Raw genomic sequence first — 56,385 nt, 5'->3', positions numbered from 1 at the left:
GCTGCTGGTCGCGCGTCATCGCCCAACCGGTCGGATTGTTCGGCGAGTTGATCATGAGAAGACGCGTCTCGGGCGTGAGCGCCGCCAGCAGCCGGTCGAGATCGAGCGTCCAGCCGCGCTCGCCGTAGTCGAGCGAGACCGTCTCGACCGTGGCGCCGAGAATCTTCGGGATTTCGACGAGGTTCGGCCACAGCGGGGTCACTGCCACCACCCGGTCGCCCGCGCCGACGACGAGCTGCGCCGCCAGCATCAACGCGTTGACGCCCGCGCTCGTGACCGCCACGTTATCCACCGACGTTGCGCCGTGCAGTTCGCTCACGTAGCGCGCGAGCGATTCGCGCAGCGGCGCGATGCCGAGGTTGTGCGTATAGAACGTGTCGCCGCGCCCCAGCGCGTCGGCCGCCGCCTCGCGGATGAACGGTGGCGTCACACGGTCGGACTCGCCGAACCAGAACGGCAGCACGTCGGGAACGCCGAACCCGGCGTTCGCCACTTCGCGGATCTGCGACGAGCGCAACGCACGCACCGCTTCACGGGGCAGGGAGACGGAGGACGACGGTTCGAAATCGCTCATCGGGGTTCCGGGTGGCACAGAATGTGGGAAAGCATGCAGTGTATCGCGCGGCCCCGCGCGACGAGCTCCGCGCCTCCAGGCATGCGCGCAGCGGTTTCAGTGCCGCGCTTCGGGCTGGCCGGCAAGTTGACGGATCAGCGACCAGACCGCCTCGGCGGCCGGCGAAAGCGAGCGGTCGCGCCGCCGCACGAGTTCGACGGTGCGCTGCGCGCGCGGCACGAGCGGCCGCGCAAGCAAGGGGGCGCCCGCCGGCACGGGCAGCGCGAGCCAGGGCAACACGCTGATGCCCACCCCCGCTTCGACGAGTCCGAAGACCGTGGCCGGATGGCCCAGCTCCTGCACCACGCGTGCACGCACGCCCTGCTCGCTCATCACGGCGTCGATGAGCGGGCGGCTGCCCGAAGCGTAATCCAGCATCACCAGACGCTCGCCGTCCAGCTCCTTCCACGCGACTTCCTGGCTCAGCGCGAGCGCGTGATCGCCGCGCACGACCACGCAGAACGAGTCCGTGGTCAGGCATTCGGTTTCGAGATCCTCAGCGGCAAAGGGCCCGATGATGACGCCGAAGTCCACCTCGCCCGAGCGGATCTTGCGCACGACGTCGCTCTGCACGTCGTCGCGCAAGCCAAGCGTGATGTAGGGAAACTGCCGCCCGCACGCGGCGACGACCTGGGGCATCAAGCGGCACGCGACCGTCGGACTGGCCGCCACGACGACGCGGCCGCGCCGCTGCTCGCCGATCTCGCGAATTTCACGCAGGGCGTCATCGAGATCGCCCAGCAGGCGCGGAATGCTCGCGATCAGGTTCGCGCCGACATCGGTGAGCTGCACCTCGCGCGTGGTCCGGTCGACGAGCTTCACGCCAATCTCGGCTTCGAGCTCGCGTACACATCGGCTCACCGCCGACTGCGTGAGCCCGATTTCGTCCCCGGCCCGGCTAAAGCTCTGCAGCCGGGCAACCTCGATGAAAACCCGCAACTGCCGCAGCGTCACATTCATCCGCTTGCCTCATGAATTGTCCGTTTTCATGCAATTTTATGCCGGACACCCCTCGTTACGTATAGAGGAACCTCGCCACCCATTATTCGCCGCAATGCAGCAATACGGCGCAAACGCACGGCGGACGGGCTTGTCTGCACAAGATTGGTGATTCTCCCGATTTTCTCGATAAGTGTTTTCGAGTCTTATACGCCCCTGGCAATCTCCCGCGCGGGCTTGGCGCCACGCGGCTTCAAGACGAGAACGTACGTGCTGGCACGGTTTTCGCATTAAGGCACGCACAGGTTCGATGGACGTACCGGAAGCATGCAGTCCGGGACGATCCAGCCGGGCCCGCCTGGTACTCCGGCATCCGGCCGGGAGTCCATGAAGAGTGCGCAGCGCGGGGCAGCGCACCGGAGATAGCTTCGCTGAGGTGAAACATGATGCTGTTCGACGATTTGAGAGACAACGAATGGGCGCTGGTCGAGGCGTTGTTCTGTGCTGAACCGGCACGGAGCGAACGGCGCGGACGGCCTCGCGTCGAAGCGCGTGCTGTGGTCAACGCGGTGCTCTGGGTGCTTTCGACGGGTGAAGGCTGGTCCAAGCTGCCGGGCCGCTACCCCTCGCCGCCGACTTGCCGCCGTCGTTTCGACGAGTGGCAGGCAGACGGCACGCTTGCGGAGATCGTCAAGCGACTGAGCACGAACGGGCGCGAAATTTCGCTGCGCGGCCGTATCGGCGCCACGGCGACCAAGCCGCCCGCACCGCCCAGCCGTGATCGCCTGCGCGGCGCGTTCTGGACCAATCCGGAATCGTGGCGCGCGCCGGTCAAGATGGCCTGAGCCACGCTTAAACTGCTTTTCCGCCGGGCGCATCGTGCGCCCGGCGTGTTTATCTCCCCATCCTTTGCGTATTTCATGGCCGCTGCAGACCGCTTTCCGGTCGTGCCAGCAGCGCCACCCCTCCCCACTGATGCGGGCCGCATCGACGTCGCTGCGTCCGCAACCAGGCGATCGGCATCGCGCGATACATCTCTTTACTAATATTTACAGCGCGCTTTCGTGCCCGACGTTAGCTTAGGAGCATGTCCACTAACGTCAAGAAACTGGATTGACGGGGAACCACCATGAAATCCATGAACCTGCACATCCGGGGCATCATGGTTTCGCTGTTCGCCCTCGCCCTTTTCGCGCCGACCGCTTCGTTCGTGTCGTTCAGCGCCGCGGCCCACCCGCCGCATGCCTCCGTACCGACATGGTCGATCGCGCGCACCGGCGCGCACGCCATGCCGCCCGTAGCGCCTGGCCCGAACGCGAGCAAACCGCCAGTGCCGCGCGGCGACTTGCGGGGCGATATTGCGGACAATGCCCGCCGCAGCGCGCCGCAGAGGCAGGAACCAGCGCAGCGCCGGTAAGCCGGCCAGCGAAACACCATCGAGAGGACGGCCGGAACCGACGAACGAGCAGCGATGACGCAGGAAGGTAAGAGCGTCGGCACGTCGCGGGCTCAGCAAATACCCTGCCCCGGGGAACCACCGCGCTTCATGTGCGGTCTATCCTTACGCCATCAAGCACAGCGTGGCAGCAGTAATTCCGGTAAGCCCGTATCTTTCGATGCGGGCTTTTTTTTGGCGGGACGAAGAGGACGGGGGTACAAACGGGGGTACTACTGGCTGGCTTCGAGGCCGGATTGGGGTACGCGCTCCGCGACATAGTCGGCCACGCGATGCGCGCTCCACTGCACCGTGCGCTCGTCGCGAGCGAGCCGGGCGAATTCGGCGCGGCCGCGATCGGTCAGCACCGCGATATCGACCGGCGCATGGAAACCCGGCGCCGGCGCAACCGTGCGCTGCCGGACGATGTCCATCATGCCGAGATCGCGCAAATACTGGAACACTTCAGGACGACGCGCCCACGGGACCTGTCGATACTGCACCCGTCTCAGCGCTTCGAGTACTGCTTCGTTGGAATACGTGGTCATCTCACTTCTTTCTTAAAATGCAGTCCTGCGATCATTGAGTCTCACGCGAGCCGGCTGCGGCGCAACGCGGACCTGAGAATGGCGCAGTCTGTGCCCTGGCGGGCCCACGCGCCCTATCCGTGCGATGAGCAGCGGCAGGGACTGCAGGTTATCCGGGCCCCCGTGAAAGCGGCTTCACCGCTTCCCGCACGGCCAACGCCGCGCCACGCTCGCGGCGCAAAGGTCGGTTGGACGCGCATTTTCCCGAAAACAATACGTTACCTCATCCAAATTGATTCTATTCGTTTTGTTTGTGCTATTTGTTGCGCTCGGCCTGCTGTGGCGCAGCGCGCGCTGGCGTGTCGCGGTCTGCGCGGCCGCGGTCTTCTGGCTGCTCGCGACCGGCTGGCTCACCGCGGTGCTGCTCGATATCGCCCAGCCGGAGTTGTATCGCACTCCCTACGATCAGGCGAAAATCGGCCCGGCGCACTTCGGTGCGCGCACCGCCATCATCATGCTGGGCGGCGGCACCGAATCGCACGGCGGCCGACTGGTCCCCGCGCGCGACGTCTACGCACGCATTGCGCTTGCCGCCGAGTTGTACGCACAGTGCGCGCGCGCGGGCGGCACGTGCCGCGTGATCGTGAGTGGCGGCAACCCGGAGCACCATGCGAGCGCCGAGGCCGACAACTACGCGCCCTACCTGCGGCGCGCCGGTGTGCCGAGCGCCGATCTCGTGCTCGAAAACCAGAGCCTCACGACGTATCAGAACGCGCGCAACGTCGCGCCCATCGTCCGCGCCGGGAATGACGAAACGCTCCTGCTCGTCACGTCCTCGTACCAGATGCGCCGTGCGATGCTCGATTTCCGTCGCTTCGACATGGACCCGCTGCCTGCGGTTTCCAGCGTGCGGCATGTCGAGCGCGGCCTGCTTCCGCGCCTCGCAAATCTCAAGTCCGCTGAAACGGCGCTCCACGAATCGATTGGGGTTGCCCAGTTCTATGTGTATCGGATGATCGGCTGGTTCTAATATGACCGTTAGGCGACGTTAGATGTAACGAGATGTAACTCCCGCACGAACGGCTTACGTGATGTCATCTGGAGCGAGTATTTGATCGTTAGAATGGGGTGTCCATCCTGCTTGGACAGGCACCGGCTGGGTCCATAAACCGCTCCTTCGGAGGTAGAGATGAAAAAAGTGTCCCTCGCAGTCCTGATTTCACTTTCCGCACTGGCGGGCGCTGCGCATGCGCAGTCGGATAACGGCATCACGATGAGCACCGACCCGGCCAAGGCCGACGACGTCCTGCAACGCGCGCAGGCGCTGCAGCAGCAACAGGAAGCCGCGCCTGCGCCGGCGCCCATGATGCATCACAAGTCGGGGCATCCGCATCACAAGAAGGCCCCTGCCCAGTAAGAACGGACGAGGCTGGCCGCGCGCAGCCCAGCGCACGCGGGCGACGCCTTCCCGGGAATGAAGCCGATGCCGGTTTAGCCGCCATCGGCTTTTTTCTTCGCCGCGCCACTTCGCTGCGTTTGTGGCCTCGCGCGCAGCGGCCCCGCGCCGACGCGCCGGCGCGGTATGCTAAAGTCGCGCACCTCGAAAACGCCGCGGTTGGCCAGTTGCGGTCGGCCAGACGCGGTCGGCTAGACGCGGTCGGCAGACCCAACCTTTTGTGCGCGCCACGCGCGGAGAAACGCAATGAGCAACATCCAGCTCGACATCGAATGGACCGAAGCGGCCTCACGCAAGATCGAAAAACTGATGCCGCGCGGCGGCAACCAGGATGCGTATCTCGCGCTGCCCCCCATCGAATGCCTGCCGATGGAAGGCGACGTGCTGTTTCTCGGCCCGGCCGGCAAGCAGCAGCCGTTCATCGTGGCGGAGCGCCAATACCACCACGAAGGCGACGCGGACTGGACCATCATCCTGATTCTCGACGTGCCCGACACGGCGCACTGAGCGCCTCGCACCGAAGGCGAGCGCCCGCTTTGGAAGGCAGTTGCGCGGCCCTGGCGGTAGAGGCGCCCACGAACCGCCCGCGCCGCCGTCCGTCCCAAGCCATGCCGAACCCGACTTCGGTGCGGGCTTCTCCAATTTCGACCGCGTCTGGCGCACATGTTGTGCGCGGACTTTCCGCCCGAGCACGGGCCGCGCGAGCGCCCGTGGCGCGAGCCGGGTCAAGCCGCCGCGTGATCCGGGTCGCTAGTCGGTGACGCGCCGACGCCCCGCCTTCAGCTCACCGGTGCGCGCCTTGCTGTCGAGCCGGCGCAACTTCGAGGCGCGCGTGGGACGCGTCGCCACGCGCGCCTTGCGCGTCACGCTCACGCTGTCGACCAGTTCCTCCAGGCGCGCAAGCGCGGCCACGCGGTTCTGTTCCTGGGTGCGGTATTCCTGCGACTTGATCACGACGACGCCCTCGCTCGTAATCCGGCGGTCGGCGAGCGCGAGCAGGCGCATCTTGAGCACCTCGGGCAACGACGAGGCGCGGATGTCGAAGCGCAGATGAATCGCGCTCGACACCTTGTTCACGTTCTGGCCGCCCGCGCCCTGCGCGCGAACGGCGACGAGTTCGATTTCCTGCAACGGGATGGGCGCGCGTGCGGTCATGGGCAACGAGAAAGAAAGCAGGCCGCATCGGGCCGGACACGCGGCAGTGTCGCACAGCGCGGCTGAATCGGCACAGGCATGACACAGGCGTGACACCTCCTCGCGCAAGGGGCAAGCCGATCCGCCGTCGGCCGCTGTGCAGCCAGTTTGCCGCCGCGCGGCGCATGAACCATACTTGCGACATTCCCTTGGGCGAACCCACAGGAGCACGCACCCCATGAAGCTGCGTCCCGCATTCGTTGCCGAACTGGCGGTCAATCTCCTGCTTCCCTGGGTCGCCTACCGTCTCGCCGAGCCGCACTGGGGCGAAGTCGGCGGCCTCATTGCCTCGGCCGCGCCGCCGCTTGCCTGGAGCATCGTCGAACTGGTGCGCTTTCGGCGGGTGGATGCGCTCTCCGCCGTCATTCTGCTCGGCATCGTGCTCTCTGTGCTCGCCGTGGCATTCGGCGGCAGCCCGCGCGTGCTGTTGATGCGCGAAAGCCTCGCCTCGGGCGCGATCGGCGCCGCGTTTCTGATCTCGCTTCTCGCCAGGCGCCCGCTCGTGTTCTATCTCACGCGAGCGACGGTCGCGCGTGAGACGCGCGAGGGCGTCGCGCGGCTCGAACAGCTCTGGAAGGAAAACACGAGCTTCGCGGCGGCCATGCGGCTGCTCACGTTCATCTGGGGCTTCGGGCTCTGTCTCGATTCCGCGCTGCGCACGTACCTGGCTGCCACGTGGCCGATCGAGCGCTTTCTCGTCGTCTCGCCGATCATCGGCTATGGCGTGTTCGGCGGCCTGATGGCCTGGACCTTCTGGTATCGCACGCGCATGCGGCGCATCAACGGCACGCACGGCCTGCTCGGCGACGCGGCCGCCGCAACGAACGCGAGCACGCTCAGCGTGGACTGAGACGCCGGCGCCAGCTTCGGCCCGGTCCGGCATGCATCGACGGTCAGATCGCGCCCGAAATACGTTAGACTCAGCGCCACAGTCCGCGGCGTACCGTCCGCTCTCGAACTCCCTCGGCAGTCGATGCGCTACTCCGTAGAAATCAGGAAATTCCTCTATAGCCAGTACTTTTACGGCGGCCTGCGCATCGCGATCGGCATCTCGCTTCCGGCCGTCCTGTGCCTGTTCGTCCTTCACAAGAGCGAGCTGGGTTTCACCATCTCGACCGGCGCGCTCGGCGCCTGCGTGGTCGACATGCCGGGGCCGCTCAAGTACAAGCGCAACGAAATGCTCGCGTGCAGCGTAATCGGGTTTCTCTCCGCTTACGCCACCGGCCTCGCCACCTTCAGCCCCATCGCGCTCTGGGCCACCGTGGTGCCGCTCACCTTCGTGCTCTCGCTGATCGTGGTCTACGGCAACCGCTGGCCGCAGATCAGCTTCGCCACCCTCTTCATGATGGTGATGACGCTCGAGGAGCATTTCACGCCGCACCTCGCGCTCGTCAATGCGCTGTGGATCCTGCTGGGCGGCCTCTGGTACACGGCGTGGTCGACCATGATCAGCCAGCTCATGCTCGATCGCATCGAGCAGCAGGCGCTCGCCGAAAGCGTGTTCGCCTGCGCCGACTACCTGCTCGCGCGCGCCCAGTTCTTCGACCTCGACAACGATCTCGACGAGTGCTATCGCAACCTCGTCGCGAAGCAGATCGCCGCCGTCGAGCGCCAGGACGCGGCACGCGACATCGTGCTGCGCAACCTGCCCAAGCTCAGGGCCGGCAAGGTCGATGCGCGGCGCGCGATGCACTTCAACCTGTTCATCAACACGGTCGATCTGCACGAGCTGTTCGTGGGCGCACACACCGACTACCCGCTCGTGCGCAACACCTTCGGCGGCTCAGACCTGCTCGTGTTCTACCGCGACCTGATCCGCAAGGCCGCCGCCGATCTCGAAGACATCGGCCTTGCAGTGCTGCAAAACGAGGCGCCGCGCGCGAGCGTGAATGTCAAAGCCGAGTTGCGCGCCATCGAATACGAACTCGAGCTGCTGAAAAAGCGCGACCTGGCCGCGACCGACCCGGAGGCCTATGCGGCGATCTCGGCGTCGTTCCGGCGTATCTGGAGCGCGACACGCCTGATCGACCGCATGCGCCGCAGCCTCGCGAGCGAAGTGCCGACGACCGAAACCGAACTGCGCATCGACGAAGCGCTCACACGTTTCGTGACGAACCGCCGCGTGTCCTGGCTGCAGATCTTCTCGAATCTCACGATGGCCTCGCCTAGCTTTCGCCACGCGCTGCGCGTGACGATCGCCGTGGCGGTCGGCTTCTGGCTCGGGCGGCTTCTGCCGCTCACCAACGCCTACTGGATCGTGATGACGAGCATCATCATCCTGAAGCCCGGCTACTCGCTCACGCGCCAGCGCAACGCGCAGCGTATCGTCGGCACGCTGATCGGCTGTATCGCGAGCATTGCGCTGATCCTGCTCGTGAAGCAGCCGCTCGTGCTGCTCGTCTCGATGTTCGCGGCGATGGTGATGAGCTACAGCCTCCTGCTCTTCAACTACACGGCGAGCGTGGTGTTCACGTCGGCCTATGTGCTCCTGATGTTCCATCTGCTCGCGCCGGGCAGCATGCGCATCATCGGCGAGCGCGCGATCGATACGGTAGTGGGCTGCATGATCGCCATCGCCGCGAGCCATCTGTTTCCGTACTGGGAATACCGCCTGATGGGCAAGCTTGTGCACGACATGATCGCCGCGACGCGCAGCTATCTCGAAGCGAGCTGGTGGTGGAGCGGGCGCACGAGCGCGCCGCAGCCGGCGTTCGCGGGGGCCGGGGTGAGCGAGGCCGGCGCGCGCGTGGCCGCCCATGCAGCGCCGGCGGCGACGCGCGCAGGCGATGCGGGCGGCGTGGCGAATCCGGTGACGAGCAGCGTGAGCGCCATGGCGAGCGCTTCGGCGAACGCGGCGAGCGTCATCGACGAACCCGCAGCCGCCGCCGCGACCCTCGACGACTCGCCCACCGCCGGCGCTCCCGGCTCGCCCGTGTCGGCCGTGGGCGCGAAAACCGCTGCACAGACCGCGCAAGCCACGGCGAGCGCAGCCGCAGCGGCACCGTCGCTCGCGCGCGACTTCCGCTACCGGCTCGCGCGCAAGAACGTGCACGTGGCATTCGCGAATCTCGGCCAGGCGTTCCAGCGCATGATGCTCGAACCGAAGGCCGCGCAGAAGTTCGTGCCCGAGCTCAACGACCTGCTCGTGCGCAGCCACGTGCTCGCCTCGCAGATCACCGCCACCGCCCCGCTCCTGCGCAGCACGGCGCGGCCCGACCAGCCGGAGGTCAAGCTCGACGCACTCGAGCGCGCGCTGTCGTGCGTGCGCGAGAACCTCGTCGCCGCCGAAGCGGGCACGCCTGCGCCCGCCGATCAGGCCGACATCACGAAGCAGATCACGCGCGAACTCGATGCGATGGTGGTGGAAGCCGAGCGCGCGCTCGGCGCCTCGGCGGAACTGCCGCAGGAACTCAAGCTGCTCGCACACCAGTGCAAGCAGATGATCACAGCGTCCTGGTTGATTCGCCGGGACGCGAGCATCATCCGGCTACCGGAGGAATAAGAAGAAAACGGCCCGGCGCGTCACTGCGTCGAGCCGCTGGCTTGCGACGCGGCCGTGCTCGCGGATGCGTGCGCCGCGCCGGCGCCCACGGTCTCGTCGTACTCGCGCTTGCTTTTCAGTGCGTTGAACAGCACGGTGCCGATCACGAACAGCACCACCACGACGATGAGCACGGCAACGCCGACAGTGGGGTTCTTCCTGCGCGGTTCGTTCATCGGTCGTGCCCAGCCTCGAGTTGGATGACAGGAACGGGCATTCTACGCCGCCATGCCTTGCAGACGGCTTGCGGCGCGAGCCGCCGGGTCCCGCCAGATGCCGCTAGGTGCCGCTGCGCACCGGCAGCGCCGTCGAATATTTGAGCTGCTCCATCGCGAAGCTCGAACTGACGTCGAACAGCGGCACGGCGCGGATGAGCTGCTTGTAGACGCGGTCGAAGTCGTCGATATCGGAGACCACGATACGCAGCAGATAGTCGGTCTCGCCGCTCATGCGATACGCCTCGACGATCTCGGGAATCTCCTGCACGGCGCGCGTGAAGGTCTGCGCCCACGCCTCGGTGTGCTGGTTCGTGCGCACGGCGACGAACACCGTCGTCCCCACGCCGAGCTTGCGCGGGTCGCACAGCGCGACCTGCGCGCGGATCACGCCCGTTTCCTTCAGGCGCTGCACGCGCTTCCAGCACGGCGTTTGCGAAAGATTGACGCGCTGCGCCAACTCCGCGACCGGCATGGTCGCGTCCTGCTGCAGCAACTCAACCAGCTTTCTGTCGATGAGATCCATTTCCGCACTCCCCGAAGCGTAGAAATTTATTCTACACGATGGGCAAACGGGAAAAGAATAGGAAAACGCTTTCCAGGCGCGAACGGCTATAAATCTTCTTGTAGAAACCGGAAGAAGAACACGCCATGAACGCCCCTGCCGAACTCGCCCTGCTGAGCGCCTTCCACACCGCGGAGCAGCACGCTGCCGCCGTCGCCCGCTTCACCGCCGCGCTCGACGCCGCTTTCGATGCCTGCGCGACGCCCGGCGACCCGTCGCGCTGCGCCCGCTTCGCGCGCGGCCTGCGCGCGGCGCTCACGCGCGCGCTCGCCGATCCGGCGCTCGTCACGCACGCGCAGCGCGAAGGCAGCGCGCAGACGTATCGGCGTCATGTCATCGCGGCCGACAGCCGCGGCCGCTACACGGTCGCGGCGCTCGTCTGGCAGCCGGGCCACGCGAGCCCGATCCATGCGCATCACACCTGGTGCGGTTACGCCGTGCTCGACGGCACGTTGACGGAAACGCTCTACGCGTGGGACGACGCACGCCAGGGCGCCGACGTGATGCGCTCGCATCCGCGCGCGAGCGGCGCGGTGTCGTTCGGCGGACGCGGGCGCACCAGCATTCACCGGCTGTCGAACGGCAGCGACGCGCAGGCCGTCTCGCTGCATGTCTACGGCGTCGCCGCCGAGCACATCTCAACGCAGGTCAACGACGTGCTGCCGCTCGTGCGCAAGACGGCGCTCGTGTCTTAACGCGACTGGCCCCTATCCATCGAAAGCGTCACAGGTGATTTGAGTTTGACCTGAGCGGCGCAGACCTTCAGCCGCGGCTGCCCGCCGTGGGAATCTGGGGCGGTGCGCCCTCGGGGCCCGCCGTCGGCGGCGGCGCGGGCCGCGGCTCGTGCGAGGCATCGCGTGCCACGCCGCCGCCCACGTGCACGCCATGCGGATGCGGATGACCATGCGGCTCCTCGACATCGCCGCCGCGCGAAGACATGTGCACCTGCATCTGCGGCACCGGCATCTCGATGCCGGCTTCGTCCATGTGGCGCTTCAGGCGCGCATTGAACGCGCGCGCCACACTCCACTGCTGCAGCGGCCGCGTCTTGATCTGCCCTTTCACGACCATCCAGTTCGGGTCGAACCGGTCGAGCCCCCACACTTCCACGGGCCCGAGTATCTCGCGGCGATAGCGGAAGTCGGCCACGAGTTCCGCGCCGGTCTCGCGAATCATGCGCGTGACCGTATCGAGATCGACCGAGAACGGCACGCGCACTTCGAACACGGCGAACGCGAAATCGCGCGAAAGGTTCTTCACGATCTTGATCTGCGAGAACGGAATCGCGTGGATCGCGCCCTGCCCGTCGCGCAGCCGCACGGTGCGGATCGACAGATGCTCGACCGTGCCCGCATGCCCGTTGTCGATGTCGATCCAGTCGCCCACCGAAATCGTCTCTTCGATGATGATGAACAGACCGGTGATGAGATCGGCCACGAGCGACTGCGCGCCAAAGCCGATGGCGAGACCGATCACGCCCGCGCCGGCGAGCAGCGGCGTGACGTTGATGCCGAGATTCGCCGCGGTGGCGATGCCGGTGATGGTGAGGATCGTCACGAGCACCGCGTTGCGCACGAGCGGCAGCATGGTGCGTGCGCGCGTGCTGGGCGCGCGGCCCTTGGTGCGCGGACCGCTCGGATTGAGCGCTTCGAGAATCGCAGTATCGACCGTGATCCACACGAGCCACGCGAGGAACACCGTCGACACGATCGCGAAAATGGCGTGCGCGATGCCGCGCGCGGCCACGCTCGCCTCGATGATCGCGGCGAGCGAAATGTCCCACAGGCGTGCGCACGATTCGAAGTACGCGAACCAGATGAACACCACGAGCAGCGTGCCGGCAAAGCGCAGCAGGCGCCGCAGATACGGCGAGCGCCGCCGCACGCGCGCGGGGTTCGGGCGCGTGATGCGCAGCACGACCGCCGAGAGGAAGAACGCGAGCACGAGCAGGAGCGCGGAGACCACGGAAATCTGCAGCACGTCGTCGCGGCTGCCGATCCCGCCGAACGTGGCGACGATCGAAGCGCCGGCGAGCAGCAGCATCGGCAGTTGCCAGAGCGAGGCGAGCACGTCGAGGACTTCGGTGAGCGCCTTGTGGCCGTGGCGCAGCGAATAGCTGCGGTTGCGGATGAGATGCGCGACCGGGCGCCGGAAACCAAAGGCGAACACCACTGTCAGCACTGCGGCCGCCATGTTCGCGGCGGTGCTCACCAGTGCCGCCGTGTTCGCGCCCAGCTGGCGCGCGACTTCGAAATTGGTCGCGGCGTCGCCGAGCGCGGCCAGCACGCCGATCGCAAAGAGCAGCCGGCGCGAGCGCGCGATCAGCAGGCGCACGGCCGCGCGCCGGTGCCCCGAACCGAACAGCGAAAACATGATCAGGCAGATGGACGAGAACACCGCGCCCGCGACGATCGCGTAGGCGATCACGAGGGCGAGCGTGCGCCCGAGCGCGTCGGGCAGCGAACGCTCGACCACGAGCGCGCCGAGGAACGCCACGATCCACGGCGCCGCGCGATGCACGACGAAAATCAGCAGATCGATGGTGCGGGGATCGGGCCGCAGGCCGGTCTCGACATCGAAACGCCTGAGCAGCCGCCGCTCGATCCAGCGCAGCACCGCGGCGCATGCGCCCCAGCCGGCCAGCATGGCGAACAGATCGAACACGATGCGGCCGAGGCTTTCGCCTTCTCCGCCCGAGGCGATGTCGTAAAGCTCGACGCCGGCTGCCCTGAAGCGCCCCGCCCAGTAGTGAAACGGACTGCGGCCGCGGCGGGCGTCCGCCTCGACCGAGGCGAGCCCGGATGCGATTGCGCCCAGCAGCCCCGCCGAGTTCGCCGCCGCGCCCGAAGCGGGCGCGGGCGCCACGTTTTGCGACGCGCTGCGCAGCTTCTTGAGCTGATTCAGGAGCGCGGTGCGCTGGCGCTCGTTGTCGAGCGTATTGATGACGCTGTCGAGCGAGCGCGTGAACTCGGCCTGGCTCGCCGGTGACGGCGCAGAGGCCGCCTCGGCCGCCGAAGCCCCCGAGGCAGCCGCCGGCGCCCCGGTGATGATGCTCTTGAGCACCGGCAGCACGGGCGCCGGCGCGGCTTGGGCGGCGGCCCGCAGCGGCGCGGCAAGGCACGCCGCGAGGCATGCGAGGAGCATGAGTGCGCGCAGGAACGGGCGTAGACCCGGGCGCGCCGACGCGGCGCGTGAAAGAAGTGCACGATCCGCCGGGTCGATGCGCACGCGCGACGGCCCGGCGCCCGCGCCATCGCGTCCGATGCTGGTATTCATGGCGGAGGGGCAAAAACAGGACGTTCCAGTTTAGCCGCACTCCACCTCGCCGCGCCGCGCGCGTGCGTAACAGTTTGTCAGCGCGCAGGACGCGCCGCGTCGCGCCTCAGTAGGCCGCCGTTGTGATCTGACGAATGAAGCGGCCCTGCTCGAGTTCGTCGACGAAGGCGATTGCGTAGTCCTCGGCAGAAATGCGGCTCTCGCCCTTCGCATCGGCGATCAGCGTATTGGCGCCCGTGCGGAATGTGCCCGTGCGCTCGCCGGGCGCGATGATCGCGGCCGGCGCGAAGAAGGTCCAGTCGATGTCGGTGACGGTACGGTAGTAGTCGAACGCCTCGCGATGGGCGAGCGCGATCGCCCTGTAGGCGTCGGGGAAGCCTTCGGTATCGACGAGCTGCTTGCCGGGCGCCACTTCCAGCGAGCCGGCGCCGCCCACCACCACGAGACGCTCGAGCCCCGCGGCGCGCACGCCTTCCACGAGCGCGCGGCTCGCGACCAGCAGGTCGCCAAGCTGATCCTTGGGCGGCGCATAGGCGCTCGCCACCACATCGTGACCGCGCACCGCGGCTGCGACGCTCGCCGCGTCGAGCAGATCGGCCTTCGCCGCGTGGACGTTCGGTGCGGCCGCCACGCGCTCGGGCTGGCGCACCAGCGCGCTCACCTGGTGGCCGCGGCGCGCCGCTTCGGCGGCGATGCGAGAACCGACCATGCCGGTTGCGCCAAAGAGGGCGATTTTCAGCGTCTTGCTCATGAACTGACTCCTGTTTTCCGTAATTATGTAACTAACGAAGTTACATTTCGGGGGTGAAAAAACGGGGCAATGCCCCGCTGATGATTCTGCTTGCGCGCAGCCCGCTCAGGCCCGCCGCGCCCGCGCGCGTTCGAGCTTGCGCTCGCTGCGCGTCATGTCGTCGACGACGTCCGCGAGCGTGCGCGTGGCGAGCGACGCCTCCATGGCGCGCTGTGCGTCGTCGATCACGCCGCGCAGCGTCTGCTGGATGTGACGCCCGACGAGGCAGGCCGGATTCGGCTCCTCGCGGTGCATGGCGAACAACTGCGCGTCGTCGACTGCATGGTAGACGTCGAGCAGCGTGATTGCCTGCGGCTCGCGTGCGAGCAGCGCGCCACCGCCCGCGCCCAGTTGCGACGACGTGAGGCCCGCGCTGGCAAGCATCGACAGGAGCCGGCGGATCAGCGCGGGATTCGTGTTCACGCTGCCCGCGATGATCTCCGACGACAGCGGCACGCCCTCCTGCTGCGCCAGCAGCGCGAGCACGTGAACGGCAAAAGCGAAACGGCTACTCGTATTCACGGCAAACCTGCCACTGCTGTGCGGCGCACGAATGGTTCGAACCACGCGCGCCAAAAAGTGTAACCATCATAATTACATTAATTCGTAGCGTCAACCCGTCAGCCGCGGCCCGCACGGCTGCGGCCTTACTTCGAAGCATCCGATGCCGGCGCCGACGCGGCCGCGTTGCTCGCCCAGCGCTGCAACGAATGCCCCGCACTCGTCAAGCCGGTCCCGGTGGCCGCGGCGGCCTGCCCGAGCAAGCCCTGCGCCGTGCTTGCCGCGCCGCGCAACTGGCCCTGCGCCGCCGAAGCCAGCTCGGCCGTGGACGCGCTCGCCTGTTGACCTTGCGAGGCCGCCGAATCGAGCTTCTGCTGCGCTGCACCGAGTTGCTGGTTCACGAAGCTCGCGGCCTTGTCGAGCGTTTGCGCAGCCTGCTGCGCGGCCTGGTTGGCGGCGTCCTGCGTGGCCTGCTTCACGGCGTCGGCGGACTGCTTGCTCAGATCGGGTGCGGAAGCATCGTGCTTGTTACAGCCGGCGAGCGCCGCACACACAAGCAGGGAGGCCAGCGTCAGCCTTTGCGTCGAAACCTTCGAATACATGGTCATCCTGAAAAATTCGCCGCATGAAGCGGCTTGCATAGATGAAAACGCGGCAATGATACGCCGTCGCGCAACACCGACTCCGACGAAATGAGCGAAAAGCCCGCGCGCTCGAAAATCGGCCGCGACACCGCGCTCGCGTCGGCACTCAATACCGTCGAGCGGGCCTCGCGCGCGAGCGCTTCGAGCCGCGCCAGCGACAGCGTCGCGAGGCCGCGGCGCGACCACACCGGCGCGACGTAAAGCATCTCGACGTGATCGAGCGGAAAGAGCTGCCCGAACGCCGCTGCCGCGCCGTCACAGTACGCCACGAGCGTGACCCCGCGAGAAAGACGCGCGTCGAAGTCCGCGAGATCGTCGGCGGCCGCAGCCCACGCGCTGCGCTGCGCCGCGTCGTAGAACGAGGCAGCGAGCGTGGTCACGGACGCGCGGAACAACGCGGCCAGCGCGCTCGCATCGCGGCCCGGCACGTAGCGCCGCCAGTCGATGGTGTGCAGTGCGGCGCCCGCGACGCCGTGCTTTGCGAAATCGTCAAACATGATGGAGTAGACTGCCCACGCGCACGATCTGTTCCACCGTCCACCTCCGGAGACAAACGATGGCCGTCAAGAAGATCCTGTTCCTCACCGGCGATTTTGCCGAAGACTATGAAACGATGGTGCCGTTCCAGGCGCTGCAGGCAATCGGCCACCGCGTCGATGCGGTATGCCCCGGCAAGAAGGCTGGCGAGCGCGTGAAGACCGCCATCCACGATTTCGAGGGCGACCAGACCTACACCGAAAAGCCGGGGCACCAGTTCGCGCTCAACGCGACTTTCGACGAAATCGACGCCGCCAGCTACGATGCGCTCGCCATCGCAGGGGGACGCGCGCCCGAATATCTGCGCCTCGACCCGAAGGTCATCGAGATGGTGCGTCACTTCGCCCAGGCGAACAAGCCCATCGCGGCGATCTGCCATGCGGCCCAGCTGCTCGCCGCGGCCGAGGTGATCCGCGGCAAGCGCATTTCGGCCTATCCGGCCTGCGCGCCCGAGGTGCGGCTCGCCGGCGGCGAATATGCCGACATCGCCATCGACAGCGCCGTGACCGACGCGCCCTTCGTCACCGCGCCCGCGTGGCCCGCCCATCCCGAATGGCTGCGCCAGTTCCTCGTGCTCCTCGGCACGCGCATCGAGCCGTGAGCGAGCGCTGATCCCACGCGCGCGTCGCCCCTGTTTCGCACGGGGCGACGCGCGCGCCAGCCGCCAATTCGGACAACTCCGATAGAGCGCGCTTGTCTGGACGTCTAAGCGCCTGCCGGTGGTCGCAACGCCGTTGCAGGTGCCGCCCGCGATTCGCTTCGCTCGCTTGCCTTCGCATTCGCGCCACCCGCGCCATCGCCCGCACCTTATTCCGCAAGGCTACTGGGCGAAGCCTCCGAGCGCTCCGCGCGTTCGAGCGCGCTGATGATCTGCTCCGCGTCGCCGGGCAACGGCGGCGCGACCGCAAGCGCATCGGGCAGCGACAGATAGAACGTCGTCCCCTCGCCTTCCGTCGACTCCACCCACACGCGCCCGCCGTGCCGCTCGACCACGCGGCGCACGAGCGCGAGCCCGATGCCCTCGCCTGGCGCCACGTTGCCGTGCATGCGCTGAAACGCCTGAAAGAGCCGCGGCAGGCCGACCTCGGGAATACCGAGCCCGTTGTCGCGCACATAGAAAATCTGCAGCGACTCCACGCCCGGCGGTGCATGAGCCGTGCCGATCTCGACGCGCCCGTCGCGCGCCGGATCGAGATAGCTGAGCGCGTTGCCGATCAGGTTTGCAAACACCTGTTCGAGCGCAGTAGGGTCGCCCCATACGTCGGGCAGCGTTTGCACGCTCACCTGCGCGCCGCGTGCGCGGATCGACGCGTGCATCGCGTCGACCACGCGCTGCACCAGTTCCTGCACACTGATACGCTGTCGCCGGTACTCCACGCGCCCCGCGCGCGCGAGCCGCAGCAGCGCGTCGATGATGTGCGATGCGCGCAGCACCGCCGTTTGCAGATAGCGCAGCGCCTCGCCGATATCCTCGTTGATGGTGCGCTCGATGCGCGCGCGCACCTGCGGCGAGAGCGAAGAATGCGCGATACGCTCGCGCAGGTCGTTGCACGCGTGATTGAGCTCGCGCGAAAAGCCCTGCAGGTTCACGAGCGGCGCGCGCAGATCGTGCGACACGCCGTGGATGAACATCTCGTTTTCCTGAGTCTGCTGGCGAAGGTTTTCGTTGATGCGTGCGAGCTGGTCTGCGCGCCGTGCAAGGTCGGCCTGAAAACCGAGCCGCAGCCGCTCGGCTTCGATCAGCCGCTGGCTGATCTGGTGCAGCGTGAGGTCGAGTTCGGCGATTTCGTCGTTGCCCGCCGTGAGCGGCGCAAGCGGTTCGTTCGCGGCCAGCCGGTTCGCGTTGTCGGAAAGCGCATCGAGCCGCCCGCGCACCCCGCGCGTAAAGACCCAGACGGCAAGCGCAACCAGCACGATCGAGCCAAGCACGGCCGTCATCACGAGCGTCTGCTGCTGGGCGCGCGCCGCTTCGGCGGCGGACACCCGTAATACGTCGAGGCGGCGCTCCTCGGTCTGGAACGAGACGATCTGCGTGCGCACGCGGTCGAGCACGTCGGCGGCCATGAGCGCGCGAAAGCGCTCGGCCAGGTCGACGCGCCGGCCAGAACGCAAGAGGTCCTGCACGCGGTCCGACCATTGGCGATAGTTCTGCACGGCGTGGCGAATCTGCACGGCGCGCTCGACCTGTGTGGGATTATCGGCCACGAGTTCGACGAGCCGGTCGATGCGGCGGTCCACGTCCATCCACATCGAGACCGGCGTGGCATAGCTCGTGTCGTTGGCCGCCACCGCACCGCGCAGCTTGACCGACTCGACCAGCACCGGTTCGAGCACGCGCGAAGCCTGCGCCAGCACCGCCTGGCTGTGCTGGCCCCAGCGCTCCGCGGCGGCGGCGTCGGTCTCGGCCTTCACGATGGCCGACAGCAAGCTCAGTTCGAACACGGCGGGAATCGCGATCAGCAGAAGCCCTTTGGTCGTGAGGCGCATTGCGTGGCGGGTACCGGGCGACCGGACGTGCGTGAAGTGGCAATCCGGCCATTATGTCGGCGTTTGCGCCCTATGTGCGCCCGAAATTTATCCTCGCGAAAACGCGAGAGGATTTCGATTCGCCGACAATCCATTGATGCGGAAAGGAAAATCGAATTAAGCGCCCTAACTTGGCGCGTGAGTTCCCCAACTTTGCGCGGGAGCCCGGAGGTTGTGCCGAAACGTGGTGCATACGCCCCGGAAATCAGCACCAGCACCGGCGATACGGCGCCTGCCATTTTTCCGCATCGGTGCACGGCCGCACCGGCTTGACGCCTGCTTTGGCTGCGAATTCACCAGTTTGGCGCTGAAGCTGGCCCATATCTTGCTCACTATGCGCCATTTTGGGCAAACTGGGTACGCCAGATGGACAATCTAAAAACCGGCACCGACACGCTATTCCTGCTGATGGGGGCCGCCATGGTGCTCGCCATGCACGCGGGGTTCGCATTTCTCGAACTCGGCACCGTGCGCAAGAAGAACCAGGTCAATGCGCTCGTGAAGATCCTCGTCGATTTTTCGATTTCGACGATCGCCTACTTCTTCATCGGCTATACGCTCGCCTACGGCGTGCAGTTCTTCTCGCACGCGGACGTGCTCGCCGAGCACAACGGCTACGCGCTCGTGCGCTTCTTCTTCCTGCTCACCTTCGCGGCGGCCATTCCGGCCATCGTGTCGGGCGGCATCGCCGAGCGCTCGAAGTTCAATCCGCAGCTGTTCGCGACCTTCGTGATCGTCGGCTTCATCTACCCGTTCTTCGAGGGGATGGTGTGGAACAACCGCCTCGGTTTCGAGGATGCGATGACGCACGTGTTCGGCGTGCCGTTCCATGACTTCGCGGGCTCGGTAGTCGTCCACGCGTTCGGCGGCTGGATCGCCCTGCCGGCCGTGCTGCTGCTCGGGCCGCGCCACGGCCGCTATACGCGCGACGGCCGCATCGCCGCGCACCCGCCTTCGAACATCCCGTTCCTCGCGCTGGGCGCATGGGTGCTCGCGGTGGGCTGGTTCGGCTTCAACGTCATGAGCGCGCAGACCATCGACAAGATCAGCGGTCTTGTTGCCGTCAACTCGCTCATGGCGATGGTGGGCGGCACGCTCGCCGCGTGGTTCGCGGGCCGCAACGATCCGGGCTTCACGTACAACGGGCCGCTCGCGGGGCTCGTGGCCGTGTGCGCGGGCTCGGACATCATGCATCCGCTCGGCGCGCTCGTGACGGGGGCGGTTGCCGGCGCGCTGTTCGTCTATATGTTCACCTGCGTGCAGAACCGCTGGCGCATCGACGACGTGCTCGGCGTGTGGCCGCTGCACGGCCTGTGCGGCGCATGGGGCGGCATCGCCGCGGGCATTTTCGGCCAGCGCTGGCTCGGCGGCCTGGGCGGCGTCTCGCTCGGCGCGCAGATCGTCGGCACGATTGCGGGCATCGCGATCGCCTTCCTTGGCGGGCTCGTGGTGTACGGCCTGCTGCGCAAATTCGTTGGGCTGCGCATCGATCGCGAACAGGAATTCAACGGCACCGACCTGTCGATCCACAAGATCACGGCCACGCCGGAACGCGAAACGGTTTCCTGACCGACGCGCAGTACGCTCACGCGGGCGGCGCCCTGCCGCCCGCATTCCGTACGCATCACTAACGGATCATCAAAGCTGGCCCATGCCGCCGGCGACGATCACTTCGGTGCCGATCATGAAGGCCGACTCGGCGGCGCTCAGATGCAGCACGGTCGAGGCGATCTCCTCCGCCGTCGCAAAGCGCTTGAGCGGCACCAGCCCACGAATCGATTCCTCGGCCGCCGCGAGCGCGGCGGCGTCCATGCCGAACTTGTTGTAGAGCGGCGTCTTCACGGGACCTGGGCTCACCACGTTCACGCGAATGCCGCGCGGCAGCAGTTCGGCCGAGAGCGTCTTCGCGAGCGAGATCAGCGCGGCCTTGCTCGCCGCATACACCGACGAAGTGGGCATGCCGATATGCGCGTTGATCGAACCGTTGAGCACGATGGCCGCACCGTCGTTCAGCACCGGCAGGAGCGACTGAATCTGGAAGTACGCGCCCTTCACGTTGGTGTCGAAGGTGACGTCCCAGAGCGCTTCGTCCACTTGCTCGAACGGCGCGAGCTTCGCCACGCCCGCGTTGATGAACACCGCGTCGAGGCGCAGGCCGGCGTCGCGCACGGCGGCGGCCAGCTCGCGCGCGCCGGTGATCGAGGCCGCGTCGTTGCGCCACGCGTGCGCGTTCGGGCCGAGCGCGCGCCGCGCGGCTTCGAGGCCGGCTTCGTCGCGGCCCGTGACGATGACGTGCGCGCCTTCGGCGGCATAGGCCTGTGCGGCAGCGAGGCCGATGCCGCTGGTTCCGCCGGTGACGAGGACAGTTTTGTTTGCAAAGCGGTTCATGACGTTCTCCTTGAAGGGGATAGTCTCGATCTGAGACTGTGATGCCATATTGCCGGGCGGCGCGCTTTCTGCCGTACGACGGTTTTGGCGCAGACGTTCGAATCTGTCGAACGTTTTGCACGGGCAGCCGGCTTCAGCCCGTGACCTCGATTCCGTCCACGAGGCGCCTGGCAAGACGCGGCTCGCGCAGCCGGTCGATCCACCATTGCAGTGCGCGTCCCACGTGTTCACCGCGCCACGCCACGTAAAGCATGTTCGGCTCGCGCGGGTTCGCCGTGACCTTCGCGACCAGTTCACCGCGCTCGATGAGCTTCGCCGCGCGCCGCCGCGGCACCCAGCCGACACCCAGGCCCTCGCGCTGCGCGAGGATCTTCGCGCGCATCGACGGCACCGCCAGCACCTCCTGCCCCCCGAGCAGCCCGTAGCCGCGGCCCGGCGTGAGCCGTGCCGAATCGCCGACCGCTACGCCGCGCTCGGCCAGCATGCGCTCGCGCGTGAGCGGCGCCTTCTCGCCCGCGAGCCGATGGCGAGGCGCCACCGCGAACACCCACTCCATCACGCCGAGTTCGAACCAGTGCAGGCCGTCGATGGCGGGCGGTTCGTTGGTCGCACCGACGATGAGATCGGCGCGGCCGTCGCGCAGCGCCTCCCAGGTGCCGGAAAGCACCTCGTGCGTGAAACGCAGCTTGACGCCCGACTGCAGCGCGTCGAAGTCGCGGATCACCGGCATGAGCAGTTCGAATTCGAGAATCTCGTCGGTGACGATCCACAAGCGGTCTTCCCAGCCGTTCGCGACCTGGCGCACGCGCTGCGTCATGCGCGCGACGTCCTGCATCAGGCGGCTCGCATCCTCGGCGAGCAGATGCCCGGCTGGAGTGAGCTGCAGCCGGTAGCGCCGGCGGTCGAAGAGCAGCGCGTCGAAGCGCGCCTCGAGTTGGCGCGCCGCATGGGAGATCGTGGAAGGCGCCTTGTTCAGCCGTGCCGCCGCGCGCGACAGGCTGCCGGTTTCGCGGATGGCGTCGAGCAACGCCAGTTCCTCTTCGGAGAGCATGTGCGACTCCATCGAACGGGTGATGAGCGATGGTATGGCAGAAAGGGAACGTAGGTCGGTTCACATGACGCCGCGTCCTTGGGGGCGAACTGTCAAAGTCGCCTTGACGGTCTGTCCAACAAAATTGTCGTTGCCTGGCGCAATGACCAGCCCGAGAATCGAACGCACGTTCACAAACTGTGAAGCGTGCCCGCGCGCCCATCAAAAGGGAGACCATTGCGCAAGAGAACTGCATCACGCCCGCGAAGACATCTTTCCAGTGAGGTATGAGGCCATGTCCGTGCAGTCCCCCGACTCCCCGTTCGTCGACTTGACCGCCATGATTCGCCAACGCACGGCGGAACACGGCGCGCGCGCGGCCATTGTCTGCGAAGACGAGACCGTCACGTTCGCCGCGCTCGATGCGCTGATCGACCGCTGTGCGGCCGCGCTGCAGCGTGACGGGCTGGCACCCGAAGACGTCGTGGCCATTTGTGCGTCGAGTTCCATCCCCTATGCCGCCGTTTTCTTCGGCGCGCTCCGGGCAGGACTCGCGGTCGCCCCGCTGTCGCCCTCCACGCATGCGGACAGCCTCGTCGCCATGCTGGAGAACTCGCGGGCGCAAATCCTCTTCGCCGATGCGGCGGTTTGCCAGTTGCTTGCGGGCGTCACGCTGCCGCCTACCCTGCGCGTCGTCGACATCGGTGCAGCCGGGCAATTCGATGCGTGGCTCGCGCCCGTGGGCGCCGCGCCCTCGCACGTGGAAATTCGGCCGGAGTGGGCGTTCAACATCATTTACTCGTCCGGCACGACGGGCGCGCCCAAAGGGATCGTCCAGTCGCACGCGATGCGTTATGCCTATACGCTGCGAAGTCTCGAGCGCGGATACGGGCCGCACGCCGTCACCTTGATTGCGACGCCCCTCTATTCGAACACCACGCTGGTGAGCTTCTTCCCGACGCTCGCGCTCGGCGGAACGGTCGTCCTCATGCCGAAGTTCGATGCGAAGCAATATCTCGAGCTTGCCGAGCGCAAGCACGTCACGCACACCATGCTGGTTCCGGTGCAATACCAACGCATCCTCGGCCATCCGGACTTCGATCGCTACGACCTGTCCAGCTTCCATTCGAAGTTCTGCACGAGCGCGCCGTTCGCGGCGGCCCTCAAGGCGGACGCCCTGCGCAGGTGGCCGGGCAAACTCACCGAGTTCTATGGCATGACCGAAGGCGGCGCGTCATGCGAGCTTTGCGCGGACGAGTTTCCCGACAAGCTGCACACCGTTGGCCGCCCGCTGAACGGCCATGAAATGCGCCTGATCGATGCCGACGGACGCGAGGTCGCCGCCGGGGAAGCCGGTGAAATCGTCGGGCGCTCGCCTGCCATGATGACCGGCTACTACCGGCAACCGGACAAGACGGCGCAAGCCGAGTGGTACGACGGCGATGGGCGGCGCTTCATTCGAACCGGGGATGTCGGCCGCTTCGACGAAGACGGCTTCCTCGTGCTGATGGACCGCAAGAAGGACATGATCATCTCGGGCGGCTTCAACATCTATCCAAGTGATCTGGAACAGGTGCTCGCCCGACACCCCGAAGTCGCCGAATCCGCGGTGGTTGGCGTTCCATCGGCGCGCTGGGGCGAAACGCCGGTGGCGTTCGTCACGCTCCGGCGCGGTTCGGCATTGACCGCCGTCACGCTCGCCGCTTGGGCCAACGGGCAATTGGGGAAGATGCAGCGGCTTGCCGACGTGGTGATCGTCGACGCCCTACCGCGCAGCCCGATCGGCAAGGTGCTCAAGCGTGAGTTGCGGGAGCGCTTCAGCGGCGAGGTCGCGTGATCGGCGGCCTGGCGCACGTTCGTGGATTTGGAGCCGGCGGAAAAAAAAGCGCCACGTTTGCACGTGGCGCCTTGAAAAGTTCTAGCCATTCCGAGGGCCGTGCTAGAACCTGAGAGCCGGTATTCGGATGCGCCGTGCCGTCGGAAAAAGATGCGCAATTATGCGAATTGCATACCGCATGGCACATTAAAACCCCGCAATTTTGCGGGGTCGAGGCGGATTGCCGAAATCGCATTCCATTTTTTACCTACATGCTGACTAAGTCAAGCAAAATCTCGCCAAAATGCGCCAATCGTCGAGCTTCTGGCATCCATTACAATCGTCTGAGAATTAGCGCCCTAATTTAGGGAGCGCCGCATTGATCGAACGCAAACGGCTGTATCGCGCGACACGCCCGCGCTGACTTTGTAACGCCTCGCGCGAAATCTCAAAACTGAAATCCTGTTTCGGAAAATTGTCCCGCCAATGACTTCCGCACCCGATTCGCGCCTTCCTGAAGACGCTCCGCGAGATAAAGACGGCGGCGCCGACGAAGTGACGGCGCTCGCGCGCGGCCTTGCCGTCCTGCGCTGCGTCGCGGCCGCCGACGCGCCGCTCAGCAACCGCGAACTGACCGAACTGACGGGCATTCCCAAGCCCACGCTTTCGCGCCTCACGGGCACGCTCGTGAGCACGGGCTTTCTCGCCCGGCTGCCCGACAGCGAACGCTTCGTGCTCACTTCGTCGGTGCTCGAGCTGTCCAACGGCTTCCTGCGCAACGCCGACATCCGCAGCCGGGCGCGGCCGTTTCTCACGCGGCTGGCCGAGCGCACCGCGCTCTCGGTGCACCTGACCGTGCGCGACCGTCTGGACATGGTCGTGATCGACGCGATCCGCCCGCGCACCGCCGTGCTCGTCACGCGCCTCGAGGTCGGCTCGCGCATCGACATGGGCCGCACCGCCGTCGGACGCGCCTACCTCGCCGCGCTCGACCCGCACGCGCGCGCGGAACTCACCGCCGCGTTGCAGACTTCGACCGGCAACGACTGGGGCGTCTTCGGCAGTCGTCTCGACGCCGCGCTCGCCGAGACCGCCGCCCACGGCTACGGGCTCGCGATCGGCGAATGGTACGAAGGGCTCAACGCCATCGCCACGGCGTTCGCGGGTCCCAACGGCGAGATCTACGCCATCAACTGCGGCGGCGCCGCGCAGCAGTGCCCGCGCGAGTGGCTCGTCAGCCACGTCGTGCCGCTGATGCGCGAATGCGTTGCGCACGTCGTCGACGAAATCGGCGGCGCCCTGCGCCTGCCCCACGCGACCTGACAACACGAGCGGCTGCGCCTTACAAAAAGCACTCGAAGGGTGTAACGCTCGTAACGTCTCGAAAGAAACGGCACTGGACTGTAACGAAGGGGGCAACGTAGCATCATGCTTTTTGGCGGCAAGGGCCAGCCGCGCCGCCGCCCTTCGCCCGTTACGCCAGCCAGCCGCCAGCGACGCCGTCCATGCCCGTGAGCGCATGGCGCGGCACCCGGGCCGCAGCGCGGCGCGTCCTGACATCTTGCTAGCGCACGGCCTGGGTGGCATCGGCGCGCGCCGCTGCGCCGGCGCCATGCGCTGCGGCGCGCTTGTGCAAGCGCTTCGCGGCCGGCCCCCTGTAGTGCGCTCCGCCAAGAGCCTTCGAGAACCCCGCTTCGAGAACCTGTTACCGACCTGACCGATGGATCAACAAGAAAAGCGCCCGGATTCCCCCCGTAAAGACACGACGCCGCAGTCCCCCGCTCCGGTCGCCGCGAGGCGCGGCAAGGGCAAGTTCATCGCACTGGGTGTGGTCATCGTGATCGCCGGCATCGTGCTCGCGCGCTGGCAGCCGTGGAACAAGGCGCTCTCGGGCGGCAACGCCGCACCGGCGGCCGGCGCGCACGCGCGGCGCGGCGGTCCGGGCGCCATGGCCAACATGCCGCAGCCCGTGAGCGTGGCGACGGCGAAGGCCGGCGACATGCCCATCGTCATCACCGCGCTCGGCACGGTCACGCCGCTTGCCGACATCACGGTGCGCACGCAACTATCCGGCACGCTTCAGGACGTGTACTTCCAGGAAGGCCAGATGGTGAAAAAGGGCGACGTGCTCGCCCAGATCGACCCGCGCCCCTACCAGATCTCGCTCGCCAACGCCGAAGGCCAGCTCGCGCGCGACCAGGCGCTGCTCGCCACGGCGCGCCTCGACCTCAAGCGCTACCAGACGCTGCTCTCGCAAGACTCGATCGCGAGCCAGCAGGTCGACACCCAGGCCTCGCTCGTCAAGCAATATGAGGGCACCGTCAAGTCCGATCAGGCCAGCGTCGATACCTACAAGCTCGACCTGACCTACGCGCGCATCACGGCGCCCGTCTCGGGCCGCGTGGGCCTGCGCCAGGTCGATCCGGGCAACTACGTGACGCCCAGCGACACCAACGGCATCGTCGTGCTCACGCAGCTCGAGCCGATCAGCGTGATCTTCACGACTTCGGAGGACAACCTGCCCCCCATCATGAAGCAGCTGCGCGCGGGCACGAAAATGTCGGTCACGGCCTACGACCGCAGCAACACGACGCTGCTCGAAGCCGGCTCGCTCCAGACCATCGACAACCAGATCGACACCACCACGGGCACCGTCAAGCTGCGCGCGAGCTTTACGAACCATGAGCAGGGGCTCTTTCCGAACCAGTTCGTGAACGCGCGCCTGCTCGTCGATACGATCCACGACGCCGTGATCGTGCCCACTTCGGCCGTGCTCAACGGCTCGCAGGGGCAGTACGTCTATGTCGCGAAACCCGATAACACGGTGACGGTGCGGCTCGTGAAGGTCGGCCCCGTCGATGCCGAACGCACCAGCATCGCCTCGGGCCTCACCGTGGGCGAGCGCGTCGTGACCGACGGCTCCGACCGTCTGCGCGAAGGCGCGAAGATCACGATTCCCGCCGAGCATCCGCAACACGCCAAGGGAGCGTCGGGAGCGTCGGGAGCCGCGGGCGCGCAAGGCGCATCAGGGGCCGGCGCGGCCTCCGGCGCGCGTCATGGCCATCGCCACGCCTCGCAGACGCAAGCCCAGTAAGCCAGCATGAATCCATCCCGCGCCTTTATCCTGCGGCCGGTCGGCACGGCGCTGCTCATGGCGGCGATCATGCTGGTCGGTCTCGTCGCGCTGCGCTTTCTGCCGCTTTCCGCGCTGCCCGAAGTCGATTACCCGACCATCCAGGTGCAGACCTTCTACCCGGGGGCGAGTCCGGACGTGATGACGTCCTCGGTCACGGCGCCGCTCGAACGTCAGTTCGGGCAGATGCCGTCGCTCAACCAGATGTCGTCGCAGAGTTCGGCGGGCTCCTCGGTCATCACGCTCCAGTTCAGCCTCGACCTGCCGCTCGACGTGGCCGAACAGGAAGTGCAGGCCGCCATCAACGCGGCCGGCAACCTGCTGCCCTCGGACCTGCCCGCGCCGCCGATCTACGCCAAGGTCAACCCCGCCGACGCGCCGATCCTCACGCTCGCGATCACCTCGAAGACGCTGCCGCTCACGCAGATCCAGGATCTCGCCGACACCCGCCTCGCGCAGAAAATCTCGCAGGTGGCGGGCGTGGGCCTCGTGAGCCTCTCGGGCGGCCAGCGCCCGGCCGTGCGCATCCAGGCGAATCCGCGCGCGCTCGCGGCCTACGGCCTGAACCTCGACGACCTGCGCACGAGCATTTCGAACCTGAACGTCAACACGCCCAAGGGCAACTTCGACGGCCCCACGCGCGCCTACACGATCAACGCGAACGACCAGCTGACCGACGCCGACGCCTACAAGGACGCGGTAATCGCCTACCGCAACGGCCGCCCCGTCATGCTCACCGATGTCGCGAACATCGTGCAGGGCGCGGAGAACACCAAGCTCGGCGCGTGGGCCGACGGCACCCCCGCGATCATCCTGAACGTGCAGCGCCAGCCGGGCGCGAACGTGATCCAGGTGGTGGACAGCATCAAGGCGCTCCTGCCGCAACTGCAGGAATCGCTGCCCTCTTCGCTCGACGTGCAGATCGTCACCGACCGCACCACCACGATCCGCGCCTCGGTGCGCGACGTGCAGTTCGAGCTGCTGATGTCGGTGGTGCTCGTGGTGCTCGTGATGTACCTGTTCCTCGCGAACATCTACGCCACGATCATTCCGAGCCTTTCGGTGCCGCTATCGCTGATCGGCACGCTCGCGGTCATGTACCTGTGCGGCTTCTCGCTCGACAACCTGTCGTTGATGGCGCTCACCATCGCGACCGGTTTCGTGGTGGACGACGCCATCGTCATGATCGAGAACATCGCGCGCTACGTGGAGGCGGGCGACACGCCGCTCGAAGCGGCGCTAAAGGGTTCGAAGCAGATCGGCTTCACCATCATCTCGCTGACGGTGTCGCTGATCGCCGTGCTGATTCCGCTGCTGTTCATGGGCGACGTGGTGGGCCGCCTGTTCCACGAATTCGCCATCACGCTCGCGGTGACGATCGTGATCTCGGCCGTGGTCTCGCTCACGCTCGTGCCGATGATGTGCGCGAAAATGCTGCGCCACACGCCGCCGCCCGAAAGCCACCGCTTCGAGGCGCGCGTGCATGCGTTCTTCGACTATGTGATCGGCCGCTACGGCGTGGCGCTCGAATGGGTGCTCGCACGCCAGCGCCTCACAATGATCGTGTTCCTCATCACACTCGTGCTCACCGGCATTCTCTACGTGATCGTGCCCAAGGGTTTCTTCCCCGTGCAGGACACGGGCGTGATCCAGGCCATCACCCAGATGCCGCAATCGGTGTCGTATGCGTCGATGGCCGAGCGCCAGCAGGCGCTCGCCGCGGAAATTCTCAAGAACGAGAACGTCGAGAGCCTCACCTCGTTCATCGGCGTGGACGGCACCAATATCACGCTCAACAGCGGCCGCATGCTCATCAACCTGAAGCCGCGCGACGACCGCAGCGAAACGGCGAGCGAGATTATCCGCGACCTGCAAACGAGCGTGGCCCACGTGCCGGGCGCGACGCTCTATATGCAGCCGGTGCAGGACCTCACGATCGACTCGACGGTGAGCCCCACGCAGTATCAGTTCATGCTCACCACGCCGAACATCCAGGACTTCACGACCTGGGTGCCGAAGCTCGTGCAGCGCCTGAAGCAACTGCCCGAACTCGCGGACGTGGCGACCGACCTGCAGGACCAGGGCAGCTCGGTGTTCATCGAGATCGACCGCGCGAGCGCCGCGCGCTACGGCATCACGCCCGCGACGGTGGACAACGCGCTCTACGACGCCTACGGCCAGCGCATCATCTCGACGATCTTCACGCAGTCGAACCAGTACCGCGTGATTCTGGAAGCCGATCCGGTTCTGCAGCACTACACCGACGCGCTGAATTCGATCTACCTGCCCTCCTCGACCTCGAGCACGGGCCAGGTGCCGCTCTCGGCCATCGCGAAGTTCCACGAGCGGCCCGCGCCGCTGCTGGTCACGCATCTCTCGCAGTTCCCGGCCACGACGATCTCGTTCAACCTGGCTCAGGGCGCCTCGCTCGGCGCGGCGGTGAAGGCGATCGAGCAGGCGGAAAAAGACATCGGCCTGCCGGGCTCGTTCCAGACCCGCTTCCAGGGCGCCGCGCTCGCGTTCCAGGCGTCGCTGTCCAACGAGCTGTTCCTGATCCTCGCGGCCATCGTCACGATGTATATCGTGCTCGGCGTGTTGTACGAGAGCTTCGTGCATCCCATCACGATTCTCTCGACGCTGCCGTCGGCCGGGATCGGCGCTTTGCTCGCGCTGATCCTGACCGGGCACGACCTCGACATCATCGGCATCATCGGCATCGTGCTCTTGATCGGCATCGTGAAGAAGAACGCCATCATGATGATCGACTTCGCGCTCGAGGCCGAGCGCCACGAAGGCAAGCCGCCGCGCGAGGCGATCTACCAGGCGTGTCTGCTGCGCTTCCGGCCGATCATGATGACGACGATGGCGGCGCTGCTCGGCGCCGTGCCGCTGATCCTCGGCTACGGCGCGGGCAGCGAGCTGCGCCGGCCGCTCGGCATCGCGATTGCGGGCGGCCTGATCGTGAGCCAGGCGCTCACGCTCTTCACGACGCCGGTGATCTACCTCGCGTTCGACCGGATCGCGCAGCGTCTGCGCCAGCGCTTTGGCGGCGGTTCGCACGGCGCGGCGTCGTCTTCGTCGGAGAGCTGACGCGATGAATCTCTCGCGCCCGTTCATCTCGCGCCCCGTCGCGACCACGCTGCTCGCCGTCGGCATCGCGCTGGCCGGCCTCTTCGCGTTCACGAAGCTGCCGGTCGCGCCCTTGCCGCAGGTGGACTTTCCGACCATCTCCGTGCAGGCCACCTTGCCGGGCGCAAGCCCCGAAACGGTGGCAACCAGCGTGGCGAGCCCGCTGGAGCGGCATCTGGGCTCGATCGCCGACGTCTCTGAGATGACCTCGCAAAGCTCGGTGGGCAGCACGCGCATCACGCTGCAATTCGGCCTGAACCGCGACATCGACGGTGCGGCGCGCGACGTGCAGGCGGCGATCAACGCCGCGCGCGCGGACCTGCCCACGAGCCTGCGGCAGAACCCGACCTACCACAAGGTCAACCCCGCCGACGCGCCGATTCTGATTCTCGCGCTCACCTCGCCCACGTTGAGCGCGGGCCAGCTCTACGACTCGGCGGCGACGGTGCTGCAGCAGTCGCTCTCGCAGGTGGACGGCGTGGGCGAAGTCGACGTGAGCGGCTCGGCCAATCCGGCCGTGCGCGTGGAGCTGGAGCCGCATGCGCTCTTTCACTACGGCATCGGCCTCGAGGACGTGCGCGCCGCGCTCGCCTCGGCCAACGCGAACAGCCCCAAGGGCGATATCGAATTCGGTCCGCAGCGCTTTCAGCTCTACACCAATGACCAGGCGAGCAAGGCGAGCCAGTACAAGGACCTCGTGATCGCCTACCGCAACGGCGCGGGCGTGAAGCTCTCCGACGTGGGCGAAGTGGTCGATTCGGTGGAAGACCTGCGCAACATCGGACTCGCCAACGGCAAGCGTTCCGTGCTCGTGATCCTCTACCGCCAGCCGGGCGCGAACATCATCGAGACCGTGGACCGCGTGGTCGCCATGCTGCCGCAGCTCAAGGCGTCGCTGCCCGCCGACGTCGAGGTGATCCCGACGTCCGACCGCTCGGTCACGATCCGCTCCTCGCTCAAGGACACCGAGCGCACGCTCATCATCGCCGTGGCGCTCGTCGTGATGGTGGTGTTCCTGTTCCTGCGCAACTGGCGCGCGACGCTCATTCCGAGCGTGGCCGTGCCCATCTCGATCATCGGCACCTTCGCGGCGATGTACCTGATGGGCTTTTCGCTCGACAACCTCTCGCTGATGGCGCTCACCATCGCGACCGGCTTCGTCGTCGACGACGCCATCGTCGTGCTCGAGAACATCTCGCGGCATATCGAAAACGGCGTGCCGCGCATGAAGGCGGCGCTGCTCGGCGCGCGCGAAGTGGGCTTCACGGTGCTCTCGATCAGCGTCTCGCTCGTCGCCGTGTTCCTGCCCATTTTGCTGATGGGCGGCATCGTCGGGCGCCTGTTCCGCGAGTTCGCGCTCACGCTCTCGCTCGCCATTGCGGTGTCGCTCGCTGTATCGCTCACGCTCACGCCGATGATGTGCTCGCGCCTGCTCGAAGAAGCGCACGAGAAGAAGGAAGAAGGCCGCTTCGCGCAGTGGCTCGAGCGCGGCTTCCAGCGCATGCAGGGCGGCTACGAGCGCACGCTCGGCTGGGCGCTGGCGCATCCGTTCGTCATCCTGCTCACGCTCGTCGCGACCATCGCGCTGAACGTCGCGCTCTACGTGATCGTGCCCAAGGGCTTCTTCCCGCAGCAGGACACGGGGCGCCTCGTCGGCGGCATCCAGGCCGACCAGGCCACCTCGTTCCAGGCGATGAAGGTGAAGTTCGCCGAGATGATGCGCGTCGTGCAGGCGAACCCGGCGGTGGAATCGGTCGCGGGATTCTCCGGCGGGCGCGCGACCAACTCGGGCTTCATGTTCGTCTCGCTCAAGCCCAAGAGCGAGCGCAAGGCTTCCGCCGACGAAGTGATCGCGCAACTGCGCGGGCCGCTCTCGAATGTGGCGGGCGCGCGCACCTTCCTGCAAGCGGTGCAGGATATTCGCGTGGGCGGCCGGCAGTCGAACGCGCAGTACCAGTTCACGCTGCTCGCGGACAACACCGCCGACCTCTACAAGTGGGGGCCGAAGCTCACCGAAGCGCTGCAGGCGCGCCCCGAACTCGCCGACGTGAATTCGGACCAGCAGCAAGGCGGCCTCGAATCGATGATCAACATCGACCGGCAGAGCGCCGCGCGGCTGAACATCACGCCCTCGCAGATCGACAACACGCTTTACGACGCGTTCGGCCAGCGCCAGGTCTCGACGATCTACAACCCGCTCAACCAGTACCACGTGGTGATGGAAGTCGCGCCGAAATACTGGCAGAGCCCGACCATGCTCAACGAGATCTGGGTGAGCACCTCGGGCGGCACGGCCAGCGGCGCGCAGAGCACCAACGCGACGGCGGGCACGGTGACGGGCCCCACCACCGCCAAGACGGGCGGCACGGCCGCCACCACGGCGACGAGCGCCGCGGCCATCGCAGCCGACTCCGCGCGCAACCTCGCGACCAACTCGCTCGCCGCGAGCGGCAAGTCGAGCGCGTCGTCGGGCGCGGCTGTGTCCACGTCGAAGGAAACGATGGTGCCGCTCTCGTCGCTCGCCTCGTTCGGCCCCGGCACGACGCCGCTTTCGGTGAATCACCAGAGCCAGTTCGTGGCCTCGACGATCTCGTTCAACCTGCCGCCCGGCAAATCGCTCTCCGACGCCACCCAGGCGATCTACGACACGATGGGCGAGATCGGCATGCCCGCGACGATCCACGGCAGCTTCCAGGGCACGGCGCAGGCGTTCCAGCAGTCGCTCGACAACCAGCCGCTGCTGATTCTCGCGGCGCTCGCGGCCGTGTATATCGTGTTGGGCATTCTGTACGAGAGCTATATCCACCCGCTCACGATTCTCTCCACCCTGCCCTCGGCGGGCGTGGGCGCGCTGCTCGCGCTGCTGCTCTTCAAGACGGAGTTCAGCATCATCGCGCTGATCGGCGTGATTCTGCTGATCGGCATCGTGAAGAAGAACGCGATCATGATGGTGGACTTCGCGATCCAGGCCTCGCGTGAGGGGCTGAGTTCGCGCGACGCGATTCACCAGGCCTGCCTGCTGCGCTTCCGGCCGATCATGATGACGACCTGCGCGGCGCTGCTCGGCGCGCTGCCGCTCGCGTTCGGGCGCGGCGAAGGTGCGGAGTTGCGCGCGCCGCTCGGTATCTCGATCGTGGGCGGGCTGATCGTGAGCCAGATGCTCACGCTCTATACGACGCCGGTGGTGTACCTGTACATGGACCGGCTGCGCGTGTGGTGGGATGCGAAGCGCGGGCGCGCGGCGCCCGCGGCGCAAGTGGAGTGAGCGAGCGCTCCCTCAGTAGAAGACGGCTGAAGCGTGGCTTCAGCCGTTTTTTTATGCGCGTGCCTGGCGAGGCTGCGGCTGGCGCAAATGCGCAGGCAGGCAACGCACGATCAGGTGCAGCACGAGCGGCACGATGATGCCGTCGTCCACGACACCGGCGACCGGCATCGCGATGTTGAACGGGTCGAGCGCATAGAGCGCGAGCAGCGCCGTGGCGGGCACGAGCCACACGGGACGCCCCGGCTGGCGCAGCGCGTGCCACAGCACGCGCGCATCGCCCTTCACCACATGCCATAGCAACGCGATACGTTTCATCTGCTTTCTCCTTGCGGCTGGCGCGATCGATGCGCTCGCCGACTCAATGCTGCTCGTGACCCGGTGCGTCCGAGCGCGAGGTCCTGATCACGAGCCCATCCGGCGCGAAATGGGCGTTGAACATGCCGTCCCCCGCCACACCGCCTTCGGCCCAGTGCCAGCTCCACACTTCCTCGTGGCTCAGCGCATATTTTGCTACCGTGGCCGGCTTGCCGAGCAGGCGCCGCACTTCGTCCTGCGTCATGCCAGGCACGACCTGAGCGATATTCTGCGCCGTGAGCGCCTGGGTCATCGCCACGAGCTTGCCGTTCGCGTCGAAGTCGAGCATCCACGTGGTGAGGCCGTTGGGCCCGCGCGGGTATTCGAGGCGCTGCGCGCCGTCGTCGTCCTCCCACACCATTTCGGGCTTGCCCGCCTGCCGGCGCACGTCCTCGACCGTCGACACGCCAATGCGCAGGCCGCCGAACGCCATCGAATCGGGCTTGATCGCGTTGACGGCGTCGGCGACCTTTTGCTGGTCGCACGCCGCGAGCAGCGTGGCGCAGACGGCGATCAAGGCCGCCGCGATCCAGGGTTTTCGTGACATATCCAGTCTGCGTTGCCGGGAAGTAGTTGGGACAGCGCTGCGCCCGGATCGTTCAGCGCCGCCGCCGCGCTCAGAGTTTTTGCGCAATCGCCAGCGTGAAAATACGCGCCCAGCGCTTCGCTTCGCGCTCGCTTGGCATCGGCAATTGCCAGAGCGGGCGCTTCGGGTCGGCCACTCGCAGCGCCACGTGCCAGCCGTTGGCATCGCGCGCCGCCTGGGCGCCTTGCAGGTCGGCGAAGATATACGCGCCATGCGCGCCGCCCTGCGTCAGCTCGCAGAAGCGCTTGCCCGCCGCGAGACGGGCCTCGCCCCAGGCGCCGGCCACGCGGTGTGTCCAGTCGCCTTCGCCGCGCACATTGGGCGCCACGTCGCGCATCCGGCGCCACACCCAGGCGATGAGCGCGACGAACAACGCTGCGGCAACCACCGCTGCGCCCACGGCAACGCCCGTGCCGAAGTGCGCCGCGATGGCGTTGAAGGACCAGTACGCGCCGTAGACGAGCGCGGCAAAGGCAAGTAGAACGACGACGATCGGCATGCGAGGGATCCGTGCGGCGGGAGAGAAAAACCAGGGGCGAAACGCGGAGGGACGACTGGGACAGATCGCGACGAGGCCCGCGCGCGTGGCGGGCCCCATGGCTTACTACGTTTGCGATAACTTGCGATCCCTACTGCTGCGGATGCTGCGCGGCCCACTCCTTCAAGGCGCGCAACGTGTTACTCACGTGCTGGTCCGGCGACAGGCTCGTGTATTCGTAGATGATCTTGCCGTCCGGCGCGATCACATACGACACGCGATTGGCCATCGACTCGTGCAGCGGCATCGACGCGTCGTACGACTTTATGATCTTCGAGTCTTCGTCGGCGGCAACCGGGAACTTGCTGCGGCACTCGCTCACCGAAAACTTCGTGAGCGTGTCGATGTTGTCGTGCGAAACGCCGATCACGGTCGCACCGTACTGCTTGTACTGATCGACCGCTTCAGCGAATTCGTGCGCCTCGATCGTGCAGCCCTTCGTGAACGCAGCCGGATAGAAGTACACCACCACTGGCCCCTTCTTGAGCTCCGAAGCGAGCGAATAGGTGTAGGTCTTGCCGCCCAGCGATGCCTGGGTCGTGAAGTCGGGGGCGGAATCGCCTGGCTTGAGCGTTGCCTGCGCAGACAGCGTAAAGAGCGCAAGCCCGGCGCAGACGAGCGCCGCGGCTCCCGCCGCAAAGAACCTCGGTTTCATGTCAAATGCCCTCGAGTTGAATCGCCACGCCGGCGCGCGTTCTGCCCGCGGGTCTTGCCCATCATGCAAATGAGACGCATGACGCCGCGACGATACCGATATTGGATCACACAATTGCGGCACTCGCAGCGCGTCCCCCGGGCGCAAACCTGACAAGCTGTATTCAACCCTCGGCATAAGCCGTGAACCACGCGCCGGCCCACAGGTTCAACTCGCCGAGCAGCGGCGGCGTGAGCGCATTGAACATGCCCCCCGCCTCGCGCGCGAGGCGCTGCGCGCCGTCGTGATCGCCGCGCTCGGCCGCGGTCGCGATGCGCAGCAGCGTACCGAGCTCGCCGCGATGACCGTCGACGGCCTCGACGATCTCGCGTGCAAGGCCGAGACGATCGAGCGTGTGCTCGGGCGTCGAGCCGACCAGCACGTGCACGAGCGAGAAGATGCCGGTCATGAAGGCGGCATCGGCAAAATCGGGGTCCTGCGGGCTCAGGCTGCGCGCGGCAAGTTCCATGAAATGCGAGCGCGTGCCCGCGAGCTGCACGAGCGGGTCCGAGCCCCACGGCAGGTCGCGTCCGCTCGCGTAGAGCAGCAGTTGCGCCCAGCGCGCGATCTGGCGCGTGCCCGCCGCGAGCACCGCTTCGCGCAGCGACGAAATCGGCCGCCCCGGCGAGTACGCGCTCGAATTGACGAGACGCAACAGTTGCACCACTACGCCGGGGTGGCTGCGCAGTTCGCGCTCGAGTTCAGCCGTGCCGACGTCGTTGGCGACCAGCGCGAGCAGGCGCACGAGCGCGAGGCGCGACGCGCGCACGCGCGGCGCGCGCAGCACCTGCGGGCGCGCGAAGAAGTAGCCCTGAAACAGCTCGAAGCCGAGCGACGAGGCCAGCTCGAAATCCTCGCCCGTCTCGACCTTCTCGGCGATCAGCGTCTTGCCGTGCGCGGCGAGGCTCGCGACGAGCCCAGGCAATGCCGCGCGCTCGGTCTGCAGCAGGTCGACCTTGATGATGTCCGCGTAGGGCAACGCGCGCAGCAGGTTCTCCGTGATCTCGCACACGTCGTCGAAGGCAATGCGGTAGCCGGCGCGGCGCAGTTGCGCGAGACGCTCCAGCACCGCGGCGTCGAAGCGCACGTGTTCGAGCACCTCCAGCACGAAGCGACCCGGCGGCAGCAGATGCACGATGTCGTCGAACAGCAACTCGCGGCTGATATTGACATAGCCGTAGTGACGGCCAAGCACCGCGGGCACGCCGAGCTGGCCGATCGTGCGGGTCATCACCTGGGCCGTGGCGAGCGCGTCGTCGTCGACGTCCGCGCGGTTCTGCGCGCCGCCGCGGAACAGCAGCTCATAGGCGTTGAGCGCGCCATTGCGATCGAGAATAGGCTGCCGCCCGAGATAGACGAACGGCTGCGGACCCGTTGATGACCCGGTAGCAAGGTCCGGTTGTGAAGCTGACGGCATAGAAGGCGCGGAACCAGGGGTGCCCCTGCCCGCATCGTCTCGCGCAGCCTCGCTTGCCGGCGCGGCAAACGCTGACGATGAATCGGACATGGCGGATGACTCGTACGGATGGAATGGCCGGTAATGGCCGCCGACGCGCCGGGCCGCCCCTGCGGCCCGCAAGACGGGCGCTTCACGCGCGCCGACCCATCGCGCATGGCGAACGGCGTCTCGACCGGCGCCACTTTAACCGAATCTGGACGCCACCGCACCGATCTCCCGTCACGTTTATGCGTTAGGTGTTTTTTCGGTCGCCGCGGCTAAAGATTTCCCGTCCCGGGTCGATAACTTGCTCTGATGGGCGGCTTCAGCCGGACGTGGAAACCGGCCGGGATGCCACAGACAAACAAAGGGTTGCCAGCGACAGACATGGAAGCGAACAGGATCTCCGCGCCCCGCGAGGGCTGGTTGCGCACGGTCGTCGACCGGTTTTACGCGCTTGCCGGCCTCAAGGGCGTTGCCGGCGACCCGCCCATGCCTGGCGACGCGAACGCGCCGCATGCCGCGCAGGCGCACAGCGCAGCAGTTGAAGCGCGGCCAGCCGACGCAGCCGACGACAAAGCCGCCGCGCCGCTCGTGCCCCCCTCGCCTCCCGCCGCCGAACCCGACTACGCCGACGCCGTTTCGCTCTCGTTCGAGAATACGGCCGCCGCGGTGGACTTCCTCGTTCACGTGGACGCGAGGCTGCACTTTCTGTACGTCTCCGACGCGAGCCTGCGCTTCGCGGGTTATCACCGCGAGTTCCTGCTCGGCGCGACGCTCGCCGACATCGTCACCCCCGAGCATCACGAGCGCCTCGAGGCGCTGATCGCGCGCGCCGCGCACAGCGGCGCCGTGGAAAAGGACACCATCGACCTCGTCAAGGCGCTCACCTACCCGCTTCCCGTGGAGCTGCGCGTGCAGCGCGCCCAGTATGGCGAGACGACCGGCTTCGCCGTGGCGGGCTTCGACGTCTCCGGCTGGCAGGGCACCGAGGCCGCGCTCACGCACGCGCTCCATCACGATCCGCTCACCGGTCTGCCCAACCAGACCGCGCTCGCGCCCGAGCTGCAGCGCGCCCAGGCCGACGCGGACCATTTCGGCGTGCCGGTGGCGCTGCTGCTGCTCGACCTCGACGACTATCAGCGTGTGAACCGCGCGCTCGGCTACGACGCCGGCGACGAGCTGCTGCGCGAGACCGCGCGGCGCCTCACCCACCTCGCGCTGCAGGGCGAGATGATCGCGCGCATCGGCAGCGACGAGTTCGCCATCCTGATCACGCCGCAACGCCACGCCGCGCCCGACGAAGTGCGCGCCGCCGCCGAAGCGCTCGGCCGCCGCCTGCTCACCTCCATCCTGCAGCCGTACTCGTTTCGCAACCAGCCCGTGCACCTTTCGGCGAGCATCGGCATTGCCTTCCATCCCGACCAGCGCCCGGACGCCTCCGGGGCGGGCGAGGGCGAGGCCGATGCCAGCGCCGACACCACGCCGCTCATCCGCCGCGCGGACCAGGCGCTCCAGCAGGCCAAGGCGATCGGCGGCAACACGCTGACGTTGCACGTGCCCGTCGACGATCCCACCGACGCCATACGCCTGAAGCTGGAGTCGGACCTCTACGACGGTGTGCGCAACGGCGAATTCTCGCTACACTTCCAGCCCATCACGAGCAGCGCGTCGCGCGGCGTGGTCGGCGTGGAGGCATTGATCCGCTGGCAACATCCATTGCACGGTCTCGTGCCGCCATCAACGTTTATTCCGCTTGCGGAATCCGTCGGCCTGATTAATTATCTCGGCAACTGGGTTTTGAAGGCTGCCTGTATGCAACTGACCCAATGGGACGAGCAAGGCATCGAGCTGCAGTACGTGGCGGTCAATGTCTCGCCCCAGCAGTTCCGCAATCCGCGGTTCAGGGAAAGTGTCGAGGAGGCGATCGAGCTCACCGGGGTCGACCCGGCCCGGCTGGTGTTCGAGATCACCGAAAGCCTGCTCATGCACGATCCGCAGCATGCGAAAACGCTGCTCGAAGAGCTCACCTCGCTTGGCATTCGCTTCGCGGTGGACGACTTCGGCACCGGGTATTCGAGTCTGGCGTATCTGCAGCGCTTCCCGCTTTCGAAGCTGAAGATCGATCGAAGCTTCGTCGAGAACCTCATCACTTCGCGCAACGATCAGGCGATCGTCAACGCGGTGGTGGGGCTCGCGCGTACGCTCGATCTCGAGCTCGTGGCAGAGGGCGTGGAGACGGAGGCGCAGCGCGAGCTGCTGACGAACATGGGTTGCGAGCATATCCAGGGATGGCTCGTCTGCAAGGCGCTGCCTTCAGAAGAATTGCAGCAGCGCTTCGTTTCGGGTGCGTTGCACGTGCACGAGGTGCAATGATGCGGGCATCGCAAACAGCAGGGCTTTCGCGAAATTGACATGGTTCAGATGGTAAAGGCCGTCCTGCTAGACCGCTTGTGGGCCCGCATGAATGAACGCGGGGACTTCCCCTTGCTGTCGCAATCGCTGCGTACCACAGTCGCGGCGATGACCAACGACGATTACGATTTCAGCGCGCTCGTGAAGGTCGTGCTCTCGGATTTCGCGCTCACGCAGAAGGTGCTGCGTCTCGCGAATTCGGCCATGTACATGGCGTTCGGCGGCAACATCACGACCGTCACGCGCGCGCTGATGGTCCTCGGCATGGACGCGGTCGGCCATCTCGTCGTCGGCCTGAAGATCGTCGATCACTTTCACCACAGCGCGCCGCGCCGCATCGACGCCAAGCTCGAACTGAACCGCACCATGCTCTCGGGCTGCGTCGCGCGCAAGCTCACCGAGCACGGCGACCTGCGCGCGGGCGAAGAGGCCGTGGTCTGCACGCTCATGCGCCAGGTGGGCAAGCTGCTCGTGGTGTTCTATCTCGAGCCCGAGTGGGACCAGATCCGCCGCGAGATCGACGAAGGCGCGAGCGACGACGAGGCCTGCCTCGAAGTGCTCGGCGTGACCTTCGAAGAGCTCGGCCTCGAAGCCGCCACGCGCTGGCGCCTGCCCGACACGATCCGTGCGGGCATGCGCCAGTACGACCCGGCCGACAAGGAACCGCGCGACGTGCAGTGGCTGCGCGCCATCACCAACTATTCGACGGAAGTCGCGCGCGTGCTGACCACGCAGGGCCTCTCCGAAGAGATGCGCGAGACGCATATCGCCGAGCTGGCGCAGCACTACGGCCGCGCGCTCTCGACCGATGCCGACGTGCTCGTGCAGATGAGCCTCGCGCTTGCGCGCGAAGAAGCCGAAGACGGCGTCATGCGCGAGATCGTCGAATTGCGCGCCAATGCCGACGCCATCGCTCGCGAAGCGCTCGATCCCGAGGCGCGCATTGCGGCCGGCGTCGAGGACCTGCGCGCATTGCCGGCGGACAGCGCGCTGAGCACCGCCCTCACGCTCGCGACCGAAACCGTGCTCGCGGGCCTGGGTTTCGCCCGCAGCGTGGTATTCGTGCGACGCGGGGCGAACATGTTCGAGGCGCAGCACGGCTTCGGCCCGCACATGGGCGACGTGCTGCCCAAGCTCGCGTTTTCCGCCGCGTTCCAGCCCGACGTGTTTCACCTCGCCATCGCGAACAAGGTCGGCATTTTCATCGAGAATGCGCGCGATGCGAAGATACTCGCGCGCCTGCCCGGGTGGTATCGCTCGAGCTTCGACGACGCGCGCGCGTTCGTCCTGCTGCCCGTGGGCGCGCCTGGCGTCGAGCCCGTGGCGCTGATGTACGGCGACTGGCTCGTGACCCAGGAGCCACGCCGCATTTCACAGAAAGAGATGAGCGCGCTGAACGATCTCGCGCAGCAGCTCGCGCGCTTCTTCACGCACGTACCGCAAACCGCCTGACTCCGACTGAGTCACGACTGCGCGCGGCGCCGCATCGCTTTGCGGCACCGCCCCGCCCGCTCAATCCTCGATCCGCTCCAGCCCCTCGTCTTCCGCGTCGCGCCCGGACGTACCCGCCCATTCCGCCGCCGTGAGCGAGATCGCCGCGACCGTCGCGGCGTCGAGCGGCTCGAGCGCCGCGCACAGCGCATCCACGCGGGCCCAGTCCGCACGCTCCAGCGCCTCGGAAAGTTCGAGCAGCCGCCCAAGCGCGCCCTCGCGCTTCACGATCGCCGTGCGGATCGGCTTGGCGAGCGTGAGCACTTCGAGCGTGCTTTCGAGGGGTCCGCCGAACACCGCCTCGACGAACGAGAACACGCCCACGAGGAACGCCGCGTCTTCCTCTTCGAGGTGCGCGTGGGCAAGCTGAGTCACCGCGATTTCCATGAAGCGCGCGCGCGTGGCCACGAGTTGCAGCAGCGGGTCGTCTTCGGCGGCGATCTTGCGGCCGTCCGCGTAGAGCAGCAACTGCGTCCAGCGCGCGATCGCGTTGGTGCCGGTCGCATTGATCGCCTCGCGCAGCGTCGTCACCTTGCGGCCGATGTTCATGCTGCCCGAGTTGGCAAGCCGCATCAGATGCATCACGAGCACGGGGTTGAGCTTCAGCTCCGCTTCGAGCTGCGCGACCGTGGGCTCGGCCGCGAGCAGATGCAGCAGGTTCAGCAACGCCTGGCGCGGCGCGCTCGAGCGGCGCGCGCCGCCGTGCGGTTTCGCGAAGAAGTAGCCCTGGAAGCGGTCGAAACCGAGCTCGTGCGCGCGCTGATAGTCGGCCTGGGTCTCGACGCCCATGGCCACGAGAAGCTTGCCCGCCGCCTTCATCACGCTCGCGAACTTCGGCAGCACCGCGGGCGCGATCTCGCGGATATCGATCTTGATGGCGTCCACATACGGCAGCAGTTTCGCGAGCGACTCGTCCGCCTTCGACACGTGGTCGAGCGCGAAGCGATAACGACGGCGGTGCAGTTCGACGAGCCGCGCGATCAGATCCGCATCCGCGCCGATGTCCACGGGCAACTCGAGCATGACGCGCTCGGGGCTCACGCGCTGCAGACTGTCGTGAAAAAGCGCGTCGCGAGTCATGTCGAGCCAGGCGGGATGGCCCGCGAGCGAGGCGCGCAAGGCGGGTGCGGCGAAGCTTTTGAGGAGCGCGGTGCTAGTGGCGGAAGGCTTGGGCGGCAGGCCCGAGGCCTGGTCTTTGGCGGCCGCTTCGGCCTCTTGTGCGATTTCGGCGCTTTCGCGCCGGTCCACGAGGCGCGGCGACGTCTCGAACGCACAGAGGAGCCCCTCCCGGTCGAGCATCGGCTGGCGCGCGAAATACACGTCGATGGGCGGGCCGGCTTGTTCCGGCGACTGCGTGCTGCCCGCGACTCCCGACATCTGCGGCCGGTCTGCGGCGTTCAAGCTCATGGGGTCCCCCGCGCGGCGCCGCGCGCATGGCGGCGCCCTGGTCTTGTTTCTTGGCATGCCGCAACCGTTTGCGCTTGGCACAGATCGCGCACCCGACGCGGCACTTTCTTGGCTCGATTTTATCCTGGCAAGTAAGGCGCGGAAATGAAGTTCTGCGCAATCCGCGGGATTTTTTTGCAGTTTTTGCAGTGCCACACGCGTCGCTTGCACCGCGTTGCCGCTCGACGCACGAACGATTTGATACGCAATCCGAAGCAAAGACGCGAAAAAAACCGACCGGCTGGATTTCGTCCAGCCAGTCGGTCTATCGGCGGTACTGGTCGATTACTTGAGCACGACCTTCACGTCGAAATACTTCGCCGCGATGCGGTCGATCGTGCCGTCCGCTTTCAGGTCCTTGAGCGCACCGTTCAGCGCTGCCTTGAGCGCTGCGTCGTTCTTGCGCACACCGTAGCCCACGCCCTCGCCGAGCAGCTTCGCATCAACGACCTGCGGGCCCGCGAACGCGAAAGCCGCGCCCTGCGGCTTGTTCAGGAAGCCCTTGGAAGCGGCTTCGGCGTCCAGAAACGAGGCGTCGAGGCGGCCCGAAACGAGATCCGCGTAGATCTGGTCCTGCGTCGGGTACGGCACGACGTCGACGCCCGCGGGCGCCCACTTCGCTTTCGCGTAGGTCTCCTGGATCGTGCCCTGGAGCACGCCCACGTGCTTGCCCTTGAGCGACTCGGGCGTGGGCTGCAGCGTGCTGCCCTTCTTCGCGATCATCTGGTTCGGGATTGCGTAGATCGGGTCGGTGAAGTCGACGGCCTGGCGGCGCTGGTCCGTGATCGACATGTCGGAATTGATCGCGGCGAACTTGCGCGCCTGCAGCGCCGGAATCAGGCCGTCGAACGAGTTTTCCACCCACACGCACTTTGCCTTGAGCTTCGCGCAGACGGCATTGCCCACGTCGACATCGAAGCCCTGCAGTTCGCCCGCGGGCGACTTCGATTCGAACGGCGCGTACGACGCCTCCACGCCAAAGCGGACTTCCTTGATATCGGCGGCGTGTGCGGCCCCTGCCGCGCCTGCCGTCATGGCGCCCGCGCAGAATGCGAGCGTTGCCAGCTTGTTCCAGTTCGTCTTCATCAGTGTCTCTTTCCAGTCAGATTGGGTGCGTCGGCGAAACCCGTTCTTGCAGCTTCATGGTTCGATTCGCGGCTAAAAAACGGCTTGCCGGCGCCGGCACAGGATCGCTGCACCAAAAACACGGCTCAATCGCGCGCACCGTGTGTGGTGCGCCGCAACAACCGCGAGGGCGCGATTGTACCGCGACGGCGCCGGCGCCCCGCCGCGCGGGCGGCAAGCGGCGCAAGGCGCGCCCGCGCGCGGCTGAGCGACCACGCAGTGCGTTCGAACATGCAAGTGGGTGTCGTGGATGCGCAAGCGCGTGACAGCGCGTGCGCTCGCGGCTAGCGCTCAGGCGAGCGCGGCGAGCGTCTCGCGGGTCGTATCGACGACGAGCAGGCCCGCGCGCAAGCCCGGCTTCACGCCCGGATTCGGAAACACGATGCGCTCCTCGTCGTGCTGCACCACGTAGCGGTAGGCACCGTCTTCCGCCAGCACCTCGCCGCGCGCGAACGGCGTGAAGTTCGGCACGTCGGCGGCCACGTTGAGCTTGAGCGCCGCGCTCTGCTTCGTGATCTGACCGATCACCGTGAAGATGCGCGGCATCTGCGCGCCCTTCGGCAACGACAATTCTCCCGCCACGAGACGGCGCACCGCGGCATCGGCGCCGGCGAAGCGAGCCAGGTCGTTCTGGCCGAACGGACGCACCTTGCCCAGTTCGAGCGTGCAGGCGAGCGCGCCACACGTCTCGGCCGTAAACGACGACAAGGTCGCGCCCTTCTCGGTGTGGATCAGCACGGCTGCGATGCGCGCGTCGGCGAGCCATTCGAGCATCGCGCGCGCGGGCGGCTCGCCCGTGTGCGGCAGCAGCGCGAACTGCTCGAACGCCGAAGCGCGGATCGCCGTGTGCATGTCGAGGTGCCAGCGCGCGAAGGGCGCAGCGGCAGAACTCGCGGCCTTCGCGAAGAAACGCTGCGCCGCCGCTTCGAGCGCCGCGGCGCGCGGCGCCTCGCGGCTCGCCGGCACACGCGCATGGCGGCCGCCGAACAGGCGGTTGAGATCGTCGTCGAGATAGCGCTCGCCCACGCGCATCGCGCCGGCATTGCCGAGCACCGCGAGCACGCGGCAGGCGAGCGGCGAGCGGCCCGCCGCGATGTCGGCCACGAGCTGCGAGAGCAGTTCGATCGGCGCCGTTTCGTCGCCGTGTACGCCTGCCGAAAGCAGCACGCTGCGCGTCGTCTCGTCGATGTGTGCCGGCTCCAGCTCCACCACGCCCTCGTCGAGCCATTGCCAGCGCACGCCGCCCGCGCATTCGCCGCGCGCGGCTTGCGGCGTGGCCGGGCGCGAGCCCGCAAGCGTGTAGGCGAGAAAATCCGCAAGCGGGGTATCAGCGCTGGAAGTCATAGAGCGATCCGAGGCCGAGAATCTGCGTGAGTTCGTCGAGCGCCGTGCGCGACTCGACGAGCAGCGCCGGATCGGTCAGGTCCTGCGGCGCGAGCCGGTCGCGATAATGCCGCTCGATCCAGCCGTCGAGGCGCGTGAAGAGCGCGTCGTTCATCCACACGCCGGGCGCCGTCGCCGCGCGCTCTTGCGCGCTGAGCACCACGCGCAGACGCAGGCACGCCGGGCCGCCGCCGTTCTTCATGCTCTCGCGCAGGTCGAACACGAGCACTTCATCCACCGGTCCGCTGCTCGCGACCAGTTCGTCGAGATAGATCGCCACGTGCGGATTCTCGCGGCATTCCTGCGGCACGACGAGAATCTGCGTGCCGTCCGCGCGGCTCAGCAACTGGCTGTTGAAGAGATAGGACGACACGGCGTCGCCTACACTCACGCGCGCCTCGGGCACTTCGATCACGTGGAACGGCGCGTCGTGCGCCGCGAGCTTCGTGCGCAGTTCGTCGTAGACCGCCTGCTGGTCGACGAACGCGCGCTCATGGCAAAACAGCGTGCTGCGGTTGCCCACAGCGATCACGTCGTTATGGAACACGCCTGCGTCGATCACGTCCGGATTCTGCTGCGCGAACACCGTGCCGGCATCGGTCAGGCCGTGGCGCTGCGCGATGGCGCGGCTCGCCTCGAACGTCTGCCGCGCCGGGAAGCGCTTGGGCTCCGGTCCGCGGCGGTATTCGCTGCGCCCGTACACGAAGAACTCCACGCCGCGCTCGCCGTACTGTGCGCTAAAACGCGTATGGTTGGCCGCGCCTTCGTCGCCGAGCGCGGGCGTGCCGGGCAGCGCCTCGTGCACGACGAAGTGCGACGGGTCCGCGAACACCGTGGAAAGCGTGCGGCGCGTGGACTCGTGCTCGATCGCCCGATGCAGCTTGCTGCACAGGTTAGCGGGCGTGAAGTGCACGCGCCGGTTGGGCGTATCCGCCGAAGGGCTCACCGTGGCTGCATTCGCGGTCCACATCGCCGACGCGGAGCTTGCCGCCGCGAGCAGTTCGGGCGCGTCCTTCGCGGCGCGCGCGATCGCTTCGGCATCCTTACCGCCGAAGCCCAGCTCGCGCAGCAGCCGCATGGACGGCCGCTCCTGCGGCGGCAGCACGCCTTGTGCGAAGCCGAGGTCGGCGAGCCGCTTCATCTTGCGCAAGCCCTGCTGCGCCGCGGCGCGCGGGTTCGCGACGGACTTCTCGTTACTCTGCGAGGCGACGTTGCCGAACGACAGCCCGGCGTAGTTGTGCGTGGGGCCGACGAGTCCGTCGAAGTTGGCTTCAAGGGTTTGCATCGTCGTTCCTTAGAAGTGAAGACCCGGCGAAACGCTCGCGGGCATCTGCAGTTGCGCGCTTTCCACCGAGGCCATCGGGTAGGCGCAGTAGTCGGCGGCGTAGTACGCGCTCGGGCGGTGGTTGCCCGAGCGGCCCGCGCCGCCGAACGGCGCGCCGCTCGACGCACCGTTGGTCGGCCGGTTCCAGTTCACCACCCCCGCGCGGATCTCGCGCGTGAAGCGCTGCCACAGCGCTTCGTCGTCGGCGAGCAGACCCGCCGAGAGGCCGTACGCCGTATTGTTGGCCTGCGCGATGGCGTCGTCGAAACCCGCGTAGCGGGTCACCTGCGCGAGCGGCCCGAAGTGCTCCTCGTCGGGCAGATCGGCCACGCCTGTCACGTCGAGAATCGCGGGCGTCACGAAGCCGAGCGCCGGGTCGCGCTGTGTCATCGGCAGCAAGGCACGTGCGCCGCGCTCGAGCAGCTGCACCTGTGCACCCATCAGCCTGGCCGCCGCGCGCGCCGAAATCACGGCGCCCATGAAGGGCTGCGGCTCGGCGTCGTACTCGCCCACCGTAATGCGCGAACTGACTTCGACGAAGCGCGCGAGGAAGCGCTCGCCGAATGCGTCAGCGGGTACGAGAATGCGGCGCGCGCACGTGCAGCGCTGGCCCGCCGAAAGAAAAGCCGACTGGATCGTGTGATGCACGGCGGCGTCGATATCCTCGACCGGCGCGACGACGAGCGGATTGTTGCCGCCCATCTCCAGCGCGAGCACGATCTCGGGCCGTCCGCCGAACTGGCGATGCAGCAGCGTGCCCGTATCCGAGCTGCCCGTGAAGAAGAGCCCGTCGATCTGTTTGTGATTCGCAAGCGCAATGCCGGTGTCGCGCTCGCCCTGCACGAGGTTGAGCACGCCTGCGGGCAAGCCGGCTTCGCGCCAGAGTTCGACCGTCACGCGTGCCACTTCCGGAGCGAGTTCCGATGGCTTGAACACGACCGCGTTGCCCGCGATCAGCGCCGGCACGATATGCCCGTTAGGCAAATGGCCCGGGAAGTTGTACGGCCCGAACACGGCGACGACGCCATGCGGGCGATGGCGCAGCACCGCCACGCCGTCGGCCATCGGCGCGCGTTTCTCGCCGGTGCGCTCGCCGTAAGCGGTGATCGAAATCGCGACCTTCGCGGCCATCGACGCCGCTTCGGTGCGCGCTTCCCAGAGCGGCTTGCCGGTCTCGCGGCCAATGGCCTGGGCGAGCGTTTCCTTTTTCTCGGTGACGAGCGCGGCGAAGCGCTGCACGATCTCGCAGCGCGCTTCGAGCGGCGTTTGCGACCACGCGGCGAACGCGCGGCGCGCGGCGTTCACGGCGCGATCGACATCGTCGGCGCTCGCGGCATTGCCGCTCCACACGGTCTCGCCCGTGCCGGGGTTGCGCGAAGCGAACACGGGGCCCGAGGCCGCGCACCATTGTCCATCGATGTAAAGCTCGTTCATGGTCATCCCTGTTTCTGCTTTGTTGCGGGGCCGAGCACGCGCACCGGATCGCCCGCCGCGACGTTCAGCGCCGCCGCTTCCGTGGCGCCCAGCGTGAACACACCGTCGTGCACGACGCCCGGCGCGAAACCCACGCGAAAATCGCCGAGCGACGTATTGGATACCAGTGAGCGCACGCCCACTTCGGCATGCGCCTCACCGATCTCGACCGGCACGACCACGCTGTCGCGCACCGTGCGCAAGTCGACGATATGGCATTCGAGCACCGGGCCCGCGTCGAAGATATCGACGTGGTTTTCATAACGCAGCCCCTCGGCTTCGAGCATGCGGCGCGCAGGAATCGTGTCGGCATGCGTGAGACCGACGCAAGCCTGTGCTTCTTCGGGCAGCAGCTCGACGTACACCGGGTAACGCGGCATCAGCTCCGCGAGGAACGACTTGCGCCCGTGCGAGCTGAGGTAATCGGCAGCGTTGAAGTCGATTTGATAGAAGTGCGAACCGACCGCGCGCCAGAACGGCGATGTGCCTTGCGCGTCGAAATGGCCGCGCAGTTCCGCGCACAGGCGCTCGGGAAAGCGCTCGCGAAACTGTGCGATGAACATGAAGCGCGAACGCGACAGCAGGCTGCCCACCCCGCCCGTGCGATAGCGCGGCGAAAGAAAGAGCGAGCACACCTCGGCGTAGCCCGTGAGATCGTGCGAGATATTGAGCGCGCGCATGCGCGTCCAGATGCCGAGCTCCTGGCTTGCGTGCACCACCGTGCTTACGCGGTAGTTGTAGAACGGCTGCTCCAGGCCCACGGCCGTTTCGATGCCGCAAACGCCGGCCACGTCGCCCGTGGCCGTGTCTTCCATCACGAAGAAGTAGCCGGCTTCGCGCGGCGCGGCTTCGCCTGCGAGCGTGCGCCGCGCGCGCTCGATGCGCGCCTTGAGCGCCTCGCGGTCGGGCTTGAAGGTGGTGAGGCCGGGCCCCGTTTCCTGGGCGAGCGCGACGAGCGCCTCCACGTCGCCCGTTTGCACGACGCGTACCACGATCATTGTGCATCTCCCATATAAGCGTCCTCTGTTTGCGGGGTGGCGCGATACAGCGGCGCGCAGCGCACCGGCTCGCCGTCCTGCACGCCGAGCACGGCGCGCGCGCTCGCGTCGAGCGGCGCGATGATGCCCGCGCCCTTCTCGCTTTCGGGCAGCGTCGCGAGCACGCAGCGGAACTCGCCCCCGCGCTGGCTCGCGACCAGATACGCCGCGCCTTCCAGGTTCGTAGCGCCCGCCGCTTCACGCACCGTGCGCGTCTCGTTGCCGGCGACCGAGGCCGTGCGGTCCACCTGCGCGGTCAGCACCGGGCCCGCATCGAAAATATCGACGTAACGATCCGGCTCGAAGCCCTCTTCCAGATGGATCTCGTAAGCGAGCAAGGCGCTCGGATCGGGCTCGCCGAGCACACGCTGCGCCGGCTCCGGCAGCAGCGGCACATAGAGCGGATAAGCCGGCATGACCTCGGCGATGAAGGTGCGGCTGCGTCCGCCCGAGGCGAGTTCGATGTCCTTGAAGTCGCGCCCGAAGAACTTGCGCCCCACGGCTTCCCAGAAGGGCGAGGCGCCCGTCTCGTCGGTCACGCCGAGCAGCAGCGAGAACACTTCGGGCGTGAAGCGCCGGCGGTTCATCGCGACGTACATCATGCGTGCGCGCGACATGAGATGCGCGGCCGCGTCGCCGCGCAGCGTCGGCTCGATGTAGAAGCCCGCGAGGCGGCTCTTGCCCGTGAGTTCGTGCGACATCGTGAGCGCGTGAATCTTGCGGTTCACGTGCAGCTCGCGCGATGCGTGAATGAGCGCGTCGTTGCGAAACGCGTAGAACGGCTCGGCGTAGCCGGCCGCCGCCACGATGCTCGAGGTGCCAACGAGCCGCCCGGTGGCGGTGTCTTCGAGCACGAACAGATAGAACTCCTCACCGGGGAAGTCCACGTCCGCGCGAAATGAATCCTCGGAAAGCGCGATGCGCGCTTCGAGCGCCGCGCGGTCGTGCGGCAGCGAATGCAGCACCGGCTGCGCGGTACGCGCCATGTGGGCGATCGCGTCGAGATCGGAAAGCCTGGCGGGGCGAACGAATAGCATCGTCGGTCCTGTGTGTGCGCTGGGTTGCGGCTGGGTTGCGGCTGGGTTGCGATTTAGCGTGCGCCGATCACATCTGCGCAGGCCTGCTCGAAGCGCGCAAAGCCTTCGTCGAGGTCCGCTTCGGGAATAATGAGCGAGGGCGCGAAGCGCAGCACGTCCGGCCCGGCAATCAGCATCATCACGCCGCGATTCGCGGCCGCCCCGTTGAAGTCCTTGGCGCGGCCCGCAAAGCGCGCATTCAGTTCGGCGCCGATCAAGAGCCCCTTGCCGCGCACTTCCTTGAACATGTCGAAACGCTCGTTGAGTTTCGCGAGCTTGCCGCGAATCGCTTCGCCGCGTGCACGCACGCCCGCCAGCAGCGCCGGATCGCTCACGAGCTCGACCACCTTGCCCGCGAGCGCGGCGCCCAGCGGATTGCCGCCATAGGTCGTGCCGTGCACCCCCACCTTGAAGTGGGCGGCAATCGCTTCGGTCGTGAGCATCGCGCCGATCGGGAAGCCGTTGCCGAGCGCCTTGGCCGTCGTGAGGATGTCGGGCGTGACGCCCGTCTCTTCGTAGGCATAGAAGTGGCCCGTGCGGCCCACGCCCGTTTGCACTTCGTCGAAAATCAACAGCGCGCCGTGCGCATCGCACGCCTCGCGCAGCGCGCGCAGGAACGCGGGATCGGCGGGAATCACACCGCCCTCGCCCTGCACCGGCTCGACGATCACGGCGCAGGTCTGCGCGCCGATGGCGCGCGTGGCCGCTTCGATGTCGTTGTACGGCAGATGCGTGATGCCGCCCGGCACGGGGCCAAAGCCTTCCGAATACTTGGGCTGGCCGCCCACGCTCACGGTGAAGAACGTGCGGCCGTGGAACGACTGCGTGAACGAGACGATCTCGAACTTGTCGGCGCCGTGCCGATCGAAGGCCACGCGGCGTGCGAGCTTGAGCGCCGCCTCATTGGCCTCCGCGCCCGAGTTCGCGAAAAACGCGCGGTCGGCGAACGTGAGCGCTTCGAGCTGGCGCGCGAGACGCAGCACCGGCTCGTTGGTGTAGCCGTTGCCGATGTGCCAGAGCTTGCTGCCCTGCTCCTGCAGCACGCGCAGCAGCTCCGGATGCGCGTGGCCGAGCGAGGTCACGGCGATGCCGCAGGCGAAGTCGATGTAATCGCGGCCCTCGGTGTCCCACACGCGCGAGCCGACACCGCGATCCGGCACGAACGGCGCGGGCGAGAAACACGGCACCATCACTTCGTCGAAGGTCTTGCGGCTCACAGTCTGGTCGTTCATGGCGATTCCTCTATTACTCAGTGCGTGTCGAATTCGGGGTCGGTGTGCGTTCGGGCCGCGCCCTTTCGCTTAGTTGGCTTTGCATGAGACGGGACCAAGCGCTCAAGCGCCAGGTCCCGTCGACACCTGTGCAGTGTAGGCAAGCTCGCGGCAAACGTCTTGCGCAGGCGCGACGCGTTTTTTCGTACGGAACCTGCAAGTCCGCGCGTTTGCTGCGCCGCGGCCAGTTTCACTGGACTTCCGGGGGCTCCACGAGCGCGCCCGCGCGCGGCTCGGCGGCGGCTCCGCCGTGCTGGCGCTCGATCCAGTTGCGGCGATCCTCGCGCGGCGTCACGCCGAAACGCTCGCGATACGCATTCGAAAAATGCGCAGCCGACGAAAACCCGCACGCGAGACTGATCTGCACCACCGACTTGCTGGTGCGCTGCAACTGCGAGCGCGCCTTGGCAAGACGCAGGCCCAGGTAGTACTTCGACGGCATCGCGCCGAGGTACTGGCGAAAGAGCCGTTCGAGCTGACGACGCGACACACCCACGAGATTCGCGATCTCGTCGGTCGTGAGCGGGTCCTCGATATTCGCCTCCATCAGCTTGAGCGCGTCGTTCAGGCGCGGGTGCCGCTCGCCGGGCGCGGTCACGAACGGAATGCGCTGGCGCTCGTCGCCGCTGCGCAGCGTGCTCGCGCCCAGCGCGTCGGCGATGCGCTCGGCGAGTTCCGGGCCGTGGTCGCGGCCGATCATCGCGAGCATGAAGTCGAGCGTGGCCTGGCCGCCCGAGCAGGTCGCGCGGTCGCGGTCGATTTCGTAGATGTGCTGCGTGACGATGGTGCGCTCGAACTGCTCGGCGAACTGCTGGAAGGTCTCCCAGTTCGCGGCCACGCGGTAGCCCTGCAACTGCCCCGCCATCGCGAGCCACCAGATGCCATGGTGAATGCCCGTGACGAGCGGCGTGCGCTGCCCCACGCGCGCGAGACTCGCGAGGAAGAGCCGGTAGTCGGCGAACTGCTGGTAGCGCTCGGTCACGACGATGAGCCAGTCGGCCGAAACGGCGTCGCCGAACGCGCAGTCGGCGGGCCACTGCGCGCCGCCCGCGAGCGGCACAGGGCGGCCGTTCCATGAGCACATCTGCCAGCGGTACAGCGCGCGGCCGTCGATCTCGTTCGCGAGATTGAGCGCGTCGACGATCGGGCCCACGCCCGACATCGAAACCGGCGGGAGCGCGACGATCGCCACCTGGGTCGTGCGGCCGGCGCGCGCGAGCGGCGCCTGGCCCCCGGGCGCGGCGGCCGGAACTGAAGCGGGAGGAAGAGCGGCGGAACGGACCATCGGCAAGACGCGGCGCGAGACTGAACGCGCCGCTTACTTGAGACTGCCGGAGAGGAACTGGCGCAGACGATCGCTCTTCGGCGCGCCGAGCACATCGGCGGGCGCGCCCTCCTCCTCCGTGCGCCCCTGGTGCAGGAACATCACATGATTCGAGACGTTGCGCGCAAAGCCCATTTCGTGGGTGACGACGATCATCGTGCGGCCCTCGTCGGCGAGCTTTTGCATCACCTTGAGCACTTCGCCCACGAGTTCGGGGTCGAGCGCCGAAGTCGGTTCGTCGAACAGCATCACGTCGGGATGCATCGCGAGCGCGCGCGCAATCGCCACGCGCTGCTGCTGGCCGCCCGAAAGATGCGACGGATATTGCTTCTCCACGCGGGGCGCGAGGCCCACTTTCTCCAGATACTGCCGCGCGCGGTCCTCGGCTTCCTTGCGCGGCACGCCCAGCACGTGGATAGGCGCTTCCATCACGTTCTCGAGCACGTTCATGTGCGACCAGAGGTTGAAGTGCTGGAACACCATCGCGAGCTTGGTGCGGATGCGCTGCAACTGCTTGTGATCGGCCACGTCGAGGTCGCCGTTGCGGCCCGCCTTCGTGCGCACGGCCTCGCCGTCCACGACGATCTCGCCCGCGTTCGGCTTCTCGAGGAAATTGATGCAGCGCAGGAAGGTGCTCTTGCCCGAGCCGCTCGCGCCGATGATGCTGATCACGTCGCCCTTCTTCGCGTCGAGCGAGACGCCCTTGAGCACCTCGTTGTCGCCGTAGCGCTTGTGGATGTCGCGCGCGACGAGCTTGCTATCTGAGGATTGCGTCTGAGCCAAGATGGTCTCCAGTTTCCGGTGAATCAGCGGGTGCGCACGGCGAGATGGCCGAGCCAGCGTTTTTCGGCGCGGCGGAACGCGGCCACCAGCACGAACGATACCGCACAGTAGATCAGCGCCGCGAGGCCGAACGACTCGAACGAGCGGTAGGTGGCCGAGTTGGCGTCGCGCGCGACCTTGAGGATGTCGGGCACCGTCGCGGTGAAGGCCACCGTGGTCGCGTGCAGCATCAGGATCACTTCGTTACTGTACAGCGGCAGTGCGCGGCGCAGCGCCGAAGGCAGGATCACGCGCCAGTACATCGTGAACGGGCTCATGCCGTAGGCGCGCGCCGCTTCCACTTCGCCGTGGGTGGTCGCGCGAATCGCACCCGCGAAAATCTCCGTCGTATACGCGCAAGTGTTGAGCGCGAAGGCGAGCACCGCGCAATTCAGGCCGCTGCGAAAGAACGCGTCGAGCAGCGGCTCCGAACGGATGAATGCGAGACTGTACACGCCCGTGTAGATGAGCAGCAACTGCACGTAGAGCGGCGTGCCGCGAAACACGTAGGTGTAGAAGCGCACCGGCAGCGAGAGCCAGCGGCGGCTCGAGACGCGCGCCACGGCGAGCGGCACCGCGCACACGAACCCGAAGGAGACGGAGATCACGAGCAGCCACAGCGTCATCGCGAGGCCCGAGACATGCTCGCCGTCCCAGTAGAGGAACGCGCGGCCGAATTGCTGGATGATTTCGTTCATGACGGCCTTGTCCTCACAGTTGCGCGTGACGCACGCCCACCGAATAGCGGCGTTCGAGCCAGACGAGCGCGAAGTTCGAGAGCGTGGTGATCGCGAGATAGATGAGCGCCGCGATCACGAGGAAGAAGAACAGGTTGAAGGTGCTGCGGCCCGCGTCCTGGGCGGCCTTCACGACATCGGCGAGACCGATGATCGACACGAGCGCCGTTGCCTTCACGAGCACCTGCCAGTTGTTGCCGATGCCGGGCAGCGCGAAACGCATCATCTGCGGGAAGAGGATGCGGGCGAATACGCGCGCGCCGCTCATGCCGTAGGCGTGCCCCGCTTCGAGCTGGCCGCGCGGCACCGCGAGAAACGCGCCGCGGAACGTTTCGGTGAAGTACGCGCCGTAAATGAAGCCGAGCGTGACGACGCCGGCCACGAACGGATCGATATCGATCTGCGCCATGCCGAGCGCGTCGGTGGCCTCGTTCACGCCGATCTGGATGCTGTAGAAGAGCAGCAGCATCAGCACGAGGTCGGGCACCGAGCGGATCAGCGTCGTGTAGGCGGTCGCCACGGCGGCGAGCGGCCGGTTGAACGAGAGCTTGGCCGCCGCGCCAGCCAGACCGAGCAGCACGGCCACGCCGAGCGAGAGGAGCGAAAGTTCGATGGTCTGGATCGTGCCGGCGAGCAGCACCGGGCCAAAGCCGTAAAGGATCACGCGCGTCTCCGGAACAAAGTTGTTTTGTCGTTTCGGGCGGCCTCGCGCGGCACCTGAGCGCCGCTGAAACCGATGAACTGGCGCGGATCGTCTCAGTGCAAAATGGATTGCTCAAACTCGTGCGGCGCGGATATTGCGGTGCAGCATTGCCGCGCGACGCGTCGGCGCGTGCGGATCAGGCCCGCACAGCCGCGGGCGCGGAGCTTTTGAAAGGCGAAACAAAATGCCCCGGCACGCGAGGCGCGCGGGGCATTTACGCAAGTTTGGGGTCGCTTTTTCGATAGGCGCGCGGCGTGCGCCCCGGCGACCCCAGCGGAGCTTAAGCGGCGCGCGTTTGCGTGCCGTGTGCGCTGCCCGCACGGGCGTTCGCGCCAGGCAGCTTTTCGGCGAGCGCGCCAAACAGCAGGCCGATCGTGGTCCAGAGGATGACCTGCATGCCGATCGACACCGTGCGGAACTTCCACAGCAGCACGGCCGGGAACGCGGCGGGCACCTCGTTGATCGTCGGCAACGCGAGCTGGATCGCGCCGATCACGACGACGAACAGCACGAGCGCCACGATCGAAGCGTTCCAGAGGCCAAGGCGCGGCACGAACGCGGCGCGCACCTTGAGCGAGAACACCGACACGGCGATCGAGATCGCGATCATCAGGAAGAAGAGCCCGGTGCGATAGCCGATCGTCTCCGGGTCGCCGACCGACGGTGGATTCGCCGGATATTTGATGTTCGGCACCAGGTAGATCGCGACGAATGCGGCGAGCGCGAGCCAGGCCGAGAGCGCGCGCGGCGAAAGACGCCCCACGCGACCATTGGCATACGCGAAGACGAGCGCAAAGAGTCCGCCGATCGACGCGCCATAGACCATCACGCCAGTGAAGAGACCGACGCTCGCCTGGGTCTTGCGGCTGACGATTTCGGGCTCGGGCGCTTCGCCCTTCGCGGCGTCGGCTTTCTCCTCGAAGGAGATCGCCTGATCGACCTGGGGCTCGCCCGCGATCTTCGCGAAGCCGAACGTGAGAAGTCCCGCGGCGATGCCTGCGAGCATGCCGCGCACCAGCAACTTGCCAACCATGGTCAGCTCCCGGTCAGTGGCAGGGGAAGCCGAGCAGATGGCGGCCGTCGTGAACGAACTCGTGGACGTACATGCCCGGGAAGATCGCCGTGGCGCCCTGCTCGGCGCCCACGAAGTACAGAGCCAGCAGCAGCATCAGGCCGCCGAAGATCGCCCAGGGCAGGATGTCTCGCAGCGCAATGGGCGCCGGCGCGGCCGGGGCGTGCTGCAAGGGGAATGAGGTTTCGGACATGCTGACTTCTCCTGGGGTTACGCGCCCCGCTGGTCGTTGAAAGAGTGGTTCACGACGCGCAGGTCTGACTTCCGTTGCTTCGATGTTTTCGACGGCAAGCAGTTACAGTGGCGCGACCGCGCCGGACTTGCACCGGCTTCCGCGTGTCGTGGAGCCTGTATTCTACGCGCTGCGGCGGCCGGCCGCGGCCCGGATGTCAGCCAAAGAGTAGTGAAGCATAAGGAAAAGCATGTCGACGACAGTCTGGCTGGTGAGCCATGCGGCGAACGCTGCGCTGCGCTCGGGCAGGTTCCCGCACGTGCCTGAAGTGCCTGTTGCGGGTGAAGACGCCGAAGCAGCGCTCGACGCGCGCGCACTCGAGGC

49 protein-coding genes and 1 pseudogene (1 of these 50 only partly in view) are annotated in these 56,385 nt (G+C 67.0%); 17 read left to right on the top strand and 33 right to left on the bottom strand.

The window, feature by feature from the left end; all coding sequences use genetic code 11:
* Together ACOJB8_RS31315 and ACOJB8_RS31310 are read right to left on the bottom strand one after the other, a co-directional pair.
* Positions 1-574: the 5' end (the start) of a pyridoxal phosphate-dependent aminotransferase gene (locus tag ACOJB8_RS31315; protein ID WP_475016069.1), read on the bottom strand. 626 nt of this gene lie to the left of the window's left edge; the window shows 574 of its 1,200 coding nt (coding positions 1-574); the start codon lies at positions 572-574; its stop codon lies beyond the left edge, outside the window.
* Between the two features lie 96 nt (positions 575-670).
* Positions 671-1,573 carry a LysR family transcriptional regulator gene (locus ACOJB8_RS31310; protein ID WP_368604096.1) on the bottom strand — a complete coding sequence of 301 codons (903 nt, stop codon included), beginning with the start codon at positions 1,571-1,573 and terminating at the stop codon, positions 671-673.
* A 425-nt stretch (positions 1,574-1,998) separates the two neighbouring features.
* On the opposite strand from ACOJB8_RS31310, the pseudogene ACOJB8_RS31305 reads away from it, so the two are divergent.
* Both ACOJB8_RS31305 and ACOJB8_RS31300 read left to right on the top strand, forming a co-directional pair.
* A pseudogene (locus ACOJB8_RS31305) lies at positions 1,999-2,394 on the top strand (transposase); the annotation flags it as partial.
* A gap of 287 nt (positions 2,395-2,681) precedes the next feature.
* Positions 2,682-2,969 carry a hypothetical protein gene (locus ACOJB8_RS31300; protein ID WP_141710846.1) on the top strand — a complete coding sequence of 96 codons (288 nt, stop codon included), beginning with the start codon at positions 2,682-2,684 and terminating at the stop codon, positions 2,967-2,969.
* A 251-nt stretch (positions 2,970-3,220) separates the two neighbouring features.
* Here ACOJB8_RS31300 and ACOJB8_RS31295 read toward each other — a convergent pair whose 3' ends face one another.
* Positions 3,221-3,535, bottom strand: coding sequence for a hypothetical protein (locus ACOJB8_RS31295; protein ID WP_069267881.1), 315 nt, complete (start codon positions 3,533-3,535; stop codon positions 3,221-3,223).
* 286 nt (positions 3,536-3,821) lie between these two features.
* Here ACOJB8_RS31295 and ACOJB8_RS31290 point away from each other — a divergent pair, with 286 nt between their 5' ends.
* From ACOJB8_RS31290 to ACOJB8_RS31280, 3 genes are all read left to right on the top strand, one after another.
* Positions 3,822-4,544, top strand: a complete 723-nt coding sequence (locus ACOJB8_RS31290; protein WP_475016066.1) for a YdcF family protein — start codon at positions 3,822-3,824, stop codon at positions 4,542-4,544.
* 159 nt (positions 4,545-4,703) lie between these two features.
* The gene (locus ACOJB8_RS31285) at positions 4,704-4,931 is read left to right on the top strand and encodes a hypothetical protein (RefSeq protein WP_028204804.1); all 228 of its coding nucleotides are present in this window, start codon (positions 4,704-4,706) and stop codon (positions 4,929-4,931) included.
* Positions 4,932-5,216: 285 nt separating this feature from the next.
* Positions 5,217-5,477: a DNA-binding protein gene (locus ACOJB8_RS31280; RefSeq protein WP_133184189.1), complete on the top strand. Its 261-nt coding sequence runs from the start codon at positions 5,217-5,219 to the stop codon at positions 5,475-5,477.
* Between the two features lie 243 nt (positions 5,478-5,720).
* Here the strand turns inward: ACOJB8_RS31280 and arfB are convergent, their stop codons facing one another.
* Complete coding sequence (gene arfB / locus ACOJB8_RS31275; protein ID WP_069267882.1) at positions 5,721-6,125, bottom strand: alternative ribosome rescue aminoacyl-tRNA hydrolase ArfB; 405 nt, start codon at positions 6,123-6,125, stop codon at positions 5,721-5,723.
* Positions 6,126-6,342: 217 nt separating this feature from the next.
* Between arfB and ACOJB8_RS31270 the strand changes: the two genes are divergently transcribed.
* Positions 6,343-7,014, top strand: a complete 672-nt coding sequence (locus tag ACOJB8_RS31270; RefSeq protein ID WP_069267883.1) for a VC0807 family protein — start codon at positions 6,343-6,345, stop codon at positions 7,012-7,014.
* Between the two features lie 123 nt (positions 7,015-7,137).
* Complete coding sequence (locus ACOJB8_RS31265; protein WP_475016063.1) at positions 7,138-9,666, top strand: FUSC family protein; 2,529 nt, start codon at positions 7,138-7,140, stop codon at positions 9,664-9,666.
* Between the two features lie 20 nt (positions 9,667-9,686).
* Here ACOJB8_RS31265 and ACOJB8_RS31260 read toward each other — a convergent pair whose 3' ends face one another.
* Together ACOJB8_RS31260 and ACOJB8_RS31255 are read right to left on the bottom strand one after the other, a co-directional pair.
* The gene (locus ACOJB8_RS31260; protein WP_368727055.1) at positions 9,687-9,881 is read right to left on the bottom strand and encodes a hypothetical protein; all 195 of its coding nucleotides are present in this window, start codon (positions 9,879-9,881) and stop codon (positions 9,687-9,689) included.
* 103 nt (positions 9,882-9,984) lie between these two features.
* Entirely contained in the window at positions 9,985-10,446 is a 462-nt protein-coding gene (locus tag ACOJB8_RS31255; protein ID WP_028204798.1) for an Lrp/AsnC family transcriptional regulator, read from the bottom strand.
* Between the two features lie 125 nt (positions 10,447-10,571).
* Here ACOJB8_RS31255 and ACOJB8_RS31250 point away from each other — a divergent pair, with 125 nt between their 5' ends.
* The gene (locus ACOJB8_RS31250) at positions 10,572-11,180 is read left to right on the top strand and encodes a cysteine dioxygenase family protein (protein WP_475016061.1); all 609 of its coding nucleotides are present in this window, start codon (positions 10,572-10,574) and stop codon (positions 11,178-11,180) included.
* Positions 11,181-11,247: 67 nt separating this feature from the next.
* On the opposite strand, the gene ACOJB8_RS31245 is transcribed toward ACOJB8_RS31250, so the two are convergent.
* The 5 genes from ACOJB8_RS31245 to ACOJB8_RS31225 form a co-directional block, all read right to left on the bottom strand.
* A complete protein-coding gene (locus tag ACOJB8_RS31245) occupies positions 11,248-13,761 on the bottom strand; it encodes a mechanosensitive ion channel family protein (protein WP_428995906.1) in 2,514 nt (837 codons plus the stop codon).
* Between the two features lie 106 nt (positions 13,762-13,867).
* Positions 13,868-14,512 carry an NAD(P)-dependent oxidoreductase gene (locus ACOJB8_RS31240; RefSeq protein ID WP_342945594.1) on the bottom strand — a complete coding sequence of 215 codons (645 nt, stop codon included), beginning with the start codon at positions 14,510-14,512 and terminating at the stop codon, positions 13,868-13,870.
* Positions 14,513-14,617: 105 nt separating this feature from the next.
* Positions 14,618-15,073 (bottom strand): Rrf2 family transcriptional regulator, encoded by a 456-nt coding sequence (locus ACOJB8_RS31235; RefSeq protein WP_069267928.1) that lies wholly within the window; start codon positions 15,071-15,073, stop codon positions 14,618-14,620.
* Positions 15,074-15,198: 125 nt separating this feature from the next.
* On the bottom strand, positions 15,199-15,654 hold the full coding sequence (locus ACOJB8_RS31230) for a hypothetical protein (protein ID WP_475016059.1): 456 nt from the start codon (positions 15,652-15,654) through the stop codon (positions 15,199-15,201).
* Between the two features lie 2 nt (positions 15,655-15,656).
* Positions 15,657-16,193: a GNAT family N-acetyltransferase gene (locus ACOJB8_RS31225; RefSeq protein ID WP_083245542.1), complete on the bottom strand. Its 537-nt coding sequence runs from the start codon at positions 16,191-16,193 to the stop codon at positions 15,657-15,659.
* A gap of 59 nt (positions 16,194-16,252) precedes the next feature.
* Between ACOJB8_RS31225 and ACOJB8_RS31220 the strand changes: the two genes are divergently transcribed.
* Positions 16,253-16,834, top strand: coding sequence for a DJ-1/PfpI family protein (locus tag ACOJB8_RS31220; protein WP_475016058.1), 582 nt, complete (start codon positions 16,253-16,255; stop codon positions 16,832-16,834).
* 206 nt (positions 16,835-17,040) lie between these two features.
* Here the strand turns inward: ACOJB8_RS31220 and ACOJB8_RS31215 are convergent, their stop codons facing one another.
* A complete protein-coding gene (locus tag ACOJB8_RS31215) occupies positions 17,041-18,720 on the bottom strand; it encodes a sensor histidine kinase (protein ID WP_475016056.1) in 1,680 nt (559 codons plus the stop codon).
* A 405-nt stretch (positions 18,721-19,125) separates the two neighbouring features.
* Between ACOJB8_RS31215 and ACOJB8_RS31210 the strand changes: the two genes are divergently transcribed.
* On the top strand, positions 19,126-20,328 hold the full coding sequence (locus tag ACOJB8_RS31210) for an ammonium transporter (RefSeq protein WP_475016055.1): 1,203 nt from the start codon (positions 19,126-19,128) through the stop codon (positions 20,326-20,328).
* A gap of 69 nt (positions 20,329-20,397) precedes the next feature.
* Here ACOJB8_RS31210 and ACOJB8_RS31205 read toward each other — a convergent pair whose 3' ends face one another.
* Together ACOJB8_RS31205 and ACOJB8_RS31200 are read right to left on the bottom strand one after the other, a co-directional pair.
* Positions 20,398-21,147 carry an SDR family oxidoreductase gene (locus ACOJB8_RS31205; protein ID WP_475016053.1) on the bottom strand — a complete coding sequence of 250 codons (750 nt, stop codon included), beginning with the start codon at positions 21,145-21,147 and terminating at the stop codon, positions 20,398-20,400.
* 133 nt (positions 21,148-21,280) lie between these two features.
* Positions 21,281-22,198 (bottom strand): LysR family transcriptional regulator, encoded by a 918-nt coding sequence (locus ACOJB8_RS31200; RefSeq protein WP_475016051.1) that lies wholly within the window; start codon positions 22,196-22,198, stop codon positions 21,281-21,283.
* Between the two features lie 274 nt (positions 22,199-22,472).
* Here ACOJB8_RS31200 and ACOJB8_RS31195 point away from each other — a divergent pair, with 274 nt between their 5' ends.
* The 5 genes from ACOJB8_RS31195 to ACOJB8_RS31175 all read left to right on the top strand — a co-directional run bounded on the left by ACOJB8_RS31195 (position 22,473) and on the right by ACOJB8_RS31175 (position 33,520).
* Positions 22,473-24,014, top strand: coding sequence for a class I adenylate-forming enzyme family protein (locus ACOJB8_RS31195; protein ID WP_475016091.1), 1,542 nt, complete (start codon positions 22,473-22,475; stop codon positions 24,012-24,014).
* A gap of 465 nt (positions 24,015-24,479) precedes the next feature.
* On the top strand, positions 24,480-25,316 hold the full coding sequence (locus tag ACOJB8_RS31190; RefSeq protein WP_342945586.1) for an IclR family transcriptional regulator: 837 nt from the start codon (positions 24,480-24,482) through the stop codon (positions 25,314-25,316).
* 397 nt (positions 25,317-25,713) lie between these two features.
* Positions 25,714-27,087: an MdtA/MuxA family multidrug efflux RND transporter periplasmic adaptor subunit gene (locus ACOJB8_RS31185; RefSeq protein ID WP_475016049.1), complete on the top strand. Its 1,374-nt coding sequence runs from the start codon at positions 25,714-25,716 to the stop codon at positions 27,085-27,087.
* 6 nt (positions 27,088-27,093) lie between these two features.
* Positions 27,094-30,216, top strand: a complete 3,123-nt coding sequence (locus ACOJB8_RS31180; RefSeq protein WP_475016048.1) for an MdtB/MuxB family multidrug efflux RND transporter permease subunit — start codon at positions 27,094-27,096, stop codon at positions 30,214-30,216.
* A 4-nt stretch (positions 30,217-30,220) separates the two neighbouring features.
* On the top strand, positions 30,221-33,520 hold the full coding sequence (locus tag ACOJB8_RS31175) for an efflux RND transporter permease subunit (protein WP_475016047.1): 3,300 nt from the start codon (positions 30,221-30,223) through the stop codon (positions 33,518-33,520).
* A gap of 51 nt (positions 33,521-33,571) precedes the next feature.
* Here ACOJB8_RS31175 and ACOJB8_RS31170 read toward each other — a convergent pair whose 3' ends face one another.
* The 5 genes from ACOJB8_RS31170 to ACOJB8_RS31150 form a co-directional block, all read right to left on the bottom strand.
* Positions 33,572-33,835, bottom strand: a complete 264-nt coding sequence (locus ACOJB8_RS31170; RefSeq protein ID WP_475016046.1) for a hypothetical protein — start codon at positions 33,833-33,835, stop codon at positions 33,572-33,574.
* A gap of 43 nt (positions 33,836-33,878) precedes the next feature.
* A complete protein-coding gene (gene bamE / locus ACOJB8_RS31165; protein ID WP_342945582.1) occupies positions 33,879-34,421 on the bottom strand; it encodes an outer membrane protein assembly factor BamE domain-containing protein in 543 nt (180 codons plus the stop codon).
* A gap of 70 nt (positions 34,422-34,491) precedes the next feature.
* Positions 34,492-34,959, bottom strand: a complete 468-nt coding sequence (locus ACOJB8_RS31160) for a hypothetical protein (RefSeq protein WP_342945581.1) — start codon at positions 34,957-34,959, stop codon at positions 34,492-34,494.
* A gap of 130 nt (positions 34,960-35,089) precedes the next feature.
* On the bottom strand, positions 35,090-35,653 hold the full coding sequence (locus ACOJB8_RS31155; protein ID WP_342945580.1) for a peroxiredoxin: 564 nt from the start codon (positions 35,651-35,653) through the stop codon (positions 35,090-35,092).
* A 163-nt stretch (positions 35,654-35,816) separates the two neighbouring features.
* The gene (locus tag ACOJB8_RS31150; protein ID WP_368610317.1) at positions 35,817-37,109 is read right to left on the bottom strand and encodes an EAL and HDOD domain-containing protein; all 1,293 of its coding nucleotides are present in this window, start codon (positions 37,107-37,109) and stop codon (positions 35,817-35,819) included.
* 408 nt (positions 37,110-37,517) lie between these two features.
* On the opposite strand from ACOJB8_RS31150, the gene ACOJB8_RS31145 reads away from it, so the two are divergent.
* Together ACOJB8_RS31145 and ACOJB8_RS31140 are read left to right on the top strand one after the other, a co-directional pair.
* Complete coding sequence (locus ACOJB8_RS31145; protein WP_475016045.1) at positions 37,518-39,506, top strand: putative bifunctional diguanylate cyclase/phosphodiesterase; 1,989 nt, start codon at positions 37,518-37,520, stop codon at positions 39,504-39,506.
* Between the two features lie 48 nt (positions 39,507-39,554).
* Positions 39,555-40,997 (top strand): HDOD domain-containing protein, encoded by a 1,443-nt coding sequence (locus ACOJB8_RS31140; protein ID WP_069267930.1) that lies wholly within the window; start codon positions 39,555-39,557, stop codon positions 40,995-40,997.
* A 60-nt stretch (positions 40,998-41,057) separates the two neighbouring features.
* Here ACOJB8_RS31140 and ACOJB8_RS31135 read toward each other — a convergent pair whose 3' ends face one another.
* From ACOJB8_RS31135 to ACOJB8_RS31070, 14 genes are all read right to left on the bottom strand, one after another.
* Positions 41,058-42,443, bottom strand: a complete 1,386-nt coding sequence (locus ACOJB8_RS31135; protein ID WP_475016043.1) for an EAL and HDOD domain-containing protein — start codon at positions 42,441-42,443, stop codon at positions 41,058-41,060.
* A gap of 324 nt (positions 42,444-42,767) precedes the next feature.
* Positions 42,768-43,568, bottom strand: a complete 801-nt coding sequence (locus tag ACOJB8_RS31130) for an ABC transporter substrate-binding protein (RefSeq protein WP_475016041.1) — start codon at positions 43,566-43,568, stop codon at positions 42,768-42,770.
* 330 nt (positions 43,569-43,898) lie between these two features.
* Entirely contained in the window at positions 43,899-44,951 is a 1,053-nt protein-coding gene (gene astE, locus ACOJB8_RS31125; RefSeq protein ID WP_475016039.1) for a succinylglutamate desuccinylase, read from the bottom strand.
* On the bottom strand, positions 44,935-46,275 hold the full coding sequence (astB, locus tag ACOJB8_RS31120; RefSeq protein ID WP_069267909.1) for an N-succinylarginine dihydrolase: 1,341 nt from the start codon (positions 46,273-46,275) through the stop codon (positions 44,935-44,937). Before astB ends, astE begins: the two co-directional genes overlap by 17 nt.
* Before the next feature lie 9 nt (positions 46,276-46,284).
* Entirely contained in the window at positions 46,285-47,748 is a 1,464-nt protein-coding gene (gene astD, locus ACOJB8_RS31115; protein WP_475016037.1) for a succinylglutamate-semialdehyde dehydrogenase, read from the bottom strand.
* A gap of 2 nt (positions 47,749-47,750) precedes the next feature.
* Positions 47,751-48,785, bottom strand: coding sequence for an arginine N-succinyltransferase (gene astA / locus ACOJB8_RS31110; protein WP_475016035.1), 1,035 nt, complete (start codon positions 48,783-48,785; stop codon positions 47,751-47,753).
* The gene (gene aruF / locus ACOJB8_RS31105) at positions 48,782-49,861 is read right to left on the bottom strand and encodes an arginine/ornithine succinyltransferase subunit alpha (RefSeq protein WP_475016033.1); all 1,080 of its coding nucleotides are present in this window, start codon (positions 49,859-49,861) and stop codon (positions 48,782-48,784) included. Before aruF ends, astA begins: the two co-directional genes overlap by 4 nt.
* A 53-nt stretch (positions 49,862-49,914) precedes the next feature.
* Positions 49,915-51,132, bottom strand: a complete 1,218-nt coding sequence (locus ACOJB8_RS31100) for an aspartate aminotransferase family protein (RefSeq protein WP_342945573.1) — start codon at positions 51,130-51,132, stop codon at positions 49,915-49,917.
* 229 nt (positions 51,133-51,361) lie between these two features.
* Entirely contained in the window at positions 51,362-52,333 is a 972-nt protein-coding gene (locus ACOJB8_RS31095) for a GlxA family transcriptional regulator (protein ID WP_368606966.1), read from the bottom strand.
* Between the two features lie 156 nt (positions 52,334-52,489).
* Positions 52,490-53,281 (bottom strand): ABC transporter ATP-binding protein, encoded by a 792-nt coding sequence (locus ACOJB8_RS31090; protein ID WP_406952757.1) that lies wholly within the window; start codon positions 53,279-53,281, stop codon positions 52,490-52,492.
* 20 nt (positions 53,282-53,301) lie between these two features.
* Complete coding sequence (locus ACOJB8_RS31085; RefSeq protein ID WP_475016031.1) at positions 53,302-54,015, bottom strand: ABC transporter permease; 714 nt, start codon at positions 54,013-54,015, stop codon at positions 53,302-53,304.
* Between the two features lie 13 nt (positions 54,016-54,028).
* Positions 54,029-54,718 (bottom strand): ABC transporter permease, encoded by a 690-nt coding sequence (locus tag ACOJB8_RS31080; protein ID WP_028204762.1) that lies wholly within the window; start codon positions 54,716-54,718, stop codon positions 54,029-54,031.
* 319 nt (positions 54,719-55,037) lie between these two features.
* The gene (locus ACOJB8_RS31075; protein ID WP_475016029.1) at positions 55,038-55,790 is read right to left on the bottom strand and encodes a CbtA family protein; all 753 of its coding nucleotides are present in this window, start codon (positions 55,788-55,790) and stop codon (positions 55,038-55,040) included.
* A gap of 13 nt (positions 55,791-55,803) precedes the next feature.
* On the bottom strand, positions 55,804-56,022 hold the full coding sequence (locus ACOJB8_RS31070) for a CbtB domain-containing protein (protein WP_475016027.1): 219 nt from the start codon (positions 56,020-56,022) through the stop codon (positions 55,804-55,806).
* Positions 56,023-56,385 lie beyond the last annotated feature (363 nt).

Source organism: Paraburkholderia sp. BR10141, assembly GCF_056155635.1.
Note: the sequence above shows the minus strand (reverse complement) of the source record. Positions and strands in the feature narration are given on the sequence as shown.

What these genes read in the sequence shown, in the direction of transcription:
- aruF (WP_475016033.1), bottom strand. Translation starts at nt 49,861, where the DNA reads ATGCTATTCGTTCGCCCCGCCAGGCTTTCCGATCTCGACGCGATCGCC.
- ACOJB8_RS31295 (WP_069267881.1), bottom strand. Translation starts at nt 3,535, where the DNA reads ATGACCACGTATTCCAACGAAGCAGTACTCGAAGCGCTGAGACGGGTG.
- ACOJB8_RS31175 (WP_475016047.1), top strand. Translation starts at nt 30,221, where the DNA reads ATGAATCTCTCGCGCCCGTTCATCTCGCGCCCCGTCGCGACCACGCTG.
- ACOJB8_RS31100 (WP_342945573.1), bottom strand. Translation starts at nt 51,132, where the DNA reads ATGAACGACCAGACTGTGAGCCGCAAGACCTTCGACGAAGTGATGGTG.
- ACOJB8_RS31070 (WP_475016027.1), bottom strand. Translation starts at nt 56,022, where the DNA reads ATGTCCGAAACCTCATTCCCCTTGCAGCACGCCCCGGCCGCGCCGGCG.
- ACOJB8_RS31240 (WP_342945594.1), bottom strand. Translation starts at nt 14,512, where the DNA reads ATGAGCAAGACGCTGAAAATCGCCCTCTTTGGCGCAACCGGCATGGTC.
- ACOJB8_RS31075 (WP_475016029.1), bottom strand. Translation starts at nt 55,790, where the DNA reads ATGGTTGGCAAGTTGCTGGTGCGCGGCATGCTCGCAGGCATCGCCGCG.
- ACOJB8_RS31085 (WP_475016031.1), bottom strand. Translation starts at nt 54,015, where the DNA reads ATGAACGAAATCATCCAGCAATTCGGCCGCGCGTTCCTCTACTGGGAC.
- astE (WP_475016039.1), bottom strand. Translation starts at nt 44,951, where the DNA reads ATGACTTCCAGCGCTGATACCCCGCTTGCGGATTTTCTCGCCTACACG.
- ACOJB8_RS31260 (WP_368727055.1), bottom strand. Translation starts at nt 9,881, where the DNA reads ATGAACGAACCGCGCAGGAAGAACCCCACTGTCGGCGTTGCCGTGCTC.
- ACOJB8_RS31270 (WP_069267883.1), top strand. Translation starts at nt 6,343, where the DNA reads ATGAAGCTGCGTCCCGCATTCGTTGCCGAACTGGCGGTCAATCTCCTG.
- ACOJB8_RS31210 (WP_475016055.1), top strand. Translation starts at nt 19,126, where the DNA reads ATGGACAATCTAAAAACCGGCACCGACACGCTATTCCTGCTGATGGGG.
- ACOJB8_RS31230 (WP_475016059.1), bottom strand. Translation starts at nt 15,654, where the DNA reads ATGTATTCGAAGGTTTCGACGCAAAGGCTGACGCTGGCCTCCCTGCTT.
- ACOJB8_RS31185 (WP_475016049.1), top strand. Translation starts at nt 25,714, where the DNA reads ATGGATCAACAAGAAAAGCGCCCGGATTCCCCCCGTAAAGACACGACG.
- ACOJB8_RS31155 (WP_342945580.1), bottom strand. Translation starts at nt 35,653, where the DNA reads ATGAAACCGAGGTTCTTTGCGGCGGGAGCCGCGGCGCTCGTCTGCGCC.
- ACOJB8_RS31285 (WP_028204804.1), top strand. Translation starts at nt 4,704, where the DNA reads ATGAAAAAAGTGTCCCTCGCAGTCCTGATTTCACTTTCCGCACTGGCG.
- ACOJB8_RS31265 (WP_475016063.1), top strand. Translation starts at nt 7,138, where the DNA reads ATGCGCTACTCCGTAGAAATCAGGAAATTCCTCTATAGCCAGTACTTT.
- ACOJB8_RS31150 (WP_368610317.1), bottom strand. Translation starts at nt 37,109, where the DNA reads ATGCCGTCAGCTTCACAACCGGACCTTGCTACCGGGTCATCAACGGGT.
- arfB (WP_069267882.1), bottom strand. Translation starts at nt 6,125, where the DNA reads ATGACCGCACGCGCGCCCATCCCGTTGCAGGAAATCGAACTCGTCGCC.
- ACOJB8_RS31205 (WP_475016053.1), bottom strand. Translation starts at nt 21,147, where the DNA reads ATGAACCGCTTTGCAAACAAAACTGTCCTCGTCACCGGCGGAACCAGC.
- ACOJB8_RS31140 (WP_069267930.1), top strand. Translation starts at nt 39,555, where the DNA reads ATGGTAAAGGCCGTCCTGCTAGACCGCTTGTGGGCCCGCATGAATGAA.
- ACOJB8_RS31095 (WP_368606966.1), bottom strand. Translation starts at nt 52,333, where the DNA reads ATGTCGGGCGTGGGCCCGATCGTCGACGCGCTCAATCTCGCGAACGAG.
- ACOJB8_RS31220 (WP_475016058.1), top strand. Translation starts at nt 16,253, where the DNA reads ATGGCCGTCAAGAAGATCCTGTTCCTCACCGGCGATTTTGCCGAAGAC.
- bamE (WP_342945582.1), bottom strand. Translation starts at nt 34,421, where the DNA reads ATGTCACGAAAACCCTGGATCGCGGCGGCCTTGATCGCCGTCTGCGCC.
- astB (WP_069267909.1), bottom strand. Translation starts at nt 46,275, where the DNA reads ATGCAAACCCTTGAAGCCAACTTCGACGGACTCGTCGGCCCCACGCAC.
- ACOJB8_RS31130 (WP_475016041.1), bottom strand. Translation starts at nt 43,568, where the DNA reads ATGAAGACGAACTGGAACAAGCTGGCAACGCTCGCATTCTGCGCGGGC.
- ACOJB8_RS31300 (WP_141710846.1), top strand. Translation starts at nt 2,682, where the DNA reads ATGAAATCCATGAACCTGCACATCCGGGGCATCATGGTTTCGCTGTTC.
- ACOJB8_RS31310 (WP_368604096.1), bottom strand. Translation starts at nt 1,573, where the DNA reads ATGAATGTGACGCTGCGGCAGTTGCGGGTTTTCATCGAGGTTGCCCGG.
- ACOJB8_RS31255 (WP_028204798.1), bottom strand. Translation starts at nt 10,446, where the DNA reads ATGGATCTCATCGACAGAAAGCTGGTTGAGTTGCTGCAGCAGGACGCG.
- ACOJB8_RS31160 (WP_342945581.1), bottom strand. Translation starts at nt 34,959, where the DNA reads ATGCCGATCGTCGTCGTTCTACTTGCCTTTGCCGCGCTCGTCTACGGC.
- ACOJB8_RS31280 (WP_133184189.1), top strand. Translation starts at nt 5,217, where the DNA reads ATGAGCAACATCCAGCTCGACATCGAATGGACCGAAGCGGCCTCACGC.
- ACOJB8_RS31180 (WP_475016048.1), top strand. Translation starts at nt 27,094, where the DNA reads ATGAATCCATCCCGCGCCTTTATCCTGCGGCCGGTCGGCACGGCGCTG.
- ACOJB8_RS31225 (WP_083245542.1), bottom strand. Translation starts at nt 16,193, where the DNA reads ATGTTTGACGATTTCGCAAAGCACGGCGTCGCGGGCGCCGCACTGCAC.
- ACOJB8_RS31170 (WP_475016046.1), bottom strand. Translation starts at nt 33,835, where the DNA reads ATGAAACGTATCGCGTTGCTATGGCATGTGGTGAAGGGCGATGCGCGC.
- ACOJB8_RS31145 (WP_475016045.1), top strand. Translation starts at nt 37,518, where the DNA reads ATGGAAGCGAACAGGATCTCCGCGCCCCGCGAGGGCTGGTTGCGCACG.
- astA (WP_475016035.1), bottom strand. Translation starts at nt 48,785, where the DNA reads ATGATCGTGGTACGCGTCGTGCAAACGGGCGACGTGGAGGCGCTCGTC.
- ACOJB8_RS31195 (WP_475016091.1), top strand. Translation starts at nt 22,473, where the DNA reads ATGTCCGTGCAGTCCCCCGACTCCCCGTTCGTCGACTTGACCGCCATG.
- ACOJB8_RS31245 (WP_428995906.1), bottom strand. Translation starts at nt 13,761, where the DNA reads ATGAATACCAGCATCGGACGCGATGGCGCGGGCGCCGGGCCGTCGCGC.
- ACOJB8_RS31250 (WP_475016061.1), top strand. Translation starts at nt 10,572, where the DNA reads ATGAACGCCCCTGCCGAACTCGCCCTGCTGAGCGCCTTCCACACCGCG.
- ACOJB8_RS31190 (WP_342945586.1), top strand. Translation starts at nt 24,480, where the DNA reads ATGACTTCCGCACCCGATTCGCGCCTTCCTGAAGACGCTCCGCGAGAT.
- ACOJB8_RS31215 (WP_475016056.1), bottom strand. Translation starts at nt 18,720, where the DNA reads ATGCGCCTCACGACCAAAGGGCTTCTGCTGATCGCGATTCCCGCCGTG.
- astD (WP_475016037.1), bottom strand. Translation starts at nt 47,748, where the DNA reads ATGAACGAGCTTTACATCGATGGACAATGGTGCGCGGCCTCGGGCCCC.
- ACOJB8_RS31200 (WP_475016051.1), bottom strand. Translation starts at nt 22,198, where the DNA reads ATGCTCTCCGAAGAGGAACTGGCGTTGCTCGACGCCATCCGCGAAACC.
- ACOJB8_RS31135 (WP_475016043.1), bottom strand. Translation starts at nt 42,443, where the DNA reads ATGAGCTTGAACGCCGCAGACCGGCCGCAGATGTCGGGAGTCGCGGGC.